At 60.0% G+C, this 57671-nt stretch carries 46 protein-coding genes (2 of these 46 cut by a window edge); 6 read left to right on the forward strand and 40 right to left on the reverse strand.

Going from position 1 to position 57671, the window contains the following annotated elements:
• Both AC2A6O_RS07630 and AC2A6O_RS07635 read right to left on the reverse strand, forming a co-directional pair.
• A protein-coding gene (locus AC2A6O_RS07630) for a L,D-transpeptidase (RefSeq protein WP_148583038.1) crosses the window boundary here: on the reverse strand, nt 1-595 show its 5' portion. It extends 50 nt beyond the left edge of the window; the window shows 595 of its 645 coding nt (coding positions 1-595); it begins with the start codon at nt 593-595; its stop codon lies off the left edge, out of view.
• Between the two features lie 132 nt (nt 596-727).
• Entirely contained in the window at nt 728-1633 is a 906-nt protein-coding gene (locus AC2A6O_RS07635; protein ID WP_148583039.1) for a DMT family transporter, read from the reverse strand.
• Nucleotides 1634-1765: 132 nt separating this feature from the next.
• Here AC2A6O_RS07635 and AC2A6O_RS07640 point away from each other — a divergent pair, with 132 nt between their 5' ends.
• Nucleotides 1766-2221: a methylated-DNA--[protein]-cysteine S-methyltransferase gene (locus AC2A6O_RS07640; protein ID WP_498926329.1), complete on the forward strand. Its 456-nt coding sequence runs from the start codon at nt 1766-1768 to the stop codon at nt 2219-2221.
• A 140-nt stretch (nt 2222-2361) separates the two neighbouring features.
• Here AC2A6O_RS07640 and AC2A6O_RS07645 read toward each other — a convergent pair whose 3' ends face one another.
• From AC2A6O_RS07645 to AC2A6O_RS07680, 8 genes are all read right to left on the reverse strand, one after another.
• Entirely contained in the window at nt 2362-4335 is a 1974-nt protein-coding gene (locus AC2A6O_RS07645; protein ID WP_498926330.1) for a DNA/RNA non-specific endonuclease, read from the reverse strand.
• A 156-nt stretch (nt 4336-4491) separates the two neighbouring features.
• Nucleotides 4492-7590: an AAA family ATPase gene (locus tag AC2A6O_RS07650; RefSeq protein WP_498926331.1), complete on the reverse strand. Its 3099-nt coding sequence runs from the start codon at nt 7588-7590 to the stop codon at nt 4492-4494.
• Complete coding sequence (locus AC2A6O_RS07655) at nt 7587-9320, reverse strand: S1 family peptidase (RefSeq protein ID WP_148583043.1); 1734 nt, start codon at nt 9318-9320, stop codon at nt 7587-7589. The genes AC2A6O_RS07650 and AC2A6O_RS07655 overlap by 4 nt, the downstream gene beginning before the upstream one ends.
• A gap of 505 nt (nt 9321-9825) precedes the next feature.
• A complete protein-coding gene (locus tag AC2A6O_RS07660) occupies nt 9826-10065 on the reverse strand; it encodes a hypothetical protein (protein ID WP_498926332.1) in 240 nt (79 codons plus the stop codon).
• A 145-nt stretch (nt 10066-10210) separates the two neighbouring features.
• A complete protein-coding gene (locus tag AC2A6O_RS07665) occupies nt 10211-10753 on the reverse strand; it encodes a MarR family winged helix-turn-helix transcriptional regulator (RefSeq protein WP_148583045.1) in 543 nt (180 codons plus the stop codon).
• Between the two features lie 236 nt (nt 10754-10989).
• On the reverse strand, nt 10990-11778 hold the full coding sequence (locus AC2A6O_RS07670) for an ABC transporter ATP-binding protein (protein ID WP_498926333.1): 789 nt from the start codon (nt 11776-11778) through the stop codon (nt 10990-10992).
• A 49-nt stretch (nt 11779-11827) separates the two neighbouring features.
• Nucleotides 11828-12988, reverse strand: coding sequence for an MFS transporter (locus tag AC2A6O_RS07675; protein ID WP_498926334.1), 1161 nt, complete (start codon nt 12986-12988; stop codon nt 11828-11830).
• A gap of 177 nt (nt 12989-13165) precedes the next feature.
• Nucleotides 13166-14170: a putative metalloprotease CJM1_0395 family protein gene (locus AC2A6O_RS07680; protein ID WP_498926335.1), complete on the reverse strand. Its 1005-nt coding sequence runs from the start codon at nt 14168-14170 to the stop codon at nt 13166-13168.
• Between the two features lie 172 nt (nt 14171-14342).
• Between AC2A6O_RS07680 and AC2A6O_RS07685 the strand changes: the two genes are divergently transcribed.
• Both AC2A6O_RS07685 and AC2A6O_RS07690 read left to right on the forward strand, forming a co-directional pair.
• On the forward strand, nt 14343-15146 hold the full coding sequence (locus AC2A6O_RS07685) for a creatininase family protein (protein ID WP_498926336.1): 804 nt from the start codon (nt 14343-14345) through the stop codon (nt 15144-15146).
• A 229-nt stretch (nt 15147-15375) separates the two neighbouring features.
• Nucleotides 15376-16314: a LysR substrate-binding domain-containing protein gene (locus tag AC2A6O_RS07690; protein WP_148583050.1), complete on the forward strand. Its 939-nt coding sequence runs from the start codon at nt 15376-15378 to the stop codon at nt 16312-16314.
• Nucleotides 16315-16592: 278 nt separating this feature from the next.
• Here AC2A6O_RS07690 and AC2A6O_RS07695 read toward each other — a convergent pair whose 3' ends face one another.
• A complete protein-coding gene (locus tag AC2A6O_RS07695) occupies nt 16593-16895 on the reverse strand; it encodes a response regulator transcription factor (protein ID WP_498926337.1) in 303 nt (100 codons plus the stop codon).
• A gap of 130 nt (nt 16896-17025) precedes the next feature.
• On the opposite strand from AC2A6O_RS07695, the gene AC2A6O_RS07700 reads away from it, so the two are divergent.
• The gene (locus tag AC2A6O_RS07700; RefSeq protein ID WP_148583052.1) at nt 17026-18465 is read left to right on the forward strand and encodes a helix-turn-helix domain-containing protein; all 1440 of its coding nucleotides are present in this window, start codon (nt 17026-17028) and stop codon (nt 18463-18465) included.
• Nucleotides 18466-18697: 232 nt separating this feature from the next.
• On the opposite strand, the gene AC2A6O_RS07705 is transcribed toward AC2A6O_RS07700, so the two are convergent.
• The 9 genes from AC2A6O_RS07705 to AC2A6O_RS07745 form a co-directional block, all read right to left on the reverse strand.
• A complete protein-coding gene (locus AC2A6O_RS07705) occupies nt 18698-20317 on the reverse strand; it encodes a GMC family oxidoreductase (protein WP_498926338.1) in 1620 nt (539 codons plus the stop codon).
• 184 nt (nt 20318-20501) lie between these two features.
• Nucleotides 20502-22013: an FGGY-family carbohydrate kinase gene (locus tag AC2A6O_RS07710; RefSeq protein WP_498926339.1), complete on the reverse strand. Its 1512-nt coding sequence runs from the start codon at nt 22011-22013 to the stop codon at nt 20502-20504.
• Nucleotides 22006-22848, reverse strand: a complete 843-nt coding sequence (locus AC2A6O_RS07715; RefSeq protein WP_498926340.1) for a class I fructose-bisphosphate aldolase — start codon at nt 22846-22848, stop codon at nt 22006-22008. The genes AC2A6O_RS07710 and AC2A6O_RS07715 overlap by 8 nt, the downstream gene beginning before the upstream one ends.
• Nucleotides 22839-24566, reverse strand: a complete 1728-nt coding sequence (locus AC2A6O_RS07720) for a glycerol-3-phosphate dehydrogenase/oxidase (RefSeq protein ID WP_498926341.1) — start codon at nt 24564-24566, stop codon at nt 22839-22841. Before AC2A6O_RS07720 ends, AC2A6O_RS07715 begins: the two co-directional genes overlap by 10 nt.
• 60 nt (nt 24567-24626) lie before the next feature.
• Nucleotides 24627-25622: an aldo/keto reductase gene (locus AC2A6O_RS07725; RefSeq protein ID WP_148583056.1), complete on the reverse strand. Its 996-nt coding sequence runs from the start codon at nt 25620-25622 to the stop codon at nt 24627-24629.
• Nucleotides 25612-26592 carry a sugar-binding transcriptional regulator gene (locus AC2A6O_RS07730; RefSeq protein WP_498926342.1) on the reverse strand — a complete coding sequence of 327 codons (981 nt, stop codon included), beginning with the start codon at nt 26590-26592 and terminating at the stop codon, nt 25612-25614. The genes AC2A6O_RS07725 and AC2A6O_RS07730 overlap by 11 nt, the downstream gene beginning before the upstream one ends.
• A 26-nt stretch (nt 26593-26618) precedes the next feature.
• On the reverse strand, nt 26619-27542 hold the full coding sequence (locus AC2A6O_RS07735) for an ABC transporter permease (RefSeq protein WP_498926374.1): 924 nt from the start codon (nt 27540-27542) through the stop codon (nt 26619-26621).
• A gap of 92 nt (nt 27543-27634) precedes the next feature.
• Nucleotides 27635-29152 (reverse strand): sugar ABC transporter ATP-binding protein, encoded by a 1518-nt coding sequence (locus AC2A6O_RS07740; RefSeq protein WP_498926343.1) that lies wholly within the window; start codon nt 29150-29152, stop codon nt 27635-27637.
• Nucleotides 29153-29265: 113 nt separating this feature from the next.
• Nucleotides 29266-30243: a substrate-binding domain-containing protein gene (locus tag AC2A6O_RS07745; protein ID WP_498926375.1), complete on the reverse strand. Its 978-nt coding sequence runs from the start codon at nt 30241-30243 to the stop codon at nt 29266-29268.
• Nucleotides 30244-30978: 735 nt separating this feature from the next.
• Here AC2A6O_RS07745 and AC2A6O_RS07750 point away from each other — a divergent pair.
• Both AC2A6O_RS07750 and AC2A6O_RS07755 read left to right on the forward strand, forming a co-directional pair.
• Nucleotides 30979-31950 (forward strand): ATP-grasp domain-containing protein, encoded by a 972-nt coding sequence (locus AC2A6O_RS07750; RefSeq protein ID WP_498926344.1) that lies wholly within the window; start codon nt 30979-30981, stop codon nt 31948-31950.
• Between the two features lie 129 nt (nt 31951-32079).
• Entirely contained in the window at nt 32080-32751 is a 672-nt protein-coding gene (locus AC2A6O_RS07755) for an HAD family hydrolase (protein ID WP_498926345.1), read from the forward strand.
• 24 nt (nt 32752-32775) lie between these two features.
• On the opposite strand, the gene AC2A6O_RS07760 is transcribed toward AC2A6O_RS07755, so the two are convergent.
• The 20 genes from AC2A6O_RS07760 to AC2A6O_RS07855 form a co-directional block, all read right to left on the reverse strand.
• On the reverse strand, nt 32776-33921 hold the full coding sequence (locus AC2A6O_RS07760; protein ID WP_498926346.1) for a glycosyltransferase: 1146 nt from the start codon (nt 33919-33921) through the stop codon (nt 32776-32778).
• A 4-nt stretch (nt 33922-33925) separates the two neighbouring features.
• Nucleotides 33926-34756, reverse strand: a complete 831-nt coding sequence (locus AC2A6O_RS07765) for a sulfotransferase family protein (RefSeq protein WP_148583063.1) — start codon at nt 34754-34756, stop codon at nt 33926-33928.
• The gene (locus AC2A6O_RS07770; protein ID WP_498926347.1) at nt 34749-35942 is read right to left on the reverse strand and encodes a glycosyltransferase family 4 protein; all 1194 of its coding nucleotides are present in this window, start codon (nt 35940-35942) and stop codon (nt 34749-34751) included. Before AC2A6O_RS07770 ends, AC2A6O_RS07765 begins: the two co-directional genes overlap by 8 nt.
• Before the next feature lie 13 nt (nt 35943-35955).
• Nucleotides 35956-37173, reverse strand: a complete 1218-nt coding sequence (locus AC2A6O_RS07775; protein WP_148583065.1) for a polysaccharide biosynthesis/export family protein — start codon at nt 37171-37173, stop codon at nt 35956-35958.
• A gap of 196 nt (nt 37174-37369) precedes the next feature.
• Nucleotides 37370-38626, reverse strand: coding sequence for an O-antigen ligase family protein (locus AC2A6O_RS07780; protein WP_498926348.1), 1257 nt, complete (start codon nt 38624-38626; stop codon nt 37370-37372).
• Nucleotides 38626-39963: a lipopolysaccharide biosynthesis protein gene (locus AC2A6O_RS07785; protein ID WP_498926349.1), complete on the reverse strand. Its 1338-nt coding sequence runs from the start codon at nt 39961-39963 to the stop codon at nt 38626-38628. The genes AC2A6O_RS07780 and AC2A6O_RS07785 overlap by 1 nt, the downstream gene beginning before the upstream one ends.
• Nucleotides 39963-41372 carry a pectate lyase family protein gene (locus tag AC2A6O_RS07790; protein WP_498926350.1) on the reverse strand — a complete coding sequence of 470 codons (1410 nt, stop codon included), beginning with the start codon at nt 41370-41372 and terminating at the stop codon, nt 39963-39965. Before AC2A6O_RS07790 ends, AC2A6O_RS07785 begins: the two co-directional genes overlap by 1 nt.
• Nucleotides 41365-43188 carry a GumC family protein gene (locus AC2A6O_RS07795; protein ID WP_498926351.1) on the reverse strand — a complete coding sequence of 608 codons (1824 nt, stop codon included), beginning with the start codon at nt 43186-43188 and terminating at the stop codon, nt 41365-41367. The genes AC2A6O_RS07790 and AC2A6O_RS07795 overlap by 8 nt, the downstream gene beginning before the upstream one ends.
• Nucleotides 43189-43441: 253 nt before the next feature.
• On the reverse strand, nt 43442-45352 hold the full coding sequence (locus tag AC2A6O_RS07800) for a GumC family protein (protein WP_148583070.1): 1911 nt from the start codon (nt 45350-45352) through the stop codon (nt 43442-43444).
• A 131-nt stretch (nt 45353-45483) separates the two neighbouring features.
• On the reverse strand, nt 45484-46611 hold the full coding sequence (locus AC2A6O_RS07805) for a glycosyltransferase family 4 protein (protein WP_498926352.1): 1128 nt from the start codon (nt 46609-46611) through the stop codon (nt 45484-45486).
• Nucleotides 46612-46614: 3 nt separating this feature from the next.
• Nucleotides 46615-47604, reverse strand: coding sequence for a glycosyltransferase family 2 protein (locus AC2A6O_RS07810; RefSeq protein WP_148583072.1), 990 nt, complete (start codon nt 47602-47604; stop codon nt 46615-46617).
• Entirely contained in the window at nt 47601-48563 is a 963-nt protein-coding gene (locus AC2A6O_RS07815) for an NAD-dependent epimerase/dehydratase family protein (protein ID WP_498926353.1), read from the reverse strand. Before AC2A6O_RS07815 ends, AC2A6O_RS07810 begins: the two co-directional genes overlap by 4 nt.
• Nucleotides 48564-48572: 9 nt before the next feature.
• Nucleotides 48573-49817 (reverse strand): methyltransferase domain-containing protein, encoded by a 1245-nt coding sequence (locus AC2A6O_RS07820; RefSeq protein WP_498926354.1) that lies wholly within the window; start codon nt 49815-49817, stop codon nt 48573-48575.
• A 165-nt stretch (nt 49818-49982) separates the two neighbouring features.
• Nucleotides 49983-51215, reverse strand: a complete 1233-nt coding sequence (locus tag AC2A6O_RS07825; protein ID WP_498926355.1) for a DegT/DnrJ/EryC1/StrS family aminotransferase — start codon at nt 51213-51215, stop codon at nt 49983-49985.
• Between the two features lie 30 nt (nt 51216-51245).
• Entirely contained in the window at nt 51246-52382 is a 1137-nt protein-coding gene (rfbG, locus tag AC2A6O_RS07830) for a CDP-glucose 4,6-dehydratase (protein ID WP_498926356.1), read from the reverse strand.
• Nucleotides 52383-52392: 10 nt separating this feature from the next.
• A complete protein-coding gene (rfbF, locus tag AC2A6O_RS07835; RefSeq protein WP_148583077.1) occupies nt 52393-53199 on the reverse strand; it encodes a glucose-1-phosphate cytidylyltransferase in 807 nt (268 codons plus the stop codon).
• Between the two features lie 111 nt (nt 53200-53310).
• Nucleotides 53311-54963: a glycosyltransferase family 39 protein gene (locus AC2A6O_RS07840; protein WP_498926357.1), complete on the reverse strand. Its 1653-nt coding sequence runs from the start codon at nt 54961-54963 to the stop codon at nt 53311-53313.
• A complete protein-coding gene (locus tag AC2A6O_RS07845) occupies nt 54960-55388 on the reverse strand; it encodes a GtrA family protein (RefSeq protein WP_148583079.1) in 429 nt (142 codons plus the stop codon). Before AC2A6O_RS07845 ends, AC2A6O_RS07840 begins: the two co-directional genes overlap by 4 nt.
• On the reverse strand, nt 55385-56674 hold the full coding sequence (locus tag AC2A6O_RS07850) for a glycosyltransferase family 4 protein (RefSeq protein ID WP_498926358.1): 1290 nt from the start codon (nt 56672-56674) through the stop codon (nt 55385-55387). The genes AC2A6O_RS07845 and AC2A6O_RS07850 overlap by 4 nt, the downstream gene beginning before the upstream one ends.
• Nucleotides 56674-57671 carry the final stretch of a polysaccharide biosynthesis protein gene (locus AC2A6O_RS07855; RefSeq protein WP_162529989.1) on the reverse strand. It continues 1033 nt past the right edge of the window, so 998 of the gene's 2031 nt are visible here — the last part of the coding sequence; its start codon lies beyond the right edge, outside the window; the stop codon is at nt 56674-56676. Before AC2A6O_RS07855 ends, AC2A6O_RS07850 begins: the two co-directional genes overlap by 1 nt.

Consider the following 57671-nt stretch of genomic DNA (forward strand, 5'->3'; position numbering starts at 1 on the left):
TCGGGCAGCGCTGGTACAGGTCGACAATGTCTTCCGGGAACATGCGGATGCAGCCGCTCGACACATCATGGCCGATGCTCCACGGCTCCAGCGTGCCGTGCAGCCGGTAACCGAGATCGGATCCGTTCCGATAGAGATACATCGCCCGTGGGCCGAGCGGGTTGTTGGCGGCTCCGCCTTCGACCATTCTCGGCAGATCCGGCTGCCGCTTCAGCATCTCGGGTGGCGGCACCCACCGCGGCCACAGGGCCTTGCGGTCTATCCGTGCGCGGCCAAACCATTGGAAGCCTTCGCGCCCGACGCCAACGCCGTATCGAAGCGCGGTATTGTTTTCCCAAACCCAGTAAAGGAAGTGGTTGTTGGTATCGACCACCACTGTTCCTGGCGGCTCGTCACTGAAATACTTCACCATCTGCCGATGCCAGACGGGATCTATCTTTTTGAAATTGGTTTTCCTGTATTGGAAGCCACTATCTTCCTGATAGCCAGTGAAATAAGCGTTTGCAGCTGCATTGGCATGCGCCACCTGCGGCAAGGCCAGAATGCCTGCCGTGGCGGCTGCCCCTGTCAAGAACCTGCGTCGGTTCAGCTCCATCCCATACCCCCCTTTAAAGGCTGGCGATCCTTCCTGACCGGCGGTTGGATTAACCCCGGAGGGCATTAAGACTGGAACTATCCAATTCCGTCAACCACCTGAGGACAGCTTGAGGGCAATTGCGGTTGCGCATCAGATCCCCTTGATGCGCTCCCGGTAGAGGATGTAAAGGCCGGACGCGACGACGATGGCTGCTCCCAGGATGGTGGTCGAGGTGGGTACATCGTCAAATATCAGGAACCCCAGCGCGATCATCCAGACGATCTGCGTGTAGATGAAAGGCGCAAGCACCGGTGCAGGGGCGATCCGGTGTGCCATGATGAACAGGAAATGCCCGCCCGCACCGAAGGCGCCGGTCGCAAACAGAAGAACCCAGGTCCAGGCATCCGGCGGTGCCACCCAGACCGAAAGCCCGGCCGGCGTCATGGCAACGGCGGCAACGATGCCGGAAATGATCAGCATTCCGGCGGAGCTGTCCGTTGCGGTCAACTGGCGCGTCAGCAAGGCATAGAGCGCGTAAAAGCACATGGCCGCCACGGAATAGATCGCCGCCCAGTGCATGCCACCAAGGCCCGGGCGGGTGACCACGAGAACCCCGATGAACCCGACAATGATGGCCATCCATCGCCGCAGCCCTGCCCATTCCCCCAGAAGCGGTCCGGCAAGCGCCGTTATCATGAACGGCGCGGCGAACATGATCGACATGGTTTCGGCGAGCTGCAGATAACGAACGGCCAGAAAATTGAAAATGGTAGTGCCGAGCAGGCACAACGCCCGTACGATCTGCAGAACCGGCCGCTGGGTTTTCAGCAGTGACGGCTTTTTCCAGACCTGAAACAGGACCAGCGACAGGATCACATGGCTGACGAACCGCATCCAGACAATTTGCAGGGTTGGCAGACTGGCGGACATGTATTTCGCCGTTGCATCCAGCCAGGAGAAGCTGAGACAAGCCAGCACGATAAGACCGATTCCGACGAGTGGCGCCGTTGCAGCAGCAGTATTGCCTGCCGAACGGTCCTGTCTGTCATGCGCCATCGGAGGCAGCCCTTTTCAAACGATCATCCGTAGATGAAAAAGTAAGTAGCGGACCCGTCCCGGCAGGACCGGCCCGATTGAGATATGTGCGCCAACCCACTACCTGATATCAAGAGACAAGCGGGGACGGTTATGCCGGTTGCGGAAATTGAAACATGGCTGGGGCGCCTTTCCATAACGGAAGAAAACGGCGCAATCACCCAATTACACTGGAACGGGCCGCCTGGCAAAGAAGAAACACCACTGCTGAGGGAAGCTGCACGTCAGGTGGAGGCCTATCTCGCCGGTGATCTGAAAACCTTCGACCTGCCGCTTGCTCCGAAAGGCGGCGACCTGCACCAGGCAGTGTTCAAGGCGATGCTGGCAATTCCCTATGGCGGAACTCGCACCTATGGCGATGTTGCCAGGGAACTGGACACCTATGGACAGCCGGTCGGCCAAGCCTGTGGAGCCAATCCGATACCGATCATCATCCCCTGCCACCGCATCCTTTCGGCGAACGGCCTTGGCGGATATTCCGGCGCAGGCGGCACGGAAACAAAGATCGCTCTCCTGAAACTGGAAGGCGGGTATCCCTTCCTGGTCTAACGAAACGTCTTTCGAAAATCGAACGCGCCGCCGTCCCGGTCAGGCCAACAGTAAACCAAACGGGGGCAGCGGCGGTATTATGTTGAAGCGCGGTTTGCGGGACCGGAGGTCCGCTCCACGCTTCCAGAGACACGCCGATCTTACAGGATCAGCGTGTCCCCTCCCGTGATCTCGACAAACCGAGGACGGCTGGCGGGCAATTCGAGATCGTCGGCAAGAGCTGCCAGCGGGTCCGCATCTCTCAACGGACCGAAATCGAAGCCGGACAGTTCTTCCAGAAAGGCGACCGACACCTGGAAGGTCTTGTATTCGCCGAACGCAAATCCCTCTACCGCTTCCGTCTCGTGGCGATCCTGCATGTATTTCTGAATGGCCTGCCCCTGGCTTAACAGATAGGCGGTCGCGTGGAGCTGAAGACTGTCGTCTTCCTGCAAGGCGTCCATGACAACCACCTTCCAGTATTGCAGAGGCAGATTGATCCCGACGCTATCGAGAAACGGATCTTCGTCGTCATCGAACAATGGCCCGGTAAAGACCGTCGCACGGAAGCCGTGGGTCCTGGTGCTGTCGAGGATATGGTTCTCCAGCCCTTGCCAGGTGGATCGGTTCTGGTTCAGCGAGGCATGTTGCGGCGACGCGTTCGTGTAGTGGAACGTATCGTCGTTCGCCAGCTGCGCGACCCCACGGTCATCGCCCCAGTTCGGATCTTCGCGCCTGACCATGTGTCCCCGGTCCAGATCTCCCGGAAAGTCGCCCTTGCCGAGCTGCGCCTGCATCGGAATGCGCTTGTCGAAGAACCACTTGTCCGGCTTCTTGCGCTTGATCTTGATCGCCTTTTCACCATCGATATTGACCGCGGTTACAACGGGGCTCCGGCGGTCCAGATCATGGAGCAGGCCAAAATGGGTGTAGCGCAGCTCATGCGGCCTGTCCTGTGTCGCATCCGCCGGGCTGGCCAGATTGAACATGCCGTGCGGCAGCTTCGGAAAGTCCACCTTTGCCGACAGGAAGTCCGGGTCGTAGCCGTCCCGGCCGGTAAAATGGTCCGGCTCGTGAAAACCGTCGGCCACTTCCTGCGCTAGGCTTTCCTCAACCAGAACCTGCGTCGGCCGCGTGCCGGACAGAAGATCCCGCAGCGTGCTTGCCCTGACCGCGCTGTTGGCAATTCCATAAGCGCCCGCAAAGTGCAGTCCCACCACCTTGTTGCGATCAAGGCTCAGGACGGGTGAGCCGGAGTTGCCGCCAAGCGTGGTGCAGTCGTGGCTGAGCACTGTCCCCGGCGTAACCGGCATCATCTTGCCCGGGGCAAACCGCTTCACATCGTAAAGCCCCTTGAAATACTTCTCCATTTCGGTGCGGTCGTTCCGGCTGTCGAAGGCCGGATAGCCGATCACGGCGACAATTTCATCCGTTTCCGCGTCCGTATCCACCAACGGCAGGGGCGCCAGGTTGAAGCCATCCGGCTTTTCAATGCGCCCGATCGCGACATCGGCGCTGGCATCATCCGCCAGATAGGTAAATCGGAGGATTTCCGCCGGTCGCGCATCGGACGGCAGCGAACCCACCTCCTCGTTGAAGTCCACGCGCGCGCCGTATCGCACCATTGTGAAGGGCGAGCGAATGAAGACGCCCTCTCCCTTGGCGGTACGGCGCGCGACAATCTTGGCCACATGCCTGTTGGTGGCCACCAGGAAATGGCGTCCGTCGGCTTCCTCGCCGATCACCCAGGCGGTTCCGCCCCAGCTCATCGAATGATTGACGAACTCCACACGCCCGACCGAGCCAATCCAGTGCTCATTGCGCTTGATCTTGAGGTCAATGTCCGCGCCGAAGTCATCCGGCAGCGGGATCAGGGAAACCGAGCCATCTTCCACCACCATCGGTGGCCGTGTGACCAACCGCACGATGGCTTCCAGTTGCGTCGGCGGCGTGCCCGTCGCCTCAAGCTGGCCGGGCGACATATCCAGCGCGTCCAGCGTCGCCTGCACGTTCAGCCCAAATTGCTCAACGAAGGGGTGTCCTGTCTCAATAGCGCGTTTCGCAGCCACAAGCCGTCCGCCCGATTTCAATGCCTCGAGGCGTCCTCGACTTTCCAAAAATGCACGTTCGTTCATGGAAATTCCTCCAATATCAATGGCTGTATTATTGTGCGGCGCTCCCCATAGGCTGGCGCCGCAGCAGGGCTGAAAGCCTCAACTGGCGCAAGCAACCTGAGCACTGCCTGGCTCTCTCCTTCCTTCGTCTTTGACGAACCTTGATAGCGCGACCGCTTAAAACAGCGATGACGCGTCAACCGGCTCGTCTCTGCTTGCAGCATCTGCCCCGATCACGGCCAGTGCGGCCGTAAGGGCCGGGCCCATGAGCCGGGGCGCCAGCACCATCGCAATGTCCTGTGCGCCGCCGGCTGTCATTGCCTTTGCCAAGGGCCGCTTCAACCGCCGTTCGAACACACCGCGGGCGCGCCGCGCCCCTTCTTCCGTGTCGGGATAGTCGGCGGCATAGGCCAGTCGCCGCAACAAGGCTCTTGCGGTCGCGGGCGGGTCATTTTCTGAAAGCAGGCACTCCACCCGAGCTTCGAGCAACACATCCCGATTGCCGTCGCCCCAGTCGGGTGGTGGCGTTCCGGGGTAGGACCAGATGCCACCGCTGAAGCGCCGCCAGCGTTCGGCTGCGCGCGCGACCGTGGGAGCATCCGGAACCGCATTGAAAATCGCAAAGGCCCCTGCCCAGTCGCAGGTCAGACCGAGCGCGCCCAGAATTTCCGGTCCCTCGAGTTCGATATCGCTGGCGTAGCGTTCGAAACTGTCGAAAAGGTCGGGCGTCCCCAGCATGGACATCGTTTCGTGCAGCCCCTCATAGAAGCCACGCAGATATTGCGCCATGCGTGGGCTGTGCTGAATGCGCGCCAGAACGCTCAAGGGGGCAATCGCCGGATTCATGCGGGCGATGGTGTGCTGATCCGTGACAGGGCTTTCCTCCCCGGTCATGATCGCGAACCGCTCCGCCCGGTTCGCACCGGACCGGATGGCATCTGCCGGGTATTCGGATTCTTTCTCGCCGAACCGGAAGACGGACATGGCGACCGGATCCAGGATCTCTGCATACTCCTGCCATCCGTCCTGGCTGGCCAGAAGCGCGAAATCCAGTGCGCCCTTCAAGGCGATCCTGGAACCTTCCGCACGAGCCTGCCACGCCGCCTCCGCCAGTTTCTCGTCGCCGCGCAGACGGCCGACAAGCCCCTCGAAATCCGCTTCCGCCGCGATTTCCAGCAGAACCAGCCTATAGAGCCCGGGATCTTCCTGGCTCAGCTGGTCCAGCAGGGATTTCGGCAGTTGCCGCCAAAGGGACATCGCCCGCGCCCATTGGCCGGTCAGCCAGAAATAGGCAAGCGTGGCGGCAGCTTCCGGACTGGTTGGCGCAGGATTTCGGGGGAAGGCGTTGTTGAGCGTAAAGATGTGTTCGGCCTCCAACACATCTCCGCGCCGAAGGGTGTGCTCGAGTTCGCGGATCAATTCGGGCTCGATTTCCGCCGGCGTTCCCGTGGTCTCAGGTTCCGGCGCCCCTTGCTCGCTGCTGGTGTAGCGCGCCCGGCGGGAGCGCTGACCGCGCTCCTGCAAGATGGCATTGGCCGCAGGAAGAGGAAGCTCGTCCAGTTCGTCATCGCTGAGGCCCGCAACATCGCCGGCCGTGAACGCAGGCATCGCATCCCCGGCCCGCGTTGCCTGAAAGGCATGATAAAGTGCGGTTTCGCGGTCGATCCCGGCGAACCAGCTTGCCGCCACCCGGTCAATCTTTGCTGCCAGTTCAGGCTTCTCCACATAAAGCATGGGCAGGATTTCCCGCCGCAAGTCGCTGCGATGTTTCAGCCAGTCCTGACCGTCCACAGCCACCAGCCAGTGATGGCTGCTGAGTTCCTGCCAGAGACGTTTTGAGGCCGCTTCGTCGATGTCTTCGTCAAGGCCGAGAGCCGGAGCCAGAACGAACTGGATTGCTTCGGCGCTGATCCGGCGAAGGACGAGACCCGGGTGCGCCAGCTTTGCCAGCAGCGGATCATCAATTCGCGACAGGATGGCCCGGTAGAGATAGGCTTCCGTGACACTGCCAGCTTCGCCGTATTCCAGTTCGCCCGGATCAAAGTCGTCTGCCTGGGTCACCTTCGCCGACAGCCGCAACATCAGCGGATTGCCGCGCGAAAGTTCAAAGATCCTGTCATGCAGGTCCGGCGGCGCACCCAGCGTGTCCAGAAGGTCCCGGGACTCCGCCTCGGTCAAGCCGTTCAACTCAAGCGGTGGGCCCTCAATGCGTTTGCGGACGGAATCAAGCGCATCGCCCCGTCCGGCCGCGATGATCGAAACCGGAGACAGCCCCGCCCGCACCAGGTTGTCCAGAACCTCGAACAGCAGAATGGGCCGGGTTTCCCCATGGCCGCGCAACACTTCAAGCGTATCCAGCACCAGGACGACCTGCCCACCGTGCGAACGCACAGCAGCGCCCATGGCGTCGATCAGTTCAGTCGGTAGAAGCGTGCTGCTGACCGTTGTGCCGGAGGTATCGGCGGTGCCGGAATACTTGAGCCTGAGATCACGCAGCCTTGGCGCTTCCTCGGTCAGGATATCCCCCAACTGCCGGGAGAGTTCATGCACCAGCTTGTCCGGATCTTCCAGGTTCAGCCCGCGCCGGTCAAAATCCAGTCGCAGAACGACCGGAGCCTGCTGCTTGGACCGGTATTGCGCCATTGCGCGGTCAATCAGGAAGGATTTGCCGATACCCGGCAGGCCGGTGATGAAAAGGGCGCGGACAGGCGTCTTCTCCTGAGGTTGCGCGCACCAGTCTAGCAGGCGGGCCAATTCCTCCTCGCGGCCGAAAAACTCCCGGCTCAGCATGGTCTGCGCCCGCCTTGCGGCATCCACGCGGTTCATGACCCCGCGCAGGCGCACCAGCAACGGATAGGCCGGTGCACTTGGCCCGGCCCGGTCCAGCTCACTCGAAATGTCCTCGATCCGCTTGAGGCGGTCCTCGTCCGGCAGATCCGGCGTTTCCGCAATCAACCGTTCGATGCTGTCCTGCGAGAACGGCTCATCGCCGCGCAGGGCTCTGGCAACGGGCGTATCTTCCTCAGGCGTTTCGATGCTTTTCAAGATGCCGTGGCGCGGCCCGTTGCGGAGCGACCAGACAGGTTCGGAGGATACTTCCTGAACGACCTTTTTAAGTTCTGCCAGCAGCCGGGCAATCGTCAAAGGCGTGAGCTTGTCCTGCAGTACCTTCGACGCTGCCTCCACAGCATCGCGCGGCGTGAAGGTCTTGCGCGTGGCGGCAAACCGCATTGCCGCCTTCAGGCCTTCCGTCAGCTGGTCGCCGTCCTTGTTCATGGTGCGCTCGCTCCTTCCCGTGGAAGTTTGTTCGCAAGGAACTTGCGCAAGTTTTCCGACACGGTCTTCACCTCCGCGCTGCGGTAGACCGTTCCCTGGCTTTCAACGCCGGCAAGAGCCTGGTCCAGAACATTTTTGACCGCATCGTCCTTGAGGCCAAGCCCCAGGGACCGGTTGATTGCCTCCAGCGTGTAACGCACATCCTCTCGGTCGAACTGGCCGATATAATCCACCATCACACCCGGCGCCGTGAGAGCGCTGGCATTTTCCGCCTTCGGGCCGGGGACGCTGTAGGTCTCCCCGCCAGCCATCACAAATCGAAGTCGCGTATCGCTCAGGATCGTTGCCAGAAGCAGTTCAAGTTGCTGCTGGGCCGCCTTGCGCAGACCACCACGCGGATTGTCGAAATAGATCCAGCCCGGCTTGTCCTCACTCGCCCCGGCCGCCTTGGCCAGGCGATCCACAAGTTGCCTGGCACGGTCCTTGTCGCTTGCGCCTTCACTGGTCTCATCCTCAGCAGCACCCGGCCGTGCCAGCAGAGGCGTACCGCCATGAAGTCTCTCGTTCAACGATTGCAGCAGGTCTTCCATCTCCAGAGACAGTTCAACCCTGAAGACCTGTGCCGGTTGACCGTTCTGCGACAGAACCTGACACAAAAGATCGTAGGAAAATTCCAGCCCGGTCGTCTCGTCGATCTCCATCCGCTTGATCCAGATCCCGCGCAAGTTTGGGGCCGCCCCCCTCACGACGTCATGGATGGCGTGACAATAGCGTTGACGCCCGATAATCAGATGACCGTCGACACGCCCCGTCAGGGAAAAGATGTAAGGCGGCGCCCGATCCTCGGCAATTGCCTGCAAAAATGCATCGATGCCCGCGAAGGTCGCATAGGGAACGATCCTGGACACGCCATTCAGTTTCCCCTGGTGAAAGCCGACAAATGCAAAATCCGTATCGAAGACCGAGCCGCCCGATGAGCCGGGCCGGGTGACGCCGTCTTCCCATTCCAGTTCAATGCGCGGCGGATCATCAATTGTTGCCCGTCCGGTAACGAAAGTCACGCCCCTGCCGTTGTCGTCCTGCCTGTGGCTCAGGCACAGCTTCCGCCTTCCGGTGATCCAAGCCGGCGGATTGGTCGGCAACTCGCAGTAGGTCGTCATCGGTTGCTCAAGGGCGAGCAAGGCAACATCCGGATGGGCGCGCAGGATAGTTGCATCCTGAACACCGGCATCCCATTCACCATCGTGACAGGGCTTTTCGAAACGCACACCAAGCACGCGCAACTTTTTTTGCCCTTCTTCCGTGCGCACCGTGAGACCGGTTCGGCGCTCCTTTCGCTTGTCCTTGACGGTCACGTGCCAGGCGGTCAGCGCAAGCCGGTGGGAAACAAGCGTCCCGACTCCGCAAAACCCGCTTTCATCGAAAACATAAAGCTTGAAGCCCAGCATCTTGTGCGCGAAATCGCCAAGGTCTTCGAGATCGAAATTGGCATCGTTGATCGGCACCGCAGGCCGATTAACGTGATACATGAAATCCCAGCCGAGGTTTTCGTCATTCAGAAAATCAGCCAGGAGATCTTCCAGAGACTGTCCGGTGATCTCCACAGTGCTGCGCAATGCGTCCAGCGTCATCAGAGAGTCCGTAAAGCCCTGAACCCGGCGCAGCACTGTATCGACGGAGGCTTCGTCGGCATCCAAATACGGCTTCAGCTCTGCTCCGGTTACCGGCATGATCAACACCGTGTCGAGAAATGTTAAAACAATAGGGTCTGTTTCTAAGCGCCGGTGCAGCTGTCAGCTACCGGCTATCGACTGAGGATATGCGTATACCCGGTCAAAATAAGGCCGACCGCACACTCTCACAGACTGCGAAAACAAATGCGCATGCAATTATAGCGATTTTATCGGAAAAATAAACGCATAAGTATAAATAGCCTCGCAAGCTGCATACCGCTTTTCAGACGACTTTCGGGAACGCCTGCCGCGTTTTCCGCATCAACATTTCGCAGTCGACCGAATGGCGCATGCCTCTCACGGCGTCCATGGCTGACGGCGGTGACACACTCAACCCTGACGCCGACACGATAGAGCACACATCGCGATCCCGCATCTGTCATGGATAAAGATACAAAAAAGCGGCGAACGGTTGGACCGTTCGCCGCATGATTGATTTTCACAGGTCTTTGATTGGAGTGCACACGCAGACGCCGGTCATCTGCATGGAGAGAAATGAAGCCTAAAACACCATCATTCCGATGAAGACCATTACAACAGCCAGCACGCTCCAGGCCATCAACTCCTGGAACTGTGACTGGCGGGATTTGACTTCGCTCCAGGTGCGGGCCTGAGGTGCCTGCCTCAATCCGAATTGCGGCCGGTTGATGGAAGCATCCGAGACGTGACGGAACCGGTCACGCAGCTCCTGTGCCCGGCGGGCACCACGGTCTTCGTTTATGGTCCGATACCTCAATCGCATGTGTAACCTCCGTATATGCCAACGTGGCTAAAACGCAGGTAGGACGCACAAGCGGCCTTTGCAAATGACAGATTTTTAATCTTGCCGCAGCTGCCATCCAAAGATGCCGGGGCGCCAGCTGACGCGGGAAATCGGAGCAGAAACGTCAGGCAGCGGACAGCTCCTTTTCCTTGGCCTTGTCTTTTTCCTTGCCTTCGGCTTCGGCGGCAGCATCCCCGTCGGTGTCGAAATCGGCTTCATGTTCCGGGTCATTATCGACAGAGATCGACAGGTTCTTTTCGACCTGCCGGAGCAGCTTGCGCAGTTTCTTGCGGTCCTTGTCGTCCAGTCCGGACATGGCTTCCCGTTCCAGGCGCTTCCAGGCCTTGTCAACCGACACCACAAGCTCGCGGCCGACGTCGGTCAGATAGACACGTGCAAGACGACCGTCCGTATCGGAGACCTGACGGCGCACATAGCCCTGACTGGAAAGCCGGGTCACCATCTTGGTGACGGTGGGCGGCTGCACGCCAAGCGCGAGAGCCAACTGGCTCATCGTGCGTCCGTCCGTGTCCGCCAGCACCTTGAGCACCAGTTCCTGGCCCGGGTGCAGACCGATCCGCATAAGATGCGCCCCGGACCGGGCCCGCTGCGCCTTTGCAGCCTGAACCAGGCGGAACGTTATGCTTTTCTTGTAATTGAAAGCCATCGCTGCAACCCCGTCTTCCAGTCAACTCTAATCACGTTCATCAATGACGCGGAGGCACCCTAGCGAAGGTATTTAACCGTCAAATGACACCCGCCCGGCAAAAGTCGATTTTAACGACACTGCACAGAGTTGACGCCTGATATCCAGCGAACTTTTGTTTCATCGAACGCACGCGGCCTCAAATGGATCGGGGATGTCAGGTGCAAGCGGTCACGTTTTCCCTGTTATGGGCACCTTCAAAGAGCGTCAGCCGGTTCCAGGGCACCGTGAAGCGCGTCGGAAACCTCGCGGCAGTACTGACTGTAGTCTGAAGACGTCCTGAAACTATCTTCCCGCGGATACGGCACATCGATATCCATCTCGCGGATGACCCGCCCCGGTCGGGACGCCATCACCACGATGCGGCTGGAGAGATAGACAGACTCGAACACCGAATGCGTCACGAAAAGAACGGTCCAACCAAAGGTCTTCTGCAGGTGAAGCAGATCGTTGTTGAGCTTGAACCGCGTGATCTCGTCGAGCGCGGCGAAGGGCTCGTCCATCAGCAGAACCTTTGGACGGGTGACAAGCGCGCGAGCAATCGAGACCCGCATTTTCATGCCACCGGACAGCTGACGGGGAAAATCTTCGGCAAAATCGGCAAGACCGACAGTCGCAAGGGCATCCATCACCCGGTCCTTGGCCGCCTGCCGGGAAACGCCCTTTAGCCGCAGCGGCAGCCAGACATTGGCAAAAACCGTGGCCCACGGCATCAGCGTCGGCTCCTGGAACACGAACCCAAGCTCGTGCTCATCCTGCCCGCTGCGCTCCATCGGCCAGGAAACGGTACCGGCAGAAGGGCTGGACAATCCGGCGATGATCCGGAGCGCGCTCGACTTGCCGCACCCCGAAGGCCCAAGCAGGGACACGAACTCGCCCTCGCGCACATCCAGGGAGAAATCGTCGAGTGCGGTCGTGCCGTTTTCGAAAACCTTGCCGATCCCCTTCAGGGATACAACGACAGGAGCCTTGTTCAGTGACGTCATGTGATCGCTTCCGGCTTTCCTGTTGTGTGAACCACTTCCGCAGCGTCCGTCAATCCTTGACCTTGAGCGCCCCTGCAAGCATCGGAATGGCCACCGTCAGCACCGCAACGGTGATGAAAGACGCCCTGAGCGAGAGATAGTCGCCAACAAAACCAAGCAGCGGCGGCCCGAACAGGAAGGCTCCATAGCCAAGCGTGGCAACAGCCGCGAGGGCAGCCCCTTTCGACATATGCGGATCGCTGGCCGCCCGGGACATGGCAAGCGGAAACAGCACCGCATATCCAAGGCCCATCACGAAACATCCCGCCCAGACTGACCACAGACCGGCTTCGGAGACCAGCAGGACACCTCCCAACAGGGCAACGATACCGCTTACGCGGGCGGTTCGCACCGGTCCGAAACGGGCGATCACCTGATCGCCAGCCAGGCGCATGATCACCATGGCGATCGAGAAGATCGTGAAGGCAGCCGGCGCAAGCGATTGGGAAATGCCAAGATCCTCGATCTGATAGAGCGCAGCCCAGTCCGTCACCGCACCTTCACCCAATGCTGCCACCAGAGCCATCAGCCCGACAAGCACAAGAGCTCCCTTGGGCATCGCAAACAGCGGTGCCTTGCTGCCATCTTCGTTGTGGACCTCGTTTTTCGGCCAGGCCTGACGCCAGTACCAGACGAGGAACGGTGCCGAAATCGCACCCCAGAGCACAAAATGCGACAGGACACTCAGCCCGGCCGTGATCGCAAGCCCACCGGCCAGTGCGGCGGCGCCCGCCCCCAGGCTGTAAAGCCCGTGATAGGAGGACATGATCGGGCGCCCCAGCGTCTTTTCCACCTCGGCGCCCCAACCGTTCATGGAAATATCCAGCGCCCCGATGTTGAGGCCTGCCAGGAACAGGGCGGCGGTCAACAAGGTCACGTCGGGCGCAAGTCCGACCAGAACGAAACTGACGATGTTGGCAACCGTCAGCAGTTTGGTCATGGGTGCAGCGCCCAGACGGTCAATAAGCATTCCCGTGATCGGAAAGGCAACAAAGGCACCGCAAGCCATCACAAGCAGGAGAATGCCAAAACCGCTTTCGTCCAACCCGGTTGCGGACTTGATGTCGGGAATGCGCGAGGCCCACGTCCCGATACTGGTACCGCACATGAAAAAAATTGCCGAAACGACGCGGCGCGCGGCAACGGCTTGGCGCTGGATTGAAACTGACATGAAGCTAACATTTTCTGGGAGGGCAGCGGCCCGAAAGAGAACCGTCTTTCTGTCACGCACACAGCAACCTGACAAGCGCCAATCCCGGCGAAAGCAGCCTCCGGTTACGCCCGGTCCTGTGACAGCAGGAGAACGCAGCGGCACCCCACGCTACACCCAACCGGCCAGGATACCGGCTCAGCTATTCAGACCGAAGAGCCGGGACTGGATGTCATTGGTCCGCTCGATAGCGGACTGATAGGCGGAAATCGCAGCCGCTGTTTCGGCACTGCCCCTGTCGGCGCCCGGTCCACCCGAACCTTCACCTCCCTCGGCACTCCCAGCTCCGTCAGCGTTTTCAGCCCCCTTGGCGCCATCCGTACCGGCAGGGTCCCTGTCGGTACCGGTTGCGGCATCGATGTCTCCGTCGCCATCATCTCCGGACAATTCTTCCGTTTTCTTCTGCCGCACCTCGGCCTGCGCTTCGGATATCTGGGCTCTTGCCTGCTGCGCCACCTTCAGGTCCTGAGAGGATGGATCGGCCGGCGCGGTGGCAGCCCGAATGACTACTTGCATCTTGCGGATCGTGGCTTCGGGTGTGCGCTCTTTCGAAGTATCGATCTGAACCTCGCCGCCTATGGCATAGCGTTTGCCGTCCGGCCCCTGCTGAAAGGTATAGCTGGGCGCCCCGGCATGAGCGCCGCCAACGCGGGCATGGGCCAGCTCGTGGGCACGAACTTCCTGGTCACGCTGCTTCAGCTTTTCAACCTGTTTTTCCTCGGCCTGATCGAGGCCGTCCCCATCGGGGTCTTCGTCCTTGGTGCTTTCGTCCTGCGCCTGACCGGTGCTGCTTCCGGCAGCCGCCGCCTCTGTGTCCGCCCCGTCGCCGGCTGCTCCCGCATTTGCGGAGTTGCCGGTCTCGGCGTCTTCGCCATCAGGATTTCCGGGCGCAGCAGCCGGACGGGAACGTCCAGCCCCTGCAGCAGATCCGTCGGCTTCCTGAAGCGCAATCACGGCCTGGGCACTCAACGGGGGTATGTTGCCGCCCCGAATGGCGATTGCCGAAGCACTTGCCTGACTTGCGCGCGCAGAAGCCTGGTCCCGGCCAGGGGTGTTCTCCCCCGAACCAGGATCGCGCTCCGCCGCGACACCGTTTCCTCTCAGGATCGTCGCTGGCGTATTTGACAGGATTGCGCCGATCATGGCGCCTATTCTCCCGCAAAGACGTCAGCAATTTCTAAACACCGGTTAAGAAACCGGGATCATAACTTCGTGAAGACAGGCCTGGATGAAGGTCTCTCCTGCCCCGCCTCTTGCCTGTCCGAGGACGCTATGCGAAGGAGAAAGTAACGTAGTTTCAAAGCGGAAGAGATAGATGCTGCCCAAGCCGTACTGGCAAGACATGACGACACTCGACTTCCAGTCACCCGGCATTGAGGACTGGATCGCTGTGTTGCCCGTGGCAGCTATCGAACAGCATGGCCCCCATCTGCCTCTGTCGACGGACGCGACGATTGCCGAAGGGCAGATCCAGCGCGTTCTTGACCTCCTGCCAGATGGTTTGCCGGCAACCTTCCTGCCGGTGCAGGCCGTCGGCAAGTCGGACGAGCACATCTCCTCGCCCGGAACGTTGACGCTTGCCTGGGACACGGTCACACGCTGTTGGCTTGAACTGGGCGAAAGCATCGCCCGGGCCGGAATCCGCAAGCTTGTGCTGATCAATTCCCACGGCGGCAACGTGCCCGTGCTGGATATCGTGGCCCGGGAGCTTCGTGTGAAGCACGGCATGTTCGTGACTGCCACGAACTGGCTTCGGTTCGGTCAGCCCGACGGGCTCTACGCCGACGAGGAATTCACCTACGGCATTCATGGCGGCGACATCGAGACCTCGCTGATGCTGCATCTGCGCCCCGACCTTGTCCGCATGGACCTTGCGACCGACTTTCCGTCGCAACAGCAAAGCTACCTCAAGGAATTCAAGCATCTTCGCGGGCACGGCAAGGCCCAATACGGCTGGAAGGCGCAGGACCTCAACGAGGCCGGCGCACTTGGCAACGCCGCACTCGCAACCGCTGAAAAAGGACGCCAATCGCTCGATCACGCGGCGCGTGGCTTCATCGAACTGCTTGAAGACGTCAAGAGCTTCGACATGGAAAGGCTCTGGTCGCCGGCACGTTGATACGGATCTGAACCGGTTTTGAACGGCCGGAAGCGGCTATATGTTACGTAAAGGTAATATAAATAAATTCATCAATTACCAATATCCCGAGTTCGATATCGGTAATATTCGAATTTTCTGAGCTAAGCCAACAATAATACACAACAAATTTCTACGTGTATTGACCTGAACCTGTTTAGGCGACACATTAATCCTTGTAGAGATTTGGGAGGGCGGTTCTCGCAGAACCATGAATCTTTCTATTCGGCAGCTGGCGACCTTTCGAGAGGTCATGCGAAGTGGCTCTATTTCAGAGGCCGCGCGCACGCTTGGCCGAACGCAACCTGCGGTCAGCTCCACCATTGCAGGCCTTGAAACAGAGCTCGAACTGAAACTGTTCGTACGTGAACAGGGCCGCCTCGTGCCGACACCGGAAGCCGAATTCTTTCTGGAAGAAGCCGAAGCCATTCTGAAACGGCTTGAAATCTCCAAACGCACGCTGCGCGGCCTCGCCAACCGGGAACACGGGCAGTTGCGGATTGCCGGCATTCCCGAAGCAACGGCCGACTTCCTGCCCAATAGTCTGGCGCAATTCATCGCCGACAAACCAAGCGTCAAGGTTTCCCTGGCAAGCAGAACCTCAGCCGAAATCGAGGAACTGATCGCTGCACAGCAATTCGATATCGGATTTGCCGAAACCCCGCGGGCGCGAAATTCTTTCGACCAGATCGATTTCGAGCTGGAATGCATGTGCGCAGTGCCCGCAACCGACCCCTTGGCCTCGATGGAAGTCATCACACCCAAGGAGCTGGATGGATACCCGCTCGCGCTGCTTCACTCCGAGCATCGCAGCCACCGCCAGACGCTCTCCCGCTTTCGCGATGCCGGCGTCCGGTTCAACCAGCGCTTCGAGCTTCAGACAGCCTGGCCCGGGCTCCGCTTCGTTGAAGCAGGTCTCTGCGCTCTGATCTGCGATATGATCACAGCCTATAATGCTCAGGAAAAAGGTCGTCTCGGCATGGGACCACCCATGATCGTCTTTCGTCCGTTCCGGCCACGCATTCAAAACAGCCTGTCGATCCTGACACCGACCCACCGGCCGATCTCCATCGTCGCGAAGGACTTTTGCGATTACCTTGGCACCGAGGTGGAAAGCATCCGCACATCCATGATCAAACGGGCTGTCTGAAGTTCTGCGGCAAGCGCGATATTGGCGGAATGGACGAATTCGCCGGGCGGTTTGTTGACCTAACCGCCGCGAGCGGCTGACGGCGATGGCGCCGTCAGAAAGGCTGCGTTTCGCGATTTTATTGCGTTATCACGCGGCCGATGGGGCTGGCACAATTCTGGCCGGTGCACCTATGGCCGAACAAAGCAACCCAGGCGCGACGGAAAATCAAAAGATGCTGGCATCCGAGCACCCGTTCATTTGCAAACGAGTGTCCGGATGGTCAGACCTGCACCGTGTCAGGCGGCTGCGTTGTGAAAAATCGCGCTGTTTGCAGCAACGATAGCAACCGCGTTGGTGCGGTTTTTCGCCCCGAGGCGGGTGATGGCATTGCGGATATGCGCCTTGACGGTCGCAATCGACACGTCCAGCTCATAGGCAATCTGCTTGTTCACCTTGCCTTCGCACAGCTTCACCATGATTTCGAGCTGGCGCGGCGTCACCAGTTCGGTGAGGTTGATCGGCCAGCGGATACCAGCGGCAAATGCGCCGGTGCCACCATTGACTGCGGAACTTGTCGGCAAAGCGAAATGAGCGGTCATCACTACGTTCCTTGGGGTTGTTTCCTCCGTGGTGACAGGACTTTTCATCATTACCCGGCTATTGTAAAATGTTAAATAGCATACTGCATATTGTTAAAGATTCGCAATTTGATCCCGGAGACTGTCGAACGTGAGCAAAAAACTCTATTCCGGCCACACGTTGCGGCAAATCCGCTCGGATTTCGGCCTCTCCCAGGTGGAGCTCGCCAAGAAGATCGGCCTGTCCACCGCCTATGTGAACCAGATCGAAAACAACAACCGCCCCGTCACCGCCTCGGTGCTGCTGACGATCAACCGGATTTTCGGTGTTGATCTGTCCGCCTTCGAACAAAACGATCTCGACCGAGTGGTGCAGGATCTTCAGGAAATTTTTGCAGACACCCAGTTTCTGACAGCCTCCGTCGGCCGGCAGGAAGTGCATGAACTGGTGACACGGGCCCCGGGCGTCACCAAGGCGATCATGGATCTTTATGGGGCCCTGCGAACCTATCACGACCGGGAAGCGAACGAAGACGATCTGGTTCAGCTCGGCGGCAGCCCTGAAAGCGGTCCCGGCCCCAGAAAATCGGCCTACGAAGAAGTCCGCGACTACTTCCATTACATGGACAACTATGTCGATTCCATCGACCGGGCGGCTGAAAAACTGTCTCTGGAAATCGGACTCTCCAAAGCCCCCTCCAAGTTTGCGGCCCTCACCGCCTGGCTGCAGGAACGCTTCGGCATAACGGTGAAGGAATTTCCCGACTATCGAGGCACTCTGATCCGGCAGGACGATTTTGCCCGCACCATCACCCTTTACAGTGCGACGCCACAGTCGACCAAAAGCTTCCTGCTGGGGTCAGTCATCGCGGAACTGTGCGTGCGCGACCTCATTTCCGAAGAGGTCACCAAAGCACGGTTCAAGACCAAGTCGGCGGAGAGCATCGCGCGGCTTGCCCTCAGGAACTATTTCGCCGGCGCCCTGATCCTGGCCTATGACGATTTCCTGAAAGCGGTCGCGGAAACCCGGCACGACATCCAGCTTCTTTCCAACCGTCTGGATGCCAGCATCGAAACCGTCTGCCATCGCCTGTCGACGTTGCAGCGCCCCGGCGCCAAGGGGCTGCCGTTCTATTTCGTGAAGATCGACCGGGCCGGCAACGTCGTCAAACGCCACAGCGCAACCCGGTTCCAGTTTGCCCGCTTCGGTGGATCCTGCCCACGCTGGAACGTGCATCAGGCCTTCGAGCAGAACTCGAACAAGTTCACCTCGCAGGTTGCCCAGATGCCGGATGGCGTGCGCTACCTGTGTGTCGCGACCAGCATCACCAAACATCAGCCGGACTATCGCAGCGGCGAGCGCCGCTACGCGCTCGGCATCGGCTGCGAGGTGCAATACGCCGATGCGGTGGTCTACGCCGACGGGCTCGCAGTCGACGAGATCGCCTCACCCGAACCCATCGGCGTCAACTGCCGCATCTGCCCAAGGGACAATTGCGACCAACGCGCCTTCCCCGCCGTCGACAAGGAACCCTTCATCGACTCCGGCCAGCGCGGCATTATTCCGTATCGGGTGAAGGCAGCGGATTAGTCACGAAGTTTCAGGAGCTTGCCGCGCAACATCAAGTTACGCCTTCCCTCCTTTATCCTCATCCTGAGGAGGACCGACAGGTCCGTCTCGAAGGATGGGCTGCTTGTTCCGGAGCCCGCCGCCCATCCTTCGAGACAGCGCCAAGGCGCTTCCTCAGGATGAGGCAGTGGGTGGGTAGAGTTCAGTAGAAAAGACTAAAAGCACACACACATTTCTCCGGCCAGACTCCCCCTCAAGCCCGTCGCTCCGCCCGGATCATGTCCGCCGCCTTTTCCGCGATCATCACTACGGGAGACGCCGTGTTGCCCGAAACGATCCTGGGCATGATCGAGGCATCGATGACCCGAAGCCCGTCGAGCCCGTGAACCTTGAGCTGAGGATCGACAACGGACTGTTCGTCCACGCCCATGCGGCAGGTGCCAACAGGGTGGAAGATCGTGGTGGCGATATCGCCGACCTTTTTCAAAAGGTCCTCGTCGCTATCGACCGTCGGCCCCGGCAGGATTTCCTCAGGCTGATACGGCTGCAGGGCTTTCGCCGTCATGATCTGCCGCGCCTGCTTCACGGATTTGACGGCAACAATCTTGTCCTTCGACGACGACAGGTAGTTCAGCCTGATATCAGGCTGCTGTGCGGCATTCCCGCTCTGGATATGGGACGAGCCGACGCTTTCCGGACGAAGATTACACACCGACACCGTGATGGCCGGGAACGGATGCAGCGGATCGCCCAGTTTGTCGGTCGAAAGCGGCTGGACGTGATATTCGAGATCCGGCGTTTCCAGTGAAGGATCGGACTTGGTGAACATGCCGAACTGGCTGGGGGCCATCGACATGGGCCCCGACCGGGTCAGCCCGTATTGCAGTGCAATCGAGACCTTGCCGAACAGGCTGTTGGCCATGGTGTTCAGTGTCCTGGTGTTCTGCACCTTGTAAACCGTGCGGATCTGCAGGTGGTCCTGCAGGTTCTCGCCCACGCCGGCGCGTTCGTGTTTCAGCTCGATGCCGTAGCGGGACAGCACATCGCCACTGCCGATGCCGGACAGCTCCAGAAGCTTCGGTGAATTGATCGCACCGGCCGCAAGCAGAACCTCGCGCTCCGCCCGCGCGCTCACGTCCTGTCCCTTCACGGTGAAGGTCACGCCCGCCGCCCGTTTGCCTTCCAGCAGGATCGATTTTGTTTCCGCATGGGTGATGACGCGCAGGTTCGGACGCTTCAGAGCCGGGCGAAGGAAACCCTTGGCCGTGTTCCAGCGGACCCCGCCACTCTGGTTGACCTCGAAAAAGCCGCTGCCTTCGTTGCTGCCGTCGTTGAAATCCGCCCGCGGCTCAACACCGAACTCCTGCGCCCCTTTCTGAACGGCTTCCAGGATTTCCCATTTCAGCCGCTGCCTGGAGACTTTCCACTCGCCGCCACCGCCATGCAAACCGGACTTGCCGGCATGGTGGTCTTCCGATTTCAGGAAATAGGGCAGCACATCGTCCCAAGACCACCCGGTATTGCCGAGTTGGCGCCAGTGATCGTAATCCGCCGCCTGGCCACGCATGTAGATCATGCCGTTGACCGAGGAGCAGCCCCCCAGAACCTTGCCGCGCGGATAGACGAGGCTGCGCCCGTTGAGGCCGGGTTCGTTGGCTGTCTTCATCATCCAGTCGGTGCGTGGATTGCCGATGCAGAACAGATAGCCGACCGGGATATGCACCCAGTGGTAATTGTCCGAGCCACCCGCTTCCAGAAGCAGCACCTTGACCGAAGGATCCTCGCTCAGCCGGTTGGCCAGAACACAGCCGGCCGTTCCAGCCCCGACGATCACATAATCGTACGTTCCCTCAAGTGAAGTCGAACCGCTCATGTCGTTTCCCGTTTCCCGCCCATTTCCCGTCCACAGTCTTTTCGCTGCGGTTCAGATATCGATGGTCTGCGTCGTGCCGGACGGCCAATCTCAAGGCATGTCCCAACGCCCGCCGGTGCGATTTCGCCTGGCTGTTGGTCTCACAGTAGAACATCCTGGCGTCTCGGCAATTCCTCCAAGAGGACTATTGGTCCACCGCCTGGGTTTCCGCCCAGATGGGCCGCAGGGCATCTGTCAGTCTGCAATAGGTCCCGTAGCGCCGGTCGTAATGACGTTTCATCGCCTCATCCGGCATGTATTCCCGTTGCATCCGGGTCATCGCGGCAACCGCTGCCTCGTAGTCGGCAAACAGGCCCGCACCGATACCGGCCCCGATTGCCGCGCCCAGCGCGCCCGTCTCGCGGGCCTCGGCAACGGTGATCGGCACACCCAGGCAATCGGCGAACATTTGCGGCCAGACCGGACTGCGCGACCCGCCTCCGGAAAGCACCGCCCGGTCGAAGGCGGCCCCAGCGCTCCCGAGCACCTCGATATGTCGACGATGCTCGAAGACGACGCCTTCAAACAAGGCCCTGAGCAGATGACCTTCCGTATGCCAGCCGGCCAGACCATAGACGCCGGCACGAAAATCCGCTCCGAGCCGGGAGCCATAAAGGAACGGGTGAAAGAACGGATCGTTTGCTGCGGGCGTGACTTCCGCGATCCTTGCATTGCAATAGCCGAACGGGTCGTCGTGATGTTCACCGCGCTCCACCAGCTCTCGCACATACCATTCCAGGTTGGCGGCCGAGGTCGCGCTGGATTCGATGTTGACGAAACGGCCGGACGCAAAGCCGGAGGCCATGAACATGGCCTTGTCGACAATCGGTGCTTCGGAAAACACCTGATTGATGCTCCAGGTGCCCGCAATGATCGAGGCTTCGCCGGGATGGATGACCCCGGACCCAAGCGCACTGGCAATCACATCAAAATAACCGCCAACAACAGGCGTGCCTTCGGTCAGTCCGGTTGCCTTTGCAGCTTCGGCTGTAATGTGACCGGCGATTTCCACCGGCTCCACCAGACGCGGCAACATCGCTTCGGCTTCGCCGATGCCATAGAGATCCAGAAGCGCGGTGTCGTAGCTGTTCTCCGGCAAACGCAGCAAACCGCATCCCGACATATCGGAAATATCGCTGACACGTTCTCCGGTCAGCTTGAAGGTGATGAAGTCCTTGCATAGCAGCACGGTTCCGGCTCGGGCATAAAGGTCCGGCCGGTTGTCCTTGATCCAGGCAAGCAGCGTCGGTGTCTGCGACGGCCAGGGCTCCTGCAGACACAGCTCATGCAGCCGGTCGCCATTCGCCTCACGCAGCTTGCCTGCATGATCTGCCGCCCGCGTATCCAGCGACTGGATGCCGAGCAGCGGTTGATGGTTCCTGTCCAGCAGGTAAAGCCCGTTGCCATGCCCGGCGCACCCCACCGCCGCGATCTGCGACGGCGCGACAGCAGCTTTCTCAAGGCATTCCCGGATCACCGTTTGCGCATTGCGCCACAACTCGCCGAGATCCCGTTCCACATGTCCGGGAGCGGGTGAAAACGATTGCCCGTCCAGAGCACTCATCGCCACCTGTCGGCCCGCCAGATCAAACAGGACAGCCTTGATCACCGTGTTACCGGCATCGAGCCCCAGCAGATAAGTCCTGTCGTCAGCCACGGTTGTAGATGTCCCATGCTTCGTCGCCGTCAGCACCGTTGTGGATCATCGCCATCAGCGCTGCAACCACCGCCTTCGGATTGTCGTGCTGGTAGATGTTGCGACCATAGACCATGCCTTTGGCGCCCTGACGCATCAGCGCAGCGGATTTGTTGAGAACGGTCTTCAGGTCTTCCTTGCCGCCGCCGCGCACCAGAACGGGCACCCGCGCCGCTTCCACCACCCGGTGGAAGTCGTCTGCGTTCTCGGTCGGGTCGGCCTTGATGATGTCGGCTCCCATCTCGCTGGCGAGCCGAACCAGGGTCACGATCTTGTCCGCATCGCCATCGACCTGATAGCCGCCGCGGACATCATTCGGCAGCATCACCAGCGGCTCGATCATCAGCGGCATGCCGTATTTGTGGCAGGCGGCACGCACCCTGGAGATATTCTCAACGCATTGGCGGAACAGCTCCGGCTCGTCCGGCAACATGAACAGATTGACCACCACACAGGCGGCATCCATCTCCAGCGCGCCGATGATCGGCTCGTCGGCATTCTGCAGCAGCGACCACATCACCCGGTGGCGCTGGTCATTGTAGGGGTTACCCATGTCGATGCGCATCACCAGCGCCGGCTTGTCTTTTTCCGGACGCGATTGCAACAGGTCCGCCTGACCGTAGGCCATCTGGATCGCATCCGGGCCAGCCTTGACCAGCGTATCGACAACGCCCGCCATGTCTTCCAGACCAACCATGAAGCTCGGTTCGTTGCACACGCCGTGATCGACGGCGACATCCAGACAGCCACCGTGGGTGAACATCCGGTTCATCCGGGCTTTCGGGCTCAAACGCATATTCTGCTCCTGCTCATGTCTTCGTTCCGGCGGCCGTCGAGGGAGACGCCGTGGTAGATGGAAAGGTCTTCAATCAGCCGGTCGCGCTGATCCTTGCACTCCTCCTCGGACCAGCCGAGTTCTTCACCGGCCGTGGCAGCCAGCTTGTCGAGAAGTTCCTCACTCAGCAGCCCTCTGATGGCGAGTGTCGTTCGTCGCAAAACGATGTCGGCAAGGGTCACGACATTTTCATGCCGCGCAAGAAAGGCGACTTCCGCCGCGGTGATCTCTGTCCCGGAGGCAAGACCCTGATCGTCCGAACGCCTCTGACAGAACGCCAGGAGTTTCAGCGCCGTTGTGCCGTAAGTGCCTGCAAGATGGGCTGCCCGACCCAAACTGATGTCGTATTTGGCAGCAAGGTCACGCTCCAGAACCGTCGCCGCTTGCGGAAAGCCCTTGCCGCCACCGATGGGAAGCGTCTGGGTTTGTACTTTCCGCGTCCGGCCTAACGCGCCAAGCACCTCATCGGCTGCCTGTTCGGCAAAGGCACGGAACGTGGTCCATTTGCCGCCGATCATGCAGATCTGCGGAACGGGGCCTTCGATGCGGGTGGTGAAATGGCCTCTGGAAATCCGGCCGGTAAAGTCATGATCGCTTTTCGGCAACGGCCGGATGCCGCTGTAACTGAAGACGATATCCTCCGCGCTGAAATCAATCGCCGGAAAAACAAGGCGGAGCGAGCCCAGGATATAGGCTTCCTCTTCCGGCTCACAGCGCACGCGCTCGGCCGTCTTGACGCGAATATCCGTCGACCCGGCCAGCACCTTGCCGAAGAACGGAAACACGATGCAGACCCGGCCATCCGCGTTCTCGAAATAGACCATATGGCCGCCAAGCGCCTTTTCCAGCGCGGGATTATCGAGAATGAGGTGAGACCCCTTGGTGCCTGACACCAACCGTTCGTGGCCGGAATTGCCGGCCAGCTCGTCGATGGCATCGTCCAGCCACGCACCCGTCGCGTTGACGATGATCTTCGCCGATATTTTTTCCCTGCGCCCACTCACCTCATCGCGCAGGAAAAACTCATCCCCCTCCGGCTCAAGACAGGCATAGTTGAGCGCGACACAGTTCGGCGCCACCTCTTCCACGTCCCTGACAAGCTCCAGCCCCAGCCGCTCCGGGTGGCTGATCCAGGCATCGTGATAGGTGGCCGAACAGCGGATGGCACCGGAGAGACCCGGCCAGGTGTCACGGGTCGCCTTCGCCCCCCGAAACTGATGCTTCGGCAACAGTCGGCGTTTGCGGGTTACCCAGTCGTAGAGCGTCAATCCAAGCTTGATCGGCACCGCGCCCCGGCTGGCGGGCTGGCCCGAAAAGCCGACGAAACTTGCCGCGCTGTTCAACAGACCGGAAAAGAGCGAGCCGATGGGAATGACGGTTGGCAATGGATGCACCAGATGAGGCGCATTGACCAGCAGTGCATCGCGTTCCCGAAGGGATTCACGCACCAGGTCGAACTCGCCGTTTTCCAGATAGCGCAATCCGCCGTGGATCATGCGCGACAGCGCCGAGCTGCACCCGGAGCAGAAGTCATTGCGTTCCACCAGCAACACCCTGACGCCCTGGAGCGCCAGATCCCGGTAGACCCCGATCCCGTTGATACCGCCGCCGACGACAACGGCATCGAAGGCGCCGTCACGCGCGATGCGGTCCCATTTTTCTTGCCGTTGTTCGGACATGCCTTCCCCGTTCGCCGGACAGGTGTCCGGCGCCCTTTCCAATGTCACTATCGAAATCTCTTAAGCCGCGAGGTCTGTCAGATGGGTCGCGGCAGCCTTGCCGATGACCCCGATTTCCTCCTCGGACAACCTGAGACGCCCTGCCTTTGCATTCTCCCGCGCCTGCTCCGGATCACGCGCCCCGCAGAGCGAGAAGGTGATACCCGGCTGTTGCAGCGTCCAGGCGATCACCACCTGGGCCTTTGTCGCGCCATGGGCATCTGCTATCGGTGCAATCGCGCCCATCAGCTCGGCAACCTTGCGGCGGTTTACGACCGAGAAGCGAGGATTGTCCTTACGCTGGTCATCGCCTTCAAAGGTCCGATCCGGGCCAATCTTTCCGGTCAGAAGGCCCAGCGCTAGCGACGAATAGCTCAGCACCGAGACCTTTTCCTGAAGACAGAGCGGCACATGGGTTTCCTCGATGTCGCGCTTGATCATCGAATATTCTTCCTGGATGGCGTCCAGTTGCCCGGCAGCCAGATAGGCTTTCACATCGTCGACGGTCGTGTTGCTGGCGCCGATCGAGCGGATTTTGCCCTGGGTCTTCAGCGTCTCCAGGGCCTCCATGGTTTCCGATACCGGCGTGGTCGGGTCCTGCCAATGCGTGATGTAGTGATCGATGTAATCGGTCCCGAGCCGCTTCAGGCTCTGCTCGACCTCGTAGACAATCGCATCCTTGCCGAGATAGCGATGCACCGGCTTGCCGTCGTAATCGAAGAAGTGATTACCCTTCTGCGTGTGCCAGACGAGGCCACATTTGCTTGCCAGCACCACCTTGTCGCGCCGACCGGCAATAGCCTTGCCGACGATCTCTTCCGCCAACCCCTGGCCATAGGCCGGCGCGGTATCAATCAGGCTGACGCCTTCGTCGATGGAGGCCTGGATTGCGGAAATCGACTTGGCCTCATCCGTGCCACCCCACATCCAGCCACCGATGGCCCATGTGCCGAGCCCGATAGCCGACGCCTTGATGCTGGAACGTCCGATCTCGCGTGTCAGCATTTCATGCAACATTCTGTTTGCCTTCCATGGTTGCAAGGACCGCTCCCGCGGTGTCCTCGTCCAAGATGAGTGAATTCAGATAGTTTCCGTTGAGGACCGCCCGGATCGGCCAGACCTTTTCCTCGCCCGAGGTCACGCCGATGACGCGCTTGAAGCGCCGCAGCTCCTCCGGTGCCAGGGCAACCAGCCTCGAATTGAGTGCGTAATCGGCCACCGTTCCGTCCTGGCGCATCAGGTAGGCCAGAAATTCGGCACTGACGCCGCTGCCAATCAGCATCTTGCGATCCGATTCCGGCATCGGGTGCAGGTCGTAGTAACTCGACCCGGGCGCCGCAATGGAGCCGATGCCGACAAGAGCAATGGTCGCCTGTCGCGCCAGATCCAGAACCTGGCGGATGGAGGCGACCTCCATCAGCATGTCGCGCTGTTCCCGGCTTTCGGCAAAGAGCGGCGCATGAAGCTGCAGCGCGGTGCCACCCAGTTTCTCGGCCATGAGGCTCGCCTGATGGTTGACGTCCGTGTGGTACTTGCCCTGCACCCCTCCGGTCAGCGGCACCACGGTGACGTCGAACTTCCGGTCCGCCTCTATGTTCTGCACCACCGCACCGACCGCCTTGCCGCCCGTGATCGCAATGATGTCGCCGTCGCGGATGGTCTCCACCAGATGATTGGCTGCGGCAAGCCCGACCTGTTTCAGTGTCGTGTTGGGGCTGCCCTCGACAGACGAGGTCACCAGTGCCTTGGAAAGCGGCGTCGCCTGTTCCAGCAGATTCTCCAGATCCGTCAGCCGCTGGAACGGGTTTTCGATATCGATCTTGATCATGCCCATCTTGCGACCCTGGGTGATCAGCCGGTTGACCTTGGACGTCGACAGGTTCAGCAGTTCGGCGATCTCCGATTGCTTCTTGCCTTCCAGGAAATGCAGCACGAGGACCGTGTGCATCTGGCGCATCAGCTCGATATCGTTTTTCTTGTCCGCCATCGGATTGCCTCTTAGCTGGTGCCGGGTCAGGCGCGTTTCTTGACGAGATAATGGTCGATGGAGACGGCCGTCAGCAGGATGGACCCACGGATGATATCCTGCCAGTAGACCGAGACATCCAGAAGCGCGAGCGAGCTGGAGACCACCGACAGCAGCACCGCCCCCAGGATTGCCCCGAATATGGTCCCGGAGCCCCCCTTGAGGCTCGCCCCGCCGATGACGGCAGCCGCAATCACGTTCAGTTCCATGCCGATGCCGAAGGTCGGCTGGGCCGAGCCGAAGCGGGCCATGTAGATGATGCCGGCAACACCGCACAGTGCAGAGCAAAGGGTCGTCGTGAAGAACACCACCCGCTTGGTGCGGATGCCGGAATAGGCCGCCGCCTTCTCGTTGCTGCCGGTGTAGAACACCTTGCGGAACATGGTCGTGCGGCGCAGCAGAAAGTCGAAACCGATCACCACCAAAAGGAAGATCACGATGACGATCGGGATCGGTCCGATGGAGCCCTGGCCGATGAACTTGAATTCCGGTGGCAGGGTGAAAAGCCCGAGCGGCCGCCCGCCCGTACCCAGAAGGCATGCACCCCGGGCAATCACCATGATTGCCAGCGATACGATGAAATGATGCAAGCCGACGCGGGTGACAAAGAAGCCCATGAAGGCCCCGATTGCCGTGCAGGCGGCGATTGAAATCGCCGACGCCACCCACGGATCGACACCGTTGAGAAACAGCCACCCGGCAATCACCATGGCCAGCGCCGTCACTGAACCGACCGAGAGATCGATACCGCCCGAAATCAGCAGGATGGTCATGCCGACCACCACGATGCCTTCCACCGCAAAGGCCATGACCATGGCACGCATGTTCACCCACGTCAGGAAGTAGGGTGAGGCGAAGGACATCACGATGAACAGCACGAGAATGATTGCGATGAGTCCCGTTTCACGCATGCGCAGCAGCTTGCGGATAAACGAGACGTCCGCCGGTTTGCCGTTCGGCGCGCCTGCCACGGAGACGGCGTCTTCCATGATTCCCCCCACGATTAATGTATGGTCGCCTTGGCGCCCACGGACGCCAGGTGCATTATGTTTTCTTCGGTCATCTGTGCGCCCGTCACCTCGCCGCTGATACGCCCCTCCCGGACCACCAGCACACGGTCGCAAACACCGATCAATTCCGGCAGCTCCGAAGAAATCACCAGAATACCGACCCCGCTGCTGGCGAGGTTGCGCAAGATCCGATGGATCTCTGCCTTCGCGCCCACATCCACGCCGCGCGTCGGCTCGTCCAGGAAGATCAGCTTCGGATTGACCGACAGCATTTTCGCAATCGCGACCTTTTGCTGATTGCCTCCGGAGAGCGAGGATACCGGATCGGACAGCGCGCCGTACTTGAGGTTCAGACGCTTGCCGAGGCTTTCCGCCTGGGCCTCTTCCCTGGCACCCGCAATCAACCCCAAGGGGGTTGCGACCTGCTCCAGCTTGAGGGCGGACACATTGGCGGCAATCGACATGTCAAGAAAGATGCCGTCGCCCTTCCGGTCTTCCGACAGATAAACGATGCCTTCGGAAATACTGTCGCGATAAGTCTTCAGAAAAAGTTGGCGCCCGTTGAGCGAGACTTCGCCCGTGACGTCGCCTTCAAGCCGGCAGATGCCCTTGACGATTTCGCTACGCCCGGCACCGATCAGCCCGGCAATGCCGAGGATTTCCCCCTTGCGAAGCTGGAACGTGACATCCTTGAACCGCATGCGTTCGCTCAGATTGCGCACATCCAGAATGATGTCATCCGTCTTTTCGCTGTCAGACTGCTTGCGCGGATATAGTTCGTCTATCACCCGGCCGACCATGGCATTGACCACGTCGTCGGGCTGGATCTCGGCCACACTGCGGGTGGTGATGTATTTCCCATCCCGGAAGACGGAAACCCGGTCGCAATTGTCGAAGATCTCGACCATGCGATGGGAGATGTAGATGATCGAGATGCCCTTGCCGGCGAGACGGCGCATGATCTTGAAAAGGACCTGCGCTTCCTTCTCCGTCAGCGCAGCCGTCGGCTCGTCCAGGATCAGCACCCGGCAGTCAAGCGTCAGCGCCTTGGCGATCTCGACGAGCTGCTGGTGGGAAATCGAAAGATCTCGCACAAGTGTCGCCGGATCGATGTCGCCAAGCTGGCCCAGCACCTCGGCGGCCCTCTTTTCAAGCGCACGGTAGTTCATCAGGAAGGAACGGCTGACATTGGTCGTCGCCATGAAGATGTTTTCGGCAACCGTGACATCGGGGCACAGCGCGATCTCCTGGTGAACGAACCCGATGCCCAGCTTTTGCGCCACGGCGGGCGAAGAAATGACAACTGGTTTGCCGTCTAAATAAATCTCGCCGCTGTCCGGCTGTAAGATGCCGTCGATGATATTCATCAGCGTGGATTTACCGGCGCCGTTCTCCCCGGCAAGCGCGTGGATTTCGCCTTTGCGCAGTTCGAAGTCCACGCCCTTCAGCGCCTGGACAGGCCCGAAGGATTTTGAGAGATTGGAGATCTTCAGGATCACATCGTCAGTCATGGCGAGGCCGATTTGCTCAAAGTTCCGGAAAAGAACGGGCTGCCTGATCTGCTTCATCAACAACAGACAGCCCGCCATATCGACCGGGGCGCGACAGGACCCCGGCCGGTTCGTCAGCTCGGATCGCGGCCTTCCATGTAGGCGTTGAGATCGAAGCTATCGGCGTTTTCCTTGGTAATCACCGCAAAGCCGTTGTCGACGTAGGGGATCTGCACCGGGTTGTAGCCGGACACCTTGTAGTCGTTGAACGGATCGAACACGTCGGAGTGCGCAGCCAGGAACACGGCCATGAAGCCCATGAAACCCTGCATGCCCTGGTTCGGATTCAGCGCCATATGGATGTTGCCCGCCTTGATGTGCTCCAGCGTAGTCGGCGTGACATCCGCATGCATGATCAGCACCTTGGCTTCCGCTTCCAGCACCGCTGCGACAGCCCCTTCAGCCGATCCGGCTTCCGGGATCCAGAGCGCGGCAAGGTTCGGGTTGGCCTGAAGGATCGAGGCCGTTGCCCGGTAGGCGGCGTTGCTGTCCTGGTTGGTTGCCTGACGGCCCACCAGTTTCATGTTCGGGTAGTTCTTTTCCATGTAGTCGATCAGCGCGGTTACGCGCAGGTCGTGGTTCGACTGACCCGGGTTTTCAAGAACCGCATATTCGGCACTGTCGCCAACCTGTTTGACGATTTCTTCGGCCGCAAACTTGGCTTCGGCCAGGTTATCGGAGGTGACATAGGCACTGCGCTTGGACTTCGGAGAATCCGCCGCGAAGGTGACGATCTCCGTGCCGCTGTCGACCGCCCGGTCAATCGGCTCAATGAACGGGTCGGACTGCATCGGGTGCAGCAGAACACCGGCAGGCTGCTTGACCATGTCCTGCTCGAACGATGCAATCTGCTTGGTGATGTCGTAGTCCGGCGTACCGGAGAAGATCGTCTCGCAGCCGAACGCGGACGCAGCCTGCTTGAAGCCCTGATAGACCGGAACCCAATAAGGATGACCGGACACCATGACGTTCATGATGTAGGTTTCGCCCGGCTCGCATTTCAAACCGTCCGCAGTCGCCGGAGCGGCCGTCAGGACAGCGGCTGACAGCATGCCAGAAGCCAGAATTCCCTTGAAAATAGAAGTGCCCATAGTTTCCTCCCTGGACCCGCGGTCTCCCGGCCGCAAGCAGCCGAACCTCCGTTGGGTGATTGATTTCAGATTGTCAGGAAATCCCGCCTGCGTTCCTCTCCACGCAGACAGACCCGACGCTGCTCCTCCCACTCTTGCAGTCCAGCCCGTCAGAGGCTTTTTCGATGCAAGAAATTTCAATCACTGGTTTTTATCCCAGCGACTTCATGGATAAGAGCAGCCCCCGGAAACCGTCAAACTCTTTTGGTATTTATTTCTTTTTGTGAAATTTATTTCAGGAACCAACTCAACAAAGCAAGTGCGAACTCTCCTCGCCTAGACCAATCAAACGTCTGATCTTTTTGCACTTTTTGCCGCCAACAAATGCGAAACTCGCCGGCTATTCCGCGTCTTCAACTTGCAGCCTGGGCGTCATGCGTTTGGCAGTGAGGCCATCGACGCGGAAAGGTTGAGGGCCATGGTCAACCCGGCGACCAGGAGCTGATCAAACCGGGACATCAGGTGTTTGATACCGGCGAAGCGGTGCCGATGGTTCGTAGTGACAGTCGAAAACAACACGCCAACTTCATGAGGAAGCATAAATCTGAATTCACAAAATCAACAGGGCTGTCTATAGTCCCCCTACGGTCGAAGTCGGCTTGTTTACTGATTTGATATTCATTTTGAATTGCCCCTCACATTTCCGGAGAGTTTGTTGTGCCGGTCAAAGAATTGCGACTATTGATTTGTTCCGCAGGACGCCGCGTGGGATTGCTTCAGTGCTTTCGATCTGCCGCCGAACGCCTGGGCATCCGATTGGAAATACTTGCCTGTGATTTCGCGCCGGATTTAAGCGCGGCCTGCGCAGTTGCGGACCGGGCCTTTGCCGTGCCCCGATGCAATGACCCCGGCTATGCCAAGGCTATTCTCGATATCGTTCGTGACAATCAGGTCGATCTGGTGGTTCCGACGATTGACCCGGAGTTGATGCCGCTTGCGAGCGTAGCGGATGCTTTCGCCCAGCTGGGAGCACGGCTGCATGCTGCCCCGACTGACATCATCGATGTTGTAAGGGACAAGCGGCTGACGTCTGAAACGCTTGAAGCGGCTGGCGTGCCCGTCCCCGGATCGCTGGGACACGAAGCACTGCTCGCCGATCCGGATTCGCTCGGCTGGCCGGTGTTTGCCAAGCCAAGTGGCGGCAGTGCCAGCCGGGGATTGCAGGTGTTTCAGAACATCAACGAACTGCCCGACAGTTTTGAGGAACCCATGGTGTTCCAGCAGCTTCTGCGTGGTCCGGAATACACGATCAACATGTTCGTCGATAAAGACGGCCAGCTGCAAACCGTGGTTCCCCATCTGCGCATTCAGATCCGCGCGGGTGAAGTCGAGAAGGGGAAAACGGTTCGCCGTGACGATTTCCGGCAGATCGCCGAAGGCGTGCACCGTGCCTTGCCCGGACTGACAGGCGTCGCCTGTTTTCAGGTGATCGACGACCCGGATCTTGGACCGCGCGTCATTGAAATCAATGCAAGATTCGGTGGCGGTTATCCGCTGGCCGACCATGCCGGCGCCTATTTTGCGCAATGGCTGCTTGAGGAAGTTCTGGATCGTCCGTGCAGTGCCAATGATGACTGGCGAGAAAACGTCAAAATGCTCCGGTACGACAGCGCGGTCTATGACGGCTGACCATCCAAGACGTCCGGCAGCCGTACTGGCCTTTCGTCGGCATCCACGCAACAGATCCGCACTTGCTTCGGTTACCATTTCCCGAAGCAGGGACCTGTCGGCTTGGAACCGTTTGTGTGGTGGATCGTGATGATTGTTTTTGATCTGGACGATACGCTCTACCTGGAGCGGGATTTTGCGTTCAGCGGCTATCGCTATCTCGACGGGTGGATGAAACAGCGTGAAGGCATCTCCGGCTTTGGCAATGCCTGCCAGATGCTGTTCGAGGAAGGTGAGCGGCGCCACATCTTCAATCGCGCGCTTGAAAGTCTCGGTCACAGCGGGGACGGCAATCTGATCCCGGATCTTGTTGCGGCCTACCGCGGCCACACGCCACAAATTAAGCTGGCTCCGGACGCGGCCCGTTATCTCGAGCACCATCGTGGTCCGTTCGGTCTGATTACCGACGGACCGGCGGCAACTCAAACCGCCAAGATCGTTTCCCTCGGGGTTGAGCAGTGGATTGACCATATCCGCAAGACCGGAGACTGGCCGAAAGGATATGGCAAGCCGCATCCTCGCGCTTACGAGGAAATGGAAGAACGTGCAGCAGATGGCGGACCGATGGTCTACGTTGCCGACAATCCCGCCAAGGATTTCGTGACCCCAAAAGCACGCGGCTGGATCACCGTTCAAATCCGGCGGACAGGGGCGGTCCATTCACCACACGCGAAGGACGATGCACACGCGGCCCATGTGGAGATAACGTCGCTCGACGAACTGGACGCCGCGCTGAAGGAGCAAATGGGCTTCCGAAAATAGGCGCCTGAAGCACCAAGTGTGCCGTTACGCCGGAAGGCGCTGCGACAGAACCTCCCGGTATTCATCGAGGATGTGTTTCACCTGATAATTCTTCTCGATGCGCGCTCGAGCCCTTTGTCCAAGATCTGCGACCTGATCGGCGGTCAGCTGGGCGAAGTCCGCCATTGCCTCGGACAATGCATCCGGATCCCCCGGCAAAACCACCTTGCCGGTGTCTGCCACGATAAGCGCCGCGTCGCCGACATCGGTGGTGACCACCGGGCGGGCGTGGCTCATGGCTTCAGCGACCACATTCGGGAAGCCCTCCGTCCGCGAAGACAGGACAAGAACATCTATCTGCGAATAGAAATCCTCCATGTCACGCAATTCGCCGAGCAGTTTCAGGCGTGACGGATCGAGCCCTGCTTCCGCCACCAGGGCCATGACCTCGCTGTTTCGCTCATCGAGACCGTGGCCTGCGGCGACAAAGCGGGCATCGGGAAATTGCGCTGCGATCTGTGCTGCGGCCCGGAAGAAGGTCAGATGGTCCTTCTGCGGATGAAACCGTGCGGCAATACCGAACACGCGGGCCTTGCCTGGCGCGCGCTCTGCGAGCTCCGGCACCACCACACCATTCGGGATGACTTTGCCGTATCGCGCCGCATAACCATACTGTTCGTGTTGCTCTTTCGCCCGTGCAGAATTGTAGACGATGCCTGCAGCGCGGGACGAAAGCATGCGTGCGCCTGCAACAGCAAGGCGGGTGCTCCGGGTCAGGCTGCGCGGGTCGTCAAGCGCCTGGCGCACCGTCCAGTAGACGGGCGGTGCCCCAGCAAGCCGCGCCGACACGGTGCCGACAACCATCGCATGATACATCCAGCACAGCACTGCGCGCGGACGCTTCTGCCGCATAAGCCCGGTCAGGCTCCTTATCGCGCCCGGCATCTGCAGCGCTCCACGGGCGTTGAGCGAATGATAGTCCACATCCGGGCGTCCGGCCAAATTCAGATTGCGCTCGGAAACATCGATCAGGGACACAACGACTGTCGGATCCGCAGTCGCCGCCAACAGTCTTGCCAGCATGGTTTCCGCACCGCCGCTGGCAGCGAAATTCGTAATCACATGCATGACCGGCGCGCCAGAGCCCGTTCCAGGCCCTATCTCGAAACCGTCGCTGGCAAATTCGTCCATCCGCTCAGATCCCGTGCATGCCGCGCCAGGCGTCGAGCGGTTTCCCCATCCGTTGCTCAAGCTCACTGACTTCCGGTGCAAAGAAGTCCTGCAGCCTTTTTTCCAGATCCGGGCTCAATGGCGGATATTCCTGCGGCCGGGCAACGGCGTCGCGAAGAACCTTGATTGGCTTTGTGTGCCGAACGCCGTCCAGGACCGGCCGAAACGGCTTCAGCACCTTGCGCAGGGGCAGAGGAACCATGGCCGCGTTCTTGTCCTTGACCTTGCTGTCCACCGGGGGGGCCAAGGGCGCCTCGTGACCGATATGGGAGGCAAGGCGGGCGAGCTGAGTTTCTGGCTCACGCCGGATATCCTCGAACAACAGCAGCAGGATCTGTTCCGCCGGGAACAGATCGTAGAACCGGCGAAGATGCAGGGCATACCGGCCGTTGTTGATGAACCGCTGGTCCGCCGCCCTGGCCGGATCGAGATGATCCTCGATGTTTCGGGAGACCTCCCCCCGCCGCAAGAGCATGCAATAATCGGAGTAGGCACGCGCGGCGGGTTCCCGCATCTGCACGACCAGCCGGACATCGGGAAGATCCCGCCGGATTCGCTCCGCGGCTTCAGGAACGGTGAGATAGGTATTGGACTTTTCTCCGACGAGTGCGTCCGGCTTGTCGAAGTTGAACTGAGACAGATACCAGTCCGATCCGCGGTGATACTCATCGGAAAAATAATGCAGTTCCGGACTGGGCATCGATATCGTCGGGCTGCGCTCCAGTGATCTTTGCAGCCAGGTCGTTGCGGATTTGGCGGCGCCGAAAATCAGAAATCGAATATTTGAATCAAGCATATGCGGTACCTGCTACCTGAGGGCCCTCGACAAGTTGTTCGTAAAGGCGGGAAATCTCGGAAACGTGGCGTTCTGCCCCATATTTGGCCGCGGCATCTGCCTGTGCGGCGTCAGCAATCCGGGTTTGCAGCGCAGGGTCGCTGATGAGGTTGCTGACAGGGTCAACAAAGCTCTCCGGAACATCCGGTTCGACGAGAAATCCCGTCAGACCGTCCGCAATCGCTTCAATGTTTCCACCGTGACGCGTCGCGACGACCGGTGTTCCCAGATACATGCTCTCGATCAGGGTCCGGCCAAAGGGCTCGTTGACGGCAGGGACAAGCATGACGTCGACGCCGCTCATGGCCTCGAAGACCGGTGAACGAAAGCCCATGAAATGGAAATTGTCCGCCAGCCCGAGGCTGCTGACCAGTTCCCTGCAAGTTTCGTCCAGCCCCTGGGTTGCGTCGACGGCATCTCCGAACAGCAATCCGTGCACCTGGCGATCCGGCAAGGCGCGGCGAACAGCGTCAACCGCGCGAACAAAGCCGTCCGGACGCTTGCGTTTGATAATCGAGCCGAAATATCCGAGCAGTACCGCGTCCCCTGGCACGCCGAGTTCCTCGCAAAGCGCGGCATGCGCAGCTGTGCGGTCGGGCCGAACGGCCGGAAAATCGAACGGACTGCGGATCACGCTGGATCGCTCGCCGAGAGACCGGATCGGACGCGATGGCATGGCGTAATGGGAAACGCTTACGATGTGGTCGGCCAGCAAGGGGGCGAGCGTGTTGGCGCCTCTGGCTGCCGGGTCCTGACGATGATGCCAGAGGTGACGGCAACCGGACAATTTGCTCGGCACGATCCAGTTGGCATGCATGCGCCCTTCGTTCGTATGCACAATGTCGGGATCGATCTGTTTCAGCGTCCGCCGCAAGGCAGGCAATGTCCGCGTCATATAGCCCAGCGCGCCGACACGACCGGGCAAAGGCAGGCCGGGCGACGACATCAGCGGCGTGTCCTCCAGCACCTCGTAATCGAGGCCCAGATCCCGCGCCCTTTTGCCAATGGCCCCAGGCTCGAAATGAACGAGGACACGCGCCTCGAACCGGCTTGGATCAAGCGAGGCAGCAAGGCTGAGTGCCGAGATGTGACTCCCGCCCAGAACCGGTCCGCCGACGAACGGATACAATACTCGAATGCGTCTCATCACTGCACCAGACCTACTTGGACGCTGTTTCGGAAATTGCCAGCGTGATTGTCAGACTGTCACCGGGACGCATGAAGGCGTTCAGATCGACGTTCAAACTCTTCATCTCGCCATTCTCGAACCGCGAGATCCTGTAGGAAGGCGTGACGATGCTATCCTGCGCCGAAGTATCGACAGAGGACGTCGCCAGTGCCTCGGCGTAGACCTTGTGGGCCAGTTCAAGACGGGCTTCCACGTCAAAACGCTTGGATTTCACTACCGTGAGTTCGGAGAGCTTCTGACCACGGGTCTTGTCGAACAGGGTCGCGGCCTCTCGCGTTGCGAGATTGAGACGCTGCTCCGCATCGAGACGCGCGACTTCAAGCTGCAGGCGTTTTGCCTCAAGGTCATTGAGGGCCGTGTTGGCGGCGGACACACGCGTCGTTACGGCCAGCCCCTTCTCCTTCAGGTGCTCCATGGATGCGAGATCATTGCGGGCCAGTTCGATCTGTTTGTCGCGCAGGGTGATTTCTTCGGACAGCTGGGAAATTTTCTCGGTGAGCAGCACACGAAGATCCTTGAGGCTCTGGAGCTCCGCCTTGGTCACCTTGATGTTGGCTGAAAGGATCTTGGACTGCACCGGATCAGTGGATTGCGACTCTACCGTGTCAGGCAGCTCTTCCGCTGAATAAAGCTGGACTTCCTGTTCAAGCCGTTTCTCCTGCTCCGCCAGACCGGCTGCCGTTCCGCGCAGCTGATTGATCTCTCCCGTTATCTTGGTGAGCGATGTCTCCCGTGTCCCTTCTTCGTTCGGAAGGCGATAAAAACCGCCGGCAATCGCCAGAGCTTTTTCGACCGTCATGCCGGGTGTGAAGTCAAACTGGCCGGGGGAAGTGACCGCGCCCCCCACGAACACAGGCGCATATCGCGATATCTCGACAGACACCGCGGGTAATTCCGTCAGGCCGACGATGCGCTGCATCCGGCTGGCAATTGTCTCCGCGACCTCGTCCAGGGTCTTGCCGACGACTTCCACGGCACCCGCAATCGGAACGTAGATATTGCCATCCGGCGCCATCTTGTAGGAGCCGGCAACGCCGTCCCAGTTGGCAAAGGTCTTGTTGCGGGCATCCCAGGCGCCGGCGCGAAGTTCCAGCGTCTCACCGCCGGAAAGCCTGTACTGTTCAGCCGCGTGACCAGAGCCAAGAAAAGCCATCAATGAAATCACGGCAACGAATAAACGAATACTCAACTCAAATTCTCCCGGATTAAATCCAAATTTCAAAAACTGAATTATTCTCAATATCTGGCAGTATATCACAAAAAGAGACAAACACCTCCAAAGGAACACTTCCTAAAACAGGCTCTCTTCCCCGGCTCGGATACCGTCTCCGAATCTGGCGGCTCCGGTGCTTCCATCGAACATTGGAACGTGCCTTTTCCATGGATCACACGTGCTCCCACTTATTCTGTCGGCGCTCCCGGAGACCCGCCAGACAGATCGCTGCCGGAAGCAGAAGCGGCACGCACAGGAACCTTCCGTAGATGTGGGTCACCCCATTCAGGGCGAATGCGAACATCAGCAGTATCGTGAACATCAGCACGCCTGCCCAGCGCGTCTCGGTGCTGCTGAACGCCCGCCAGCCGACGAACACCAGCGTAAGGAGGACGCCGACAAGACCCAGCAGCGAAACGACACCGCCTTCCGAAAACAACAGCAGATAGGTGTTGTGGACAGGCGCGCCCAAGTCGCTGATCAGCCGGTGCTGATCCACACCAACGCCGACCCAGATCGACCGATTGATCATGACGATTGCTTCGCGAATGAGAAGCATGCGGCCATCGAATGTGCCTGCCTCACTGGAATCGCCGGTCGTCAACGCCCCGTAGACCCGCTCCAGAAACACCTCGGGCAAAAAGTACTCTCCGAAGAGGAACAGCGCCGCCAGACCTGCCACGGCCACCCCGATGACGATCAGAATGTGTTTCGCCGAGCCGTAGAAAAACGAAACTCCGAAGATCCCCAACATCGAGACGATAAAGCCGGAATTCGATGCGGACAGCAGCAGGCCGTAGGCAACCGGCGCCGCCAGTGCCGCGAACAGGAGGCCCGAGATCTGGGAGATGAAGTAGAGCCAGATCAGGTAGACCAACCCCACACCTGCCAACAGTCCGACGCCGTTTTCCCGCTCGATCAGGCCGGTCAGGCGTCCGTTTCTCGAGAAGAAACGGGCATCGTCCGGACTGAACACGGAATAGAACACCCCGTGCAACATCACGAACGCGAGAGAAAAGGCCATCACCTTGCACAGGAACATTGTTTCCCGCGCAGACCGCCCCAGAAGCAGCAGAGGCATGAGGACCAGCGAAAACCCGTATTGGCCAACACCCACAGCCCCGGTAAGCGGATCGCCGGACATCAGCGATCCGACAATCAGACCGCCGCAGAGAAGCAACACCGAGAAGAGCCAGAAAGGCGTCATGTCCGCGAAAGGACGAAGTGGAATGCGCCTGTTCGCAATCATCACGACAAAGGCGGCACTGGCAATGAGATCCGACAACGTAAAGAAGACGATATTGGTGCGCAGATAGGTCATCGGCGACAGAAATACCGCGGCGATGACAAGCAGGCGTTCGAGTTCCTGACTGGCCGTCCCCTGAGTAACGGGATTGCGATGCGGAGAAAGCGGGATCGCGCGAAGCATCAGATCTGTCTCCTCACGTCGCGCTGCCGGCGCGACCAGTAGAGGACGAACAAAGCGCCTGCGACCAGCGTGCCGTTGAACATCACATGTGCGGCAGCCGCCCCAACCGGCCCCAGGACATGAACAAGCGGTACGAAAGAGGCCAGGAAAACCACGCTTCCGAGCACGGTCACCCCGAGAAGCTCACGGTCGCGCCCCATGCTCAGCATGGCCGGATTAAGCACCATCGTCGCCAGCAGCAGTATGACGGCCAGCAATTGGACGTTGACCATGTTCGCCGCCTCATCGAACCCCGCGCCGAAAAGGACCGACAAGAGCGATGGCATCAGGAACGCGGCAGGGATCAGCACAGTCAGGCAAAGGCCTGCGATGGCCAGCAGCACGCCATTTACCAGCTTGTGAAACCCGCGCTCTTCGCCGGAGCTCCATTTGCGCGCCAGTTCCGGGAAGATTGCCTGGTTCAGCGGGCGCCCCAGCTTGAGCGCACTGTCGGCAACCCGGCGGGCAATATGAAAATATCCGACGAATTTTTCGTCCACGAGCACCGACAGCAGGATCACATCCAGGCGCTGCACCGTCTGGCGGATGATGACGTTGAAGTTCGAGTTCCAGAGGAAGCGCAGAATTCCCGGGTTCTCGCTGCGGATACCCTGCATCGGAACCTGCATGAACGTGCCGTAGCCACGCTGGCGAACATAGCGAAGCGAAAAGACGAACGGCAGCAGACTGTTCGCCAGTCCCTCGATCACCGCCACAAGGACAAATCCCCAAAGGCCGTAACCCATCGCCCATACGCCGGCGGACAGCACCAGGCGCATCAGGGCAATACCGACGTCGACCTTGGCGAGAACGTCAAACCGGTCGAAAATCCTCAAAACGGCGACCGCGGTCGGCTTGAGATTGAAAAGAAGCGCAAGGGAAAACAGCGCCAGATAAGCGGAACTGTCCTGTGGCCAGCCCATCATCCGCACCGTTACATGGGCGGCGAAGATCGAAACCCCGGCAGCGAGCGTACTGCCAGCGAGGTTCACGTAGACCGAGCCCTTCAGCAATCGCATGAACCGGTTGCTGTCATTATCGGACAGGGCCTCAACGCCATATTTGATCACGGCTTGCCAGGGCTCCAGACGCAAAAGCCGATCGACAATGCGCACGTAGGCCTGAAAGATCGCGAAGAGGCCAAGACCTGCCGGACCAAGTGACTGGGCCATGATGGCCAGCGTCCCGATGCTGATCAAACCGCTGACGGCCTGGGACGAGAAGACCCATGAAAAATTGCGTATGAGCCGCCCGGCGATCAGGCTGTCTTCTGCTGAGAGGTTGAGCAGTCGGGCCATCAGTCATCCAGCTCCCTGTCGCCGGCAAGGTCTGCCAGCCAAAGCTCGATGTGCGCCCTGTCCGTGCCCGTGGCAATCTGCCATGGGTCGTTTGGCTGGCTGGCATCGAGCCCGGCCGTCGCATCTTCCCAGTCGTCCGGAAATCCGTCGCCGTCTGTGTCCACGACCCGTTCGTCCAGCTGGAGATCCGGCCAGCCACCAACTTCGGACGGAGAATCGATCACCCGTCCGGTGCAATTGCGAACCGTATCGACAAGCTGACGGTCCAGCTCGTCCCGGTGGCGGTCCGACGGCAGGCGGTCGCCAACCCCTTCAAGCACGAGATCGAGCACTTCGCTTGCCCTCACGCGCGGGACGGACAACGTGCCGGTCACGCCCTCGACGATTTCGGCACCGGGATCGGCATCGACCTGCGGGAAGGGCCGGTTTCGATCACAGCGTCCGCGGTCGATCGCGAGAATGTCATCGACCTGAACCTCCAGGCTGTACTGGTCGCTTGCCATGATGGCCTCGACCGCGGCGGGCCGATTGCGGACGGTGTTCGGACCCGTCAGCGCCACGTTGCCGGCGTAGATGATCAGCGCATTGCCGTAGTAGTTGCGAAACTCTCCGAATTGACTGATCGGATTGTAGAAAACACTGTTGACGACTTCGATTGGACCGTCGTCATTGCCATAGATATCCGGATTACGGTCCCGATTGTGGGCGAAAAGATTTCGCCAGAGGCTGACGCGCCCGCAGTCGAAGTCGCGGCCGTCGCCGGAGCAAATCAAGGCCCCCTTCGAGTGACGCCCCTTCGGGTGATTGGCATGATCCAGCGCCCAGGCGGAAATGCTGTTTGCGACCGTTATGTCGCTGGACCGTTCGCGGGAAACATGAATGCCGAGGTTCTCGTCGGTGGCAAACATCAACGACAAATGATCGAGATAAACGCGCGTGGCGTTCTCAAGCGTCACCCCGTCGACCGACGACGAAGGCTGCTGGCTCGGCCCCGGCCGTACCTTGAGAAACCGGACGACGACATCGCTGGCATTCTTGATGATCACGGGGGTGGCGCGGGATTTTCCCAGCCTGATCTGGATACCCAGCCCGGGCGCCGTCTGGCCTGCAACATAGAGGTTCGAGCGGAAAAAGAGCGGGCTGTCGAGCGTGATCGTTCCGCTCACCTGGAAGACACAGATCCGAGGCATGTCGCCTTTTTCGACGCAGGCACGCAGAGAACCCGGACCGGCATCGGCCAGCGTTGTAACCGGAATGATCTCGCCGCCGGTCCACCCGGTCGCAAATGCTCCGAACCCGACAGCCCCCGGAAACGCCCGGGGCGCGGCCTCAGCCGTCAACGGCAGCGTCAGCGACAGCAAGAGGCCAAGGGCGAAAACGATTGCAGCCTGTGTTTTGTTCTCAGCCATCATTCACCACTATCCCGACGTTCGAGGCATTGTTCAGTTCAAGTTGTTGAGCGGCTTTCGAAAGATCTTCGAAGCGGGTCTTCTTCATGCGGGCAACCAGCAGCACCGACTGCGCGAGACTACCGAGGCGGCATGCCACGTCGTCACTCAGCACAGGCGGGCAATCGATCACGATCAGGGAGTATTTACGGCGCAGGATGCTGAGAGACGTGGTGACGCTGGACATGTTGCCAAAGCGTATCGGCACGGCACCCGGCGCGGGTGCGATTATCGACAGGCTCGGATGGCCGGGCAAATGCCACGCGGCTGCATCGATCTGCAAAGGATTGGTCAGAAGATCGAGGAACCCGCTCGCGCTGCGTTTGCGCGACAGGGTCGTGATCAGGTCCTTTTGCGATGGGTCCAGATCGACAAGCAGGACCTTTTCACCTCCTGCCGCCGCATGTGCCGCAAGCGCAAAACTGAGGGTGCTCCGCCCCTCCTGGTTCCCCGGCGACGTGACCAGAACCATGGCACTGGTCTCTTTCCCGGAGCCGGTCCCGGTCTTTGTACGAAGGGTCGTGTAAAGGGGCGAGATCTTGTGCAATGCCCGTACCAGGCTCCCTCTCCGGGTAGCCCAGGCCATGCGGGTGATGAACTTTCGTGAAAGCCGAGGCAAATGCCCCAGAACCGGTGCGCGAAACGTGGTTATCTGCTGCGGCCACCGCAAACGGCCGCGAAGGTTTTCCCGCAGAAGCGCCAGAATGAAACCGAATGTGAGCCCACAGATCAGCGCGCCCACCGTTTCGGTTTTGGGAGAAGGAGAAACAGGCCTTGCCGACGGGCTTGCAACGGTGACCTGTCGCGCAACCGGGGCCAGAAGCGCCTCCTGCATTGTGAGCGCTTCAACCTTGTCGAACAGAAGATCATCCTGCCTTCGCATCGATTCCAGCTTTCGCTCAAGGCCGTTCTTTTCAACCTCAGCTGCCGCACGCGCTTCGAGTTTCGCAAGTGTCGCGTCCCGCTCGGCCTTGAGTTCGGTCGCATCTGCCGAGTGTTCTGCCTGCTCTTCAGCCAGCGCCAGTTGCGCTTCCAGGCGGCGAAGGGTGTCGGTCAGAGTTTGCGTCACGGTCACATCGTCGAGATTGTGGGCCTTGGTGAAGGCCAGCAGATCTGCTTCCGCCGCTTCCATCGTTTTCTGCAAGGCGGACTGTCGCGACAAGATCGACATCCTGGTCCGCTCGATATCCGCACGCTGTATCTCCAGCGTGTATTCGACATAACTGCGGGCAACGCCATTCGCGATTTCGGCTGCCATTTGCGGACTGGCGTCGGTCGCAAGGATATCGATGGCAAAGGTCGTGGGATGCCAGATGATCTGGTAGCTCTCCAGAATACGATCAATCGCGCTTGCCTTGCCGGACGCGCCGCCTTGATCCGCCCCCGACGTTGAAGCCGACACCTCTTCAGGCAACACCTGTTCCGCCACCCGTGCGGCGAACTCACGCGAATTCATCACCTCGATTTCAGTGGCCAGTTGGGTCATCGACAAGGTTCTGGCCCGCAGCCGAGCCCCGAACGGGTCGAGACGCAGGATCGCATCGTCGACCACCAGCGTGGCCTGCGAGCTGTAGGTCGGCACAACGGTGGCAAGCCGAAGCCACATCAGGGCGCCACAGGCCAGCATGCACAGGGCGATCAGAAGTGCATTCCTGAGGATCAGCGTGTGAATCTGGATGTTCTCAAGCCCGGTTTCGGCAGCAGTTTCGGTCTGGCGACCCCGTTTTGACACCGGATCAGCCACCTTGCCGGCAGATTGAGAACTGGTGTTGAACAAAGACAGGGATCGTCTCCTTCACTGTGTTGCGGCGGAAGCGCCGGACCTTGCGACCGTTTTAAGATTGCCGAACGCCCGAACAATCCTTGAACGGCACTGCGCGGCACTCGATGCGATTTTCAAATAGCTGCGGCTGAAACTTCGATGCGCAGCAAGATGCAAAAAATTTCAAATAAACCGTCCTGTCGGACCCAATGCCTTTTGGTGGATCGCGATGACGGAAAATGGAAGCGCCATCGCGACCAGGGCTGTCTTACTTAGGCGATTTGTAAATATAGCTGTTGTTGTAGGCGTAATATCCTCCCGCTCGGTGAGCTCCGTAGTCGCGCAGCGAGTAACGGCGAATGTCGACGTCGTTCAGAACCACACCTGCGAGTGGAATCTGATTGTGCCGCAAGGCTTCAGCCGCCGTTCCCAGCGCATCTTCCGACGTGCGCCCCCAGCGCGCGATCAGGATCACGAAATCCGCGAGCGTCGCCAGACGGTTGGCTTCGTCGGCCGCCAGTACGGGAGCCGTATCAATAATGATGACGTCGTAGGTTCCGCGCAGTTTCTTCAAAATGGCCTTGCCGCGAGGCGTGTCGAACAGACGCCTATGAACGATGAAATCCGGCGAGAACGACAGGAGATTGACCTGTCCGAACCGGGCGCATGGCACAATATGCTCGTCGATTGCCTTCTGATCCTGCCAGATGTCCTGGGGCGTAGTCTTCGGCACCTCGCAGCCAGCCATGCGTGTCAGGCCATGCCGGTGGATGTCGAGATCGATCATCAGCACCCGGTGTCCTTCTCGGGCAGCGGAAACCGCGAGCGAGAATGTCAGGGTCGTCTTGCCTTCGTTGGCAAGCGCCGATGTGACGGCCATGACCATGCTGTCCTTTTTGCGGACCTGATTGGAAAGCAGCGTGAGCAGACTGCGCAGCGCGAGCTGGAACGGCGAATTCTCCTGCCTGGACGTCTTGCTCAGGAAGAGTTCCTGCTTGTCCCTTTTCCGCCAGAACCGGATCCGCGGAACATAACCGATGGTTCGCAAGCCCAGGTACTGCATCGTCTGGGTACCGGTCCACACCCGGCGGTCGAACAGTTCCCGCAAGAGCACGAACCCCAGACCGACGACCAGCCCGCCCGCAATGCCGAATGCGAAGATTGCGATACGGTTTGGTGTCGCCGGTTTCAGTGCTGGGTAAGCCACAGTTACCTGGCGGGCATCGGGCTGAAGAAAGTCGACCTGTGTCTCCAGCGCGTTGCGCCGCTCCACAAGGGCCTGATACCTGGCCAGATCTGAATCAAGCGATCTCTGCAACTTTGACTGTGTCAGTTCAGCGCGCGTTCGCTCTTCCAGTTTCTGTTCCACCTCCGCAAGGCGGAGTTGGGCCTCGTCTGCGCGGATGGAAGATCCATTCTGGTCGCGGGCAAGGCTCAGGATCGAAGTCAATCTGCTGAGTTCTGCCCTCAACTCGTCGCCGAGGCTGGTATCGTCCAGTTCGTTTTCGCGAATGAGGTTCGCCAGGCGCGCTTCCATCTCGCTCAGACGGCCACCAAGGAGGGTTATCCGGTCCCGCAATTCGGAGATGGATGACTGGACGACGTCCTTTTTCTCCCGAAGGGAGCTGTCGATGTAAGTCCTGGAAAGCGTATTCGCCAGTTGCGCCGCCATGCTGGCATCCGGGTGGCGCACGCGAATGTCGAGCGCCAGGCTCTCCCCTCGCCTTTCAACCGTATAGCTGTTGAGCATGCGCACCAGAACCGCTTCGAGTTGCTGGTCCTGATTGGGCAGCGGCGTTTCGGTTGCCGACAGATACGGATTGAAATATCTGTCCGAAATCAGGTTCAGTTCACTGGCGACCTTACGTGCGAATTCCACGGATCGAAGCAGGTCGATCTCGGTCTCTACGTGGATAAGCGACGTGTCGGAGTTTTCGATTGTCGTCTCGGTCGGATTTATCCGCGTTTCCACGTTCGACAGAATGATGGTCGAGCGCGCGGCAAATTTCGGCTGAATGACCTTGAGCGCCATATGCGCAGCGCCCAGACCCAGCAGCATGGACAATATCAGCCAGAGCCAGTTTCTCCGCAACACCTTGAACATGGCAAAGAATCCGAACTGAATCGGACGTTCTGCCAAGGCATATTGTTCCTGCTGCGAGTCAACAAGAATGCTCATAGAATCCCCCCAATTGCCGCCGATATCTGCTGTTCGTCATGGTATCGATGTCGTTATTATTGAGCGCTCCGGCATCGGTCCGCGCCAGGTCCGCCGTGACGGACAGTCCGGTGTCCACAGTGGTGAAACGTTCACGCATTTGCATGTGAATACCCCTCCCCCGCCGGCTTGCCATGTTTGAAGGCCCCCTCCCGGCCGGCATCGGAAATCGCCCGGTCCCATTGGGCAAGAATGGTCTCCGGCGCCAGTTTCTGCCGCAGGCGGAGGCTGGCATCCGCCATCGCGGCTCTCAGGGCCGGGCTGGACATCAGGCGATCAATCGCCTCGGCAAGCGCCGCGACATCGCCATCGTTGACCAGAAGTCCGTTTTCTCCATCGAAGATCAGCTCCCGTGGGCCGTAGGGGCAGTCGAACGCAACGACGGGAAGCCCGCTGACGACAGCCTCGGCAACGACATTCGGAAAGCCTTCGAAACGGGAGGAAAGAACGAGAATGTCGGAGTTCCGGATCCATTCCCCCGGCTTGGTGCTCTTGCCCGGCAGGCTGACGACGTCCTGAAGTCCAAGGCGGTCACGCTGCGCTTCCAGGGAAGTGCGGGCGGCACCTTCTCCATAGATCGTCAGTCTTGCTTCCGGCTGTTTTTCGCGCACCAGCGCCATGGCATCGATGAGCAGATCAAAGCCCTTCTGGTGGTCCAGACGTCCGACGGCAACCAGCCTGTTTCCTTCAGACGAAGGCGCTACCCCTGCAATGGGCGCACAGGGGTTCGGGATCACCTGGGCGCAGGGCTGCACCCGTGCCGGCAGGCCCTGCCGCGCCCGGTCCGTCTGCATGACCATCGCCGCGGCTCGCGGCATCAAGGCATTCTGCGCACGTCGCCAGGCCGGATGCGCCCTTTGCACCAGCGGGTTGTTGCGCTCGGAGGCGATCACGGGCACCGACGAACCTGCGGCCAGAAGGGTCAGGACGTTGATCTTGGTCAGGAACGACAGGCAGGCATCCGGCGATACAGACCGAACCAGCTTGCGGATATTTGCGAGCCTGCGCAACGGCAGGGGAAGCAGCCCTTTGCCGGAGGACCGGTCGAGAACATGAAGGACAACATTGTCCGGATAGGAGAAATATGATCCTGCTTCGGGGCAGGTCATAGCGGCCACATGCACTTCATCGCCCAGCTCAGCACGATGTGCTGCCAGCATGGCCACGATCTTTTCCGTGCCACCTGCGCCAAATCCAGCCTGAACGAACAACAGCTTCATGGTCTATTCCGCAGCCTCCACGAGGGTACGGCGGCGGTCCGAAACGGTTCCGTTTTGCTGCCCGCCGCCGTTCAGTTCGATTTCGACGAGTGGCCGGTTCAGGTTCTTCGACTGCAGGAAAATCCGGCCGATATATTCGCCCAGAATGCCGAGGAACATCGCGTTCAAAGTCATCGACAGCAGGATCAGCGTCGTGGTCGTCGCAAAACCGGCCGGCCAGTCCTGGCCGAAGACAAGCTTGCCGATGATGTAACCGGAGAGCAGCAGGAAGGCGCACAGGCCGCCCACAAGACTGATCAGCGAAGCCAGCCGCAACGGCAGAAGCGAATGGTTGATCAGGCCGTCTACCGCAAGAGCGACCATGGCCCGAAGCGGGAACTTGGATTCACCGGAGACGCGGGCATTGCGGTCGTACTCAAAACCGATCTGGTTGAAGCCCATGCCGCTGATCAGTCCGCGGACATAGGGCGAGCGGTCTTCCACGCGCCGCAGTTCATCGAGAATGCGCCGGTCGGTCAGCCGAAATTCACCCGCGTTCCGGGGAAGGTCGTCCTGGCTGATCGCATCGATCAACGTATAGAAGGCTCTGCGCAGCCACGCGACAACCGGACCATCCGGCAGACTCCGCCGGATTCCGTAGACCACATGATAGCCCTTGCGCCAGGTATCCAGCATCTGCGGGATCAGTTCGGGCGGGTCCTGGAGATCGCAATCGAGCTGGATGGCGCAGGCGCCCTCAGCGGCCCTGTAGGCGGTCAGCACTGACGCCTGGTATCCAACGTTGCGCGAAAACCGTATCACGCGAACCCGCGGATCCTTGGCCGCGATTTCCGAGAGAATACCGAAGGTTCGGTCACTGGAATGGTTGTCCGTGAAAATGAGCTCCGGCTCATAGTCGGGAAGCTGGTCGAATACGTCCATTACGCGCTTGTAGGTGTCGCGAACGTTGTCCTCTTCATTCAGCGTCGGGATCAGAACGGAAACAAGAATCATGCCTGCATCTCCGCTGCAAACTTTGGAATGATGTTCTCTCGTGTCCATTTCACGGTCCTTTCGAGGCCATCTTGGAGCTGGATTTCCGGCGACCAGCCAAGGCGGTCGCGGATGCGTTCGGCAGAGACGATCAATTCGACCGGATCGCCGGTTTGATCGCTGAATTTCACGAGACCGGCACCAGCGCCGGTGAGCTTGATCAGGGCCTGCATGACCTCGGCAACCGTCGGGGCATATCCCGTTCCCACATTGACCACTGACCCGGCTTCCTCGGGATTGTCACCCAGCATCAAGAGGGCCCTGGTCACGTCATCGACATGGATCAGGTCACGGCGATCCGAGGGGCTGCGGACACTGATCGTCTGGCCCGCCAGCAATTGAGAAATGGCGCGCGGGATCAGGAAGCTCTCCGACTGCCCCGGCCCGAAGGTCAGAGCCAGCCGCGCGGTAACGGCAAAAAACGGCAATCTCGACTGCGCCATCTCCAGATAATGCGTCCCGGCCAGAAGAGAGGCGGCATAGGACCCGGTCGGTCTTTCCCGCATGGTTTCTGCAAAAGGCGCCACACAGTCCCCGTATTCGGCAATCGTCCCCGTTCTGATGAAGGCCCGGGGCGGGCTTTCGCAAGCGGTCAAGGCCGACAGGAGCGCGATCAGCGGCGAGACATTTTCCTCGACACTGTCTGCAAGATCCTGCAAGTCCGGCCGGTTTTCGAAACGGGTGCGCGCGCCCACATGGAAAACGATCTCGGGCCGGGTTTTTGCCAGACAGTTCCCGAGCGCCCGGGCATCAGCAAGATCAAACCTGTAGAGGTCGACGCGCGACCCGATGCCGGCAAGCCTGTCCGTGGACGAGCGAGGCCGCACGACCGCACTTACCTCGTCGCCCCGCTGCAAACAGGCCCGGGCCAGGTTCGATCCGATAAAGCCGGATGCTCCGGTGATGAGAACGCGCGCCATCAGCCTGCCTCAGGGAATGATCTTCGGCACCGGAAGGGGCACGATGAACTTGCCGCCTTTCGCTTCGAAGTCGGCCATCTGCTCACGGATTTCGTCCAGGAAGTTCCAGGCAAGAACCAGCAGGTAGTCAGGCTGCTTCTCGGCCACCGCTTCCGGCCCAAGAACCGGAATGTGCATGCCCGGAGAATAGAGGCCCTGTTTCAGCGGGTTCCTGTCGACCAGAAAATCGAGTGTCTCCGTGCCGATCCCGAAAAAGTTGAGCAGTGTATTGCCCTTCGCAGGCGCGCCGTAGCCGGCAATCGACTTGCCGTCTGCCTTGAGCTCGGCCAGCAATTCAGTGAGATCCTTGCTGATCTTATGAACGCGGTCTGCGAAATCCTCATACGTCGCAGCCTGCGTCATGCCGGCCTGACGTTCCTCTTCAAGCATCTCGTCGACAATGGCCGTGCGTTGCGCCTTCAGGGCAGCCGGCTGCATGAACACCCGCATCGAGCCGCCATGAACCGGAAGCTTGGTGACATCCACCACATCCAGCCCGACGCTTTCGCCCAGGCGCACGATGGAAAGCAGGCTCAGTTCCGACAGATGCTCGTGATAGACATTGTCGAATTCGTTGGTCGCGAGAATCTCCTTGCCCCACGGCACTTCAATGATGAAGACGCCGCTCTCGTCCAGAAGCGTCAACACGCCCTCGGTAAAGCCGTGCAAGTCGTCGATATGGTTGAACGTGTTGGAGGTCGTGATGACCGCCGCCGGCCCTTCGGCCTCTCGCAACGCTGCAGCCGTTTCGGGGTTGAAGAATGCCGTGTGCACCCTGACACCGCGCTCTTGCGCGATTACCGCAAGGTTTGCCGCGGGGTCCACGCCAAGCGTCTTGCCGCCCAACTTGTTCGCGTGAGACAGCATGAGCCCGTCGTTACAGCCGATATCGACGATCAGCCCGCCGTCCGCCTTGTCCACGGCAACTTGCGCCAGTTCCGCGAAATGGGAGTGCATCGTCGCAGCCCCGGAAGGCACGTAAAGATAGTTGGTGAAGAAGTCGGCGGGCACCTGATCCGCAACCTGGATCAGGCCGCAATCGAGGCACGCCTGCGTGTTGAGCGGAAAAGCCACCTGGGGCTTACCGCGGTCAGCCTCGCTTGCAAACATGTTTGCCGGCGGATGGGTGCCCATCGGCAGAAACAGCAAAAGATCCTCGGAACCGCAGGTTCTGCAGGTACGGCGGATAGACTTGTCTAGCTCGAATTTATTCATTGGTTTTAATCGCTCTTAAAATGACTTGGACTGTCTGGGTTCTTGTTCAATGCAAATTCCGCGCGGGAAAATCCCCGCCAAATCAATCTGTCGTGGCCGCTCCTTCGGACCTGTGCCCCCGCATAAACCTGCGGGGCACACCTGAAGACCACGGCAGGCCCGGGATCACCCGACCCTCTCTTTGCCTGCTGTCACCGCATCGAAACCGGCAGAAAACCGGCTCAGGAAATCGCGTACACGCGCATGCATGTACTCAACCTGATCGTCATTGAGGCCGTGATGGCAGGCCAGAAGAATGCCGCCGCGCATCACGCTGTCGGCAATCGGATAGCCGTCCGGGTCGACGCGGCAGTCGACGTCCTTCATTGCCGGCTGGCGCAGGATGTTGCCGGTAAAGACCGGGCGGGTCTGGATATCGGCCTTTTCGAGATAAATCTGCAGCTCGCGCCTGGTAAACGGCGCATCGGCCCGGATTGTCAGCGGAAAGGCCAGCCATCCCGTCCTGGAGCCTTCCAGCTGGCGCGGCAGGACGAACCAGTCCTCATAGTCCGCGAAGAACCGCTTGTGCGCTTCGAAATGCCGTTCGCGCACCGCGATGTTGTGCTGCAGCTTGCCAAGTTGCACGAGACCGAACGCTGCGCTGATTTCCGAAGGTTCCAGATTGTAGCCAAGCGCTTCGAAAACGAACTTCGCGTCATATTCGATGTCGTCGAGCCGGACATTGAACCGGTTCTCGATCGCCTCGGATTCAACGAACAGCGAGGAACTGCGGCCCCAGGAGCGCAGCAACAGCGCCTTGCGCGCCAGCTCCGGGGTGTTGACGCACAGCATGCCGCCGTTGCCCGCCCCGTTGATGACGTGCGATCCGTAGAAACTCGTCGTGGAAACATCCGAGTAGATGCCCGTGCTCTCGCCGGACATCGTCGCGCCAAGAGTATCGGCGCTGTCTTCGATCACCTTGAGGCCGTGCGCATCGGCGATTTCGCGAATGCGCTTCCAGTTCGGCAGATTGCCGATCAGGGAGGGGATCATCACCGCAGAGGTTGCGGGCGTGATCATCTTTTCGATGGCCGTCTCGTCAATGTTGTAGGTGCCCTCGGCAGCGTCGACGAACGCCGGCACGAGGCCCTGGCGCACGAGCGGGGCAACCGTGGTGGCAAACGTCAGCGCGGGCGTGATGACCTCGCTACCCTTGGGAAGGTCCAGGATTTCCACGGCCAGATAATTGGCCGAAGATCCTGAATTGACCATGATCCCGAAGTTCTTGCTGAAAAGCTCGGCGACCTTCTGCTGCATGTCACGAACACGCGGCCCCATCTGGGTCGAGGTCTTGAGCACTTCGACCACGGCGTCGATTTCTTCCTGTCCGTGTACCGTCTGACCGTAATTAACTCGCATCTGTCAATGTCTCCGGTGATCTCGCGCGGTCTATTCAGCGACCATCGCGTAGCGCGTAAGGCTGCTGCCAGCCATCAATGCGCCGTAACCTGAAATCTGTTGTTCGGTGCACTCGCCCATGTCCTCGCCAAGCGCGTGTGCCTTGTACCAGTCGACTGTCATCCCGATTGCTTCGGCAAGTCCGAGCTGCGGCCGCCATCCGAGGTGCGTGCGGGCCTTGGTACTGTCGAGGCGCAAAAGGCCGGCTTCGTGCAGGGTCGCAGTCGTCTCCGACTGCTGTTCGGCAAAACGGACCTCGGGAGCACCTTGCCCCCAGGCTGTCCGCATCAACTGCATCAGCTCGCGCACATTGACCGTGCTTTCGATGTCAGGACCGAAGTTCCACGCGCCGGCAAATTCGGCGCCGTCCTCGAGAAGCCGGGCTCCAAGCTGGAGATAGCCCGAGAGCGGCTCCAGAACGTGCTGCCAGGGACGCACCGCCTTGGGGCTGCGGATCTCGAGCGGCACACCGCTTGAGGCGGCCCGCACGATGTCCGGCACCAGCCGTTCCTCACCCCAGTCGCCTCCGCCGATGACGTTCCCGGCCCGGGCCGTAGCCAGTTGCGGTCCCGCACTATCGGCGAAGAAGGCGTGGCGATAGGCCTGCGCCACAAGTTCGGTACATCCCTTCGACGCGCTGTAGGGGTCATGGCCACCCAGCGGATCAATCTCGCGATAGCCCCAGGTCCATTCCCGGTTGTCGTAACACTTGTCGGACGTGATCACGACGACTGCACGCAGCGAAGGCATCTGGCGAACCGCATCCAGAACATTGGCCGTTCCCGACACGTTTGTCGCGAAGGTCTCTGCCGGGAAGCGGTAGGAATGGCGCACCAGCGGCTGGGCAGCCAGATGAAAGACGATCTCGGCATCGACGCCCTGCAGAGCCTCCTGCAGCGCAGCCGGATTCCGGATGTCCGCAAACCGGCTGTCCATCCGGCTGTCAAGATCGCAGGACTTGAAGACGCCAGGCCCCTCGTAGGGCGGCAACGACAGACCGACGACATCGGCGCCAAGATGCAGCAGCCAGGCCGACAGCCAGCCGCCCTTGAACCCGGTGTGACCCGTGATCAAGACCCGGCGGCCAGCAAAAGAACGGCCGATAAGAGGATCAATAAACCCGTGCATGGCCGGCATCTCAGATTGCGAGAGCCGGCATGTCGGCAGGCATCTCCTGGTTGAAACGCAGCCATGGCGGCGGAAGCTCTTCGCACAGCGTATTGAGCGTATCGCGATCCCGGACAGTATCCATCGGATGCCAGAAGCCGTCGTGCCGATAAGCCATCAGCTCGCCGTCCTTGGCCATCTGTGTCAGAGGCGACTGCTCCAGCGGCTCGGCATCGTTGACCATGTAGTCCAGGACGCCGGGTTCGAAAACGAAGTAACCACCATTGATCCAGGTGTCACGCGTGCGCACCTTTTCGGTAAACGCGCAGACCCGGTCGCCCTTGATCTCGATGTTGCCGAAACGCGCAGGCGGCTGAACGGCGGTGACAGTGGCAAGCTTTCCGTGCGACTTGTGGAAGTCGAGCAGGGCATTGATGTCGATATTGCCCAGGCCGTCCGAGTAGGTGCACATGAAGGTTTCGTTGTTGAGCCAGTCGCGCAGCCTGCGAATGCGGCCACTGGTCATCGTGTGCGAGCCCGTGTCGACAACACACACGTTCCAGCCGCCCGGCTCCGACGGCACGAGACGCAGCTTTCCTGTATCCACCGACACGGAAATATTATTGGCGATCAGGTGGTAGTTGGCGAAAAACTGCTTGATCAGCAATGCCTTGTAACCGGCTGCAACAACAAAGTCGTTGTGGCCGAAATGACTGTAAATATCCATCACGCGGGCGATGATCGGCCGACCGCCGACCTCGACCATAGGTTTGGGAATGGTGACTGTTTCCTCGGCCAACCGTGAGCCCAACCCACCGGCAAGAAGTACAGTTTGCATTTTCTTCTCCCTGAATGTCTAAACACTGAAAACAAATACTTGGTTTGAAACGAAGTCAGTCCGACTGAAATGATCGCGCTGACACATGGTCAAGAGCCGCAGACCGGCGGCTCAGTCCTGGCCTCCTCTGGTTCGAACAAAAAGGCGGCCATCGCCGTAACGGTTGCTCAGCTCCGAAACCGGAACTTCCAGGTAGTTGTTTGCCCGCGCATACGCGACCATCGGTGCTTCCAGGTCGGGCTCGTAGCCCACCAGGATTGCAGCGGGAGGCTCCTTGGCGAACAGCTCCGCCAGACCGTCCGCCCCGACCATGCGATAGAAAGCAGCAAGTTCGGCGTCGGTATAAGGCGCAATCCGATATGCGAACTGGCCGGAAGCAAACTCCGGATAGGTGCCGAGACCGGCCTCCATCGGATACACGGGCATGAAGGTCGCCACCGGTCCCTCAGGAGCGTTGTGGGTTGCAAGGGCTTGTTGCAATTCCTGGCCGCCGCGCAGCATGCGCGCGGACGTGAAGCCGTCAGGATTGGCAAGGCTTGCGAGCCCGGGCATGAGACGCGGAAGCGTAATGACGAGCATGACAAGCATGCTGGCGCAAAGAACCGGCACCACCTGCTGACGGTTCCGCGTTCCAATCTGCCGATAGAGCAACGCACCCAGGATCGGAAGGCAGACAAGCGGCTGAATGTAATACTGCGGAAAGCCGGGGGTTGGCACGAAGCTGAGCGCGGCAGCAAAGGCGATGACCGCGAGGACGACGACAGTCTGGCCTTGGCAGTCGCTGCCCTGCACCTCCCCTTTGTACCGAGCGCGAAGCGCCACCCAGAACAGATAAACCAGCGCAGTTGCGAGGATCAAAGGACCTCCCGCCAACCAAGCTCCAAAGGCAAGCTGCAACTTGCCGGCCAGGCCCATTGCCAGGCCGGGTTCAGCGGCAGCATTCGCCGTCCAGTAGGCAATGTGCGGGCCGGTATGAAATGACAGCACATGAGCGAAAAACAGCTGCGGATCAGCGAGCAGATACCAGAGGACCGGCAAGGCTCCGATCAGCCCACCGGCGGCGAGCGGAAGCACAACTCCCGTCAGCCGACCGCGCAGGGAGACGTGGCGCGGAAGCAGGAAGGCGGCAAGCGCGACCGGGGGAATGAAAACCACTGCGCTGACCTTGCAGCCCGCTGCGAGCGAAAGGCACATTCCGGCAACCAGGATCAGGCTGAAACGCGGCTGCCGTTCCATGGTTTCGGACAGGAACAGGCCGATCCCGAGAACCGCGAACGGCAACGGCATCAGGTTGTTGGTCGCAGCCATTCCGGCCTGACCCAGCAACGGATCCGCCGCAACCATGGCCACGGCCGAAAAGATCGCCAGCAGCCAGGAGCGCGAGAGGCGCAGCGTGGTCCAGACAATCGCGAGGATCAGCAGCACCCAAAGAAGGAAGACGCCCGTTCTTGCCGAGCCGAGCAAACCCTGGTCGCTGAAGACAAGATGCATGCCGTTGAAGAACCAGGCGGCATTTGGCACGTGATTGAAGAAGACGTCCCTGTAGAGCTGCCAGTCCGGCAGATACTGCGCAGGCGGAACGAACATCATCTCGTCCCGTCGTACACCGAAGGCCATCAGCCTGCCGTAGAGCGCACCCAGCAACAGTGCGACGCCTGCAACAGATGCCGCACTGACCGCGAACCGCAGCCATTTCTGACGGCTTCCGGCATGTGATGCCTCATCCGCTGCAACGGCTGGATGGTTGGACTGCACGACACTCATGACTGTTCATCCTTTCCGTTCCTGTGCGCGCCGAGCGCACGAGCAACCAGAACGTAGGAGAGAGCGACGACCGGCGGCAGTGACAGGAGCTGCGCTCCAAGCGCAGGCACCCCGGCTCCGGTCAAGCCGGCAAGCAACAGGGCGTTGAACGCATAGGCGACAACGTAGGCAAGCCCATAAAGCGGGAGTCTGCCAAACCCGCTGACACCGAAAACAAACCGGGCATGGATGGAGAAGTTCCAGATCACCCCGAGGCCGAACTGTGCCACGAGCGCGACTTGCGGGTGCACACCCGCCAGGACCAGGATCGCAAAGACCCCATATCCAAAAGCCGTGTTGATTATGCCAGCACCAAGAAAACGCACGACCCGGGAGCTCATCAGGTCAGTCAATGCCGTGCGGGTCGATGTAACGGACAGCGTCATGAGAGGGCGACCTCCGAGACCTGGCAGGCGACGTCCGCATCAGCAACCGGATCCGTCTTGCGCGCACCGGAAGCGTATCGCACCGGCTCGATACCCATGAGCTGCATCAGCTTGGCATTCACCTGATGAATGTCATTCCGGCTGCAAACGAGTTCACGCGCGGCCGCACCCATGGTGACGGCACGGGTCGGCATTTCGATGAAGCTTCTCATCGCCCCGGCAAGAGCCTGAACATCGTCACGCGGCACGACGAAACCGGAAACACCGTGTTCGATCGTCTCTCCACAGCCCGGGGCATCAGTGGTAATGACGGCGCGCCCGCAGGACATGGCCTCCAGGATCGACCGCGGAATGCCTTCGCGCAGCGACGTCGGAAGCACCATCACACTGCTTGCCTGGAGGAACGGTACGACATCATTTGTCGCTCCGCGATATCTCAACAGCCCGTCGTCCTGCCACGCCTTGAGCTGCTCCGGCGCGATCGCATCCGGATTGCTGTCGGTTGGCCCCAGAATGTCGAGCTCAAATTCAAGCCCTTCAGACTTGAGGCATTTCGCAGCTTCGGCAAGAAGAGCAAGCCCCTTGGAGCGAAGCAGCCTCCCGACGAAGAGAAAGCGGACGGGCCCTTGCGGAATCGGCGTCGCCGAGAAGCGGGCCGTGTCGACGCCTGAACCTGGAATGTCGTGGAGCGGGACCCGGTCCGGTATCAGCCGGTAGGTCCGGATGTCCCGGCGATCCGCGCGGTTGTAGCAGAAGGCCAAAGTCAGCCTGCGCAGAGCGATCCGATGCAGCCAGACGGAGGCAGCGCGCACGAAGCGCCGGCGGCCCGTCGGCCTGTCTTCCATGAAGGCGTATCCGAGCCCCGTGAACAGGGCGTAGCGAGACCTGATACCAACCAGTTGCGCAGCAAGGCAGGCATAGACGATCGGCTTCATGGTGTATGCAAGAACAAGTTCGGGCTTTTCCTCGCGAAGGGCGCGAACGAGGGCCCAAAGGCTGGCGAGATCGCTGAGGGGATTTGTCCCCGTGCGGTTCATGGGAATTTCGCGATGTGCGATCCCGTTCTCATCCAGAATTCGTGCGGTCTCGGCATCTATCTCGGCGGCCAGCGCGACAACATCATAGCCGTTTGCCTGGAAGCGCCGCATCAGGTCCAGCCGGAAATTGACCAGCGAATACCCGAGGCTGCCGACAATCACTGCGCGCCTGCGGCGGCCGGAATTTCCCTGACCCGACGTCGGAGACACACTGACAGCGTGGCGCATATGGTTGACGGAGAGGCTCATTAGCCGGCACTCAGCGCTTCAGGACCGTTTGCAGGCCTGAGCACGGCGCCCGCCGGCACCTGCAGCTTGACCGGCAGTTCCAACGCACCGGACCGGGCGATGTTGCCGGCCGCGGTTCTGACCGTTTCCACCGTGTAGGGACTTTTGGTGCCATAGCCAGGTACCAGATCCCGAAGCAGTTGATTGACCAGTGGTCCGTTCTGACGCCGCGCAGCTAGCTCCAGCTTCAGAATCATCGACCGCAGCCGCGCAATCGGAACGCCTTCCGGACGGGCGGCACTGACACCCGGTATGCCACAATCGGCCCGGTTTTCGGATTTGTCGAACAATTCCTCGAAGAGCTTCTCGCCAGGGCGCATGCCGATGAAGTCGATCTTGATGTCCTCGTGAGGCGTCAGTCCGGCAAGCCGGATCATGCGCTCGGCGAGGTCAACGATCTTGACCGGGCTCCCCATGTCCAGGACGAAGATTTCCCCCTGGCTGGTGTCGAACTTCAGACCACTCGCGGCAGAAACCAGCGTCAACTGAACCGCTTCGCGGATCGTCATGAAGTACCGTTCCATCTTGGGATCGGTGATCGTGATCGGACCGCCGTTGGAAATCTGGCGCTGGAACAGCGGGATCAGCGAGCCTGAAGACCCCAGGACATTGCCAAACCGGACCGAAAAGAACCTGGTGCGTTCGTCCGTCTCGTTGGTGATCCGGTCCTGCGCCTGGACATAGAATTCCGCGACGCGCTTTGTCGCCCCCATGACGTTGGTCGTGTTGACAGCCTTGTCGGTCGAGATCTGCACCATTGCAAGAGCCCCGACTTCCCGGGCCGCATCGGCAACATTGCGCGATCCGATGACGTTTGTCAGAACGCCCTCGCACGGGTTGAGCTCGACAATCGGCACGTGCTTCAGCGCCGCCGCGTTGAACACCAGTTCCGGACGGTGCTCTCTGAAGATCGAGCTGACGCGGTCCGCATCGACAATGGAGACCACATACATCCGCC

The sequence above is a fragment of the Labrenzia sp. ATLA3 genome, from assembly GCF_057180185.1.

Bases quoted from the DNA above. Each gene is read 5' to 3' on its own strand.
- AC2A6O_RS07685 (WP_498926336.1), top strand. From the start codon at position 14,343: ATGCTGCCCAAGCCGTACTGGCAAGACATGACGACACTCGACTTCCAG.
- AC2A6O_RS07840 (WP_498926357.1), bottom strand. From the start codon at position 54,963: ATGAGTGTCGTGCAGTCCAACCATCCAGCCGTTGCAGCGGATGAGGCA.
- AC2A6O_RS07760 (WP_498926346.1), bottom strand. From the start codon at position 33,921: ATGGACGAATTTGCCAGCGACGGTTTCGAGATAGGGCCTGGAACGGGC.
- AC2A6O_RS07660 (WP_498926332.1), bottom strand. From the start codon at position 10,065: ATGCGATTGAGGTATCGGACCATAAACGAAGACCGTGGTGCCCGCCGG.
- AC2A6O_RS07650 (WP_498926331.1), bottom strand. From the start codon at position 7,590: ATGAACAAGGACGGCGACCAGCTGACGGAAGGCCTGAAGGCGGCAATG.
- AC2A6O_RS07815 (WP_498926353.1), bottom strand. From the start codon at position 48,563: ATGGCGCGCGTTCTCATCACCGGAGCATCCGGCTTTATCGGATCGAAC.
- AC2A6O_RS07740 (WP_498926343.1), bottom strand. From the start codon at position 29,152: ATGACTGACGATGTGATCCTGAAGATCTCCAATCTCTCAAAATCCTTC.
- AC2A6O_RS07785 (WP_498926349.1), bottom strand. From the start codon at position 39,963: ATGGCCCGACTGCTCAACCTCTCAGCAGAAGACAGCCTGATCGCCGGG.
- rfbG (WP_498926356.1), bottom strand. From the start codon at position 52,382: ATGCACGGGTTTATTGATCCTCTTATCGGCCGTTCTTTTGCTGGCCGC.
- AC2A6O_RS07770 (WP_498926347.1), bottom strand. From the start codon at position 35,942: ATGAGACGCATTCGAGTATTGTATCCGTTCGTCGGCGGACCGGTTCTG.
- AC2A6O_RS07690 (WP_148583050.1), top strand. From the start codon at position 15,376: ATGAATCTTTCTATTCGGCAGCTGGCGACCTTTCGAGAGGTCATGCGA.
- AC2A6O_RS07790 (WP_498926350.1), bottom strand. From the start codon at position 41,372: ATGGCTGAGAACAAAACACAGGCTGCAATCGTTTTCGCCCTTGGCCTC.
- AC2A6O_RS07725 (WP_148583056.1), bottom strand. From the start codon at position 25,622: ATGTTGCATGAAATGCTGACACGCGAGATCGGACGTTCCAGCATCAAG.
- AC2A6O_RS07810 (WP_148583072.1), bottom strand. From the start codon at position 47,604: ATGATTCTTGTTTCCGTTCTGATCCCGACGCTGAATGAAGAGGACAAC.
- AC2A6O_RS07720 (WP_498926341.1), bottom strand. From the start codon at position 24,566: ATGTCCGAACAACGGCAAGAAAAATGGGACCGCATCGCGCGTGACGGC.
- AC2A6O_RS07640 (WP_498926329.1), top strand. From the start codon at position 1,766: ATGCCGGTTGCGGAAATTGAAACATGGCTGGGGCGCCTTTCCATAACG.
- AC2A6O_RS07635 (WP_148583039.1), bottom strand. From the start codon at position 1,633: ATGGCGCATGACAGACAGGACCGTTCGGCAGGCAATACTGCTGCTGCA.
- AC2A6O_RS07695 (WP_498926337.1), bottom strand. From the start codon at position 16,895: ATGACCGCTCATTTCGCTTTGCCGACAAGTTCCGCAGTCAATGGTGGC.
- AC2A6O_RS07705 (WP_498926338.1), bottom strand. From the start codon at position 20,317: ATGAGCGGTTCGACTTCACTTGAGGGAACGTACGATTATGTGATCGTC.
- AC2A6O_RS07730 (WP_498926342.1), bottom strand. From the start codon at position 26,592: ATGGCGGACAAGAAAAACGATATCGAGCTGATGCGCCAGATGCACACG.
- rfbF (WP_148583077.1), bottom strand. From the start codon at position 53,199: ATGCAAACTGTACTTCTTGCCGGTGGGTTGGGCTCACGGTTGGCCGAG.
- AC2A6O_RS07715 (WP_498926340.1), bottom strand. From the start codon at position 22,848: ATGCGTTTGAGCCCGAAAGCCCGGATGAACCGGATGTTCACCCACGGT.
- AC2A6O_RS07780 (WP_498926348.1), bottom strand. From the start codon at position 38,626: ATGCTTCGCGCGATCCCGCTTTCTCCGCATCGCAATCCCGTTACTCAG.
- AC2A6O_RS07680 (WP_498926335.1), bottom strand. From the start codon at position 14,170: ATGATCGGCGCAATCCTGTCAAATACGCCAGCGACGATCCTGAGAGGA.
- AC2A6O_RS07800 (WP_148583070.1), bottom strand. From the start codon at position 45,352: ATGAGCATTCTTGTTGACTCGCAGCAGGAACAATATGCCTTGGCAGAA.
- AC2A6O_RS07765 (WP_148583063.1), bottom strand. From the start codon at position 34,756: ATGCTTGATTCAAATATTCGATTTCTGATTTTCGGCGCCGCCAAATCC.
- AC2A6O_RS07845 (WP_148583079.1), bottom strand. From the start codon at position 55,388: ATGACGCTGTCCGTTACATCGACCCGCACGGCATTGACTGACCTGATG.
- AC2A6O_RS07805 (WP_498926352.1), bottom strand. From the start codon at position 46,611: ATGAAGCTGTTGTTCGTTCAGGCTGGATTTGGCGCAGGTGGCACGGAA.
- AC2A6O_RS07670 (WP_498926333.1), bottom strand. From the start codon at position 11,778: ATGACGTCACTGAACAAGGCTCCTGTCGTTGTATCCCTGAAGGGGATC.
- AC2A6O_RS07745 (WP_498926375.1), bottom strand. From the start codon at position 30,243: ATGCTGTCAGCCGCTGTCCTGACGGCCGCTCCGGCGACTGCGGACGGT.
- AC2A6O_RS07820 (WP_498926354.1), bottom strand. From the start codon at position 49,817: ATGAATAAATTCGAGCTAGACAAGTCTATCCGCCGTACCTGCAGAACC.
- AC2A6O_RS07675 (WP_498926334.1), bottom strand. From the start codon at position 12,988: ATGTCAGTTTCAATCCAGCGCCAAGCCGTTGCCGCGCGCCGCGTCGTT.
- AC2A6O_RS07665 (WP_148583045.1), bottom strand. From the start codon at position 10,753: ATGGCTTTCAATTACAAGAAAAGCATAACGTTCCGCCTGGTTCAGGCT.
- AC2A6O_RS07645 (WP_498926330.1), bottom strand. From the start codon at position 4,335: ATGAACGAACGTGCATTTTTGGAAAGTCGAGGACGCCTCGAGGCATTG.
- AC2A6O_RS07755 (WP_498926345.1), top strand. From the start codon at position 32,080: ATGATTGTTTTTGATCTGGACGATACGCTCTACCTGGAGCGGGATTTT.
- AC2A6O_RS07850 (WP_498926358.1), bottom strand. From the start codon at position 56,674: ATGAGCCTCTCCGTCAACCATATGCGCCACGCTGTCAGTGTGTCTCCG.
- AC2A6O_RS07825 (WP_498926355.1), bottom strand. From the start codon at position 51,215: ATGCGAGTTAATTACGGTCAGACGGTACACGGACAGGAAGAAATCGAC.
- AC2A6O_RS07735 (WP_498926374.1), bottom strand. From the start codon at position 27,542: ATGCGTGAAACGGGACTCATCGCAATCATTCTCGTGCTGTTCATCGTG.
- AC2A6O_RS07655 (WP_148583043.1), bottom strand. From the start codon at position 9,320: ATGCCGGTAACCGGAGCAGAGCTGAAGCCGTATTTGGATGCCGACGAA.